Source organism: Acetoanaerobium noterae, assembly GCF_900168025.1.
Lineage (GTDB): Bacteria > Bacillota > Clostridia > Peptostreptococcales > Filifactoraceae > Acetoanaerobium > Acetoanaerobium noterae.
The window spans coordinates 115344-173014 of record NZ_FUYN01000001.1 but is presented as its reverse complement, the minus strand read 5'-3'; the positions used below and the strand labels follow the sequence as shown (position 1 = coordinate 173014).

Below are 57671 nucleotides of genomic sequence, written 5' to 3'. Positions count from 1 at the left end.
TTGAATTGACAGCTTATCAAATATCTATGACCTATGCTAGCGAAGCGGATCTGCTCAACGTAGCACTATTTGGAAAAACAGCGAAAGATTGGCGTGAAAAGAATGTAAGTCAAAAGGGAAATATGAGGGACTATGCTACTTTGAATCAATTGTTGGTATTGGCGAATATGGAAAGCTATAATTCCATTTTGATTGAGCAAGGTAAGTCGCAAGCTGAAAGGTTACAATTATTAAATCAATTGGCAATACGTCAATTAAAAGCAATAGAAGAAATAGGAACGAATGAAATCAAGAAATTAGAAAAACGATGAGTATTCTTATGATTTTTTTAAAAGAATACATTTCCGCCAAGGAATTACTGTGCCTGAGCTTCATCATTTTTGCCTTTATTCTTGAGAACTATATTGATAAGTTAATGATGAATTAAAATCAATCAGTAGGAAATGGCTAATCAAAGATTAAACTATTTGAAGGGAGATTTACTTATGATATATAAAGGATCATGCCTTTGCGGTGAAGTTACTTTCGAAATAGAAGGAGATTTTGATAATTTTTATCTCTGCCATTGTGAGCGATGTCGAAAAGATACAGGTTCAGCGCATGCAGCAAATCTGTTTTCTTCTACAGCTAAGTTAAAGTGGCTATCTGGCCAAGATAAAACTAAAACTTTTAATTTTCGTTTAGAAGGGCATATAAAAAGTTTTTGTACTAATTGTGGGTCGGCTCTGCCAAATATACAAATGGATGGAAGATTGTTGGTTGTTCCTGCAGGATGTATGGACAGTGATATAAATATTAAGCCACAGGGACATATCTTTTATGCAAGTAAAGCAAACTGGGATACTGACCTTGAGAAAGTACCAAAGTTTCAAGAACTTCCAAATGGATAAAATAAGAATTGAGGGTAGTAATCTTTTCTTAATATTTAGAAAAGCATATTTTCAAAGGAGGGTTTAATCTTGAGTGTATTTTTTTATGGTTGCATCACTATGGATGGTTATCTTGCCGACAAGAATCATAGTTTGGACTGGCTTTATCAGACAGGTTCTGTAGAAGAAACTGATTATGAAAGCTTTTATAGCAGCATGGATATTACGTTAATGGGAAAAAGGACATTTAGTGAAATTGAAACTATAGAAAATGTTAGCAGTATTTATGCTACTACTAAAAATTATGTTTTCACTCATGCAGATTCCTTATCAGTAGAGGGGTTTATTCCTATGAATACAGATGTGGTTGATTTTGTTCAGGGAATAAGTCCTGATAAAAATATTTGGGTAGTTGGAGGAAACACTTTATTAGCTCCTCTTTTAGATAATGATATGGTAGATAATATAATAATTCAAATTGCTCCAGTGTTATTAGGAGATGGAGTGCCACTATTTTCGCAAAAAGAATCATTAAAGAGGTTTTACTTGAAAGAAGTAAAAAAATATGGACAGTTTGCTGAGCTTGTTTATAGTAAAATATAAAAATTGGGTTTTGAATATATGTGATTCTATTCCTTTGCTTTAATTATACTATAATTTGCAAATTCTTTATAGTCTACTTTGTTTGTCTTTTCAGTACTATAATGGTATATGCAAATTAAAAATATAAGAGGTGAATCAATATGAATAGTGATGTTATAGATAAGGGACCATTTTTTCATGGTACAAAAGCAGAACTGAACGTTGGAGATTTGTTAAAACCAAATAATTTATCAAATTACCAAAATAAAAAATCTAACTATATATATTTTACTGCGACATTAGATGCAGCTAAATGGGGTGCTGAATTAGCGAAATCTAATTCAAAAGAGAGAATCTATCTAGTAGAACCACTAGGGGAATTTGAAAATGACCCAAACTTAACTGACAAAAAATTTCCTGGAAATCCAACACGTTCCTACAGGTCTAAATATCCTTTGAAAATAATAGCTGAACTCAGCTCATGGGAAAGACATTCTGATGAAGAAATAAATAATATGCTTTCAGCTTTAAAAAAATTGAGCGATGAAGGGAAAAATGTAATTTACGATTAATTACGAGAAGGCTTTTAATCAGTTATTGAAATAGAAAAATATCACATTTTTTAGAAATACTAAATAAGAATTCCGCCCTATTGGTTAACAGGGTGGAATTCTTATTTTAAGACAAGATAAAGCTTATCATTAATCTTTCTTGGATTTTAACAATTGATTTAATTCATGAAGTTTCATTATATCAGATATGTGGTATATTATGTTTATGAATTGCTACAAAATAGATTGGAGAAGGTAAAGATATAAATGAGACCAATAATAGAGGTAAAGAATTTCACAAAGAAATATGGTGATTTCATAGCTGTAGATGATATTTCCTTTACAGTAGAGGAAGGTAGCGTATTTGCTTTTTTAGGCCCAAATGGGGCAGGGAAAAGTACAACTATAAATACCCTGTGTACTATTTTTGAAAAGACTTCAGGAACACTTTTAATTGAGGGAAAAGATGTATCTACTCAAAAGGACGAGGTAAGAGCATCTATAGGAGTTGTATTTCAAGACTCCACTCTTGATTCTAAGATGACAATTGAAGAAAATCTCAAAATGCATTGTGTTTTCTATAATATTCCCAAAAATGAAGTAGAAGAAAGGATGCACTTTGTTTTGACTCTAGTAGATTTATTAAATGAGCGAAAAAAACTAGTAGGAGCTTTATCAGGTGGGATGAAGCGCAGGGTAGAAATTGCAAGAGGATTGATTCATTATCCTAAGGTTTTATTTTTAGATGAACCTACTACTGGACTAGATCCTCAAACTAGAGCTCATATATGGGAGTATATTTTGAAGCTTCAAAAAGAAAGGAATATCACTATTTTTCTTACTACACACTATATGGAGGAAGCGGAGATATGCAACAAAATAGCTATCATTGATGGAGGCAAAATAGTTGCCCATGATACTCCATATGCTTTAAAGAAAGAGTTTACAAAAGATAAAGCATATATAAATGCCAAGAATGAAGCTGAGCTAGAAACTTTACTTGAAAAGCATAAGCTAGAATTTGTGAAAAAAAAGGGATATTACAAGGTAGATGCAGAAAACATCCATCAACTATTACAGGTTTTAAGCTTACAAAAAGATAACATAACTGATATTGAGATAAAAAAAGGGACGTTCAATGATGTATTCATAGAAATAACTGGCAAAACAATCAGGGAGGATGCATAATATGAATACAGTATATGCATTGTGGAAGAGAGGACTCAAAGCCTTTGTGAGAAATAGGACAGGACTTGTTTTCTCACTTTTATTTCCATTTTTTTTCGTTTATGTTTTTGGAGCTATATTTAAAAATGATTTTATAGAGGACCCTATTACTTATATGCTTTCTGGAGTAATAATAGCTACAGTGTTTGAAAGCTCACTAAATCTTGCTTCATCGACTGTTGACGATATGGTAAGCGGATTTATGAAGGAGGTTTTAGTTTCACCAGCCAAAAGAATTGCTGTAGCAGTAGGGCAGCTTTTATCAGCGGCCACTGTATCGACGGTACAAGGACTTATGATTTTAATAATCGGTTTTTTTGTAGGCATTAGATTTACATCGTGGACTACCCCTGTATTTGTTCTTTTAGCTATGATTTGCGTTGGGCTTGTATTTTCTGGTGTAGGGCTATATCTAGCAACTATAGTTAGAAGTGGCCAAACCTTCCAAATAGTTAAAACTGCAGTGACAATGCCGTTGACATTTTTGTCTGGAGCATATATTCCTATATCAATGCTTCCAACCTCTTTAAAATATATAGCATATCTTAATCCTATGACATATGCGACAGCCTTTTTTAGGATGATAGTATTAGAAAAAACTCATTTACCAACTATCGAGCTTGCAAATGAAGGACTAGTAATTGATGTAAATGGATTTATTGTTACTCCTTTTATGTCTTTTGTTATTATTTTAGTAATAGGGCTGATTTTTTTACTACTGTCTACAAACTCTTTTATTAAAACAGATTTCTCGAAAATCAATAGAAGCTCTAGTGATGCTAGTGATTTATGGGGTTAAACACATTAATAAAATTCAATTAAATTAATATTGCTATTGAAAACAAATGTTAAAAAAAGCATTAAGAGATTTATAGTTTTTTAATGCTTTTTTATATTTATCATATATTTGGTATATTTAGGTTTTATAAAGTAAATTGAAAAGGATGATAATATATATGTCAAAAAAATTATGGAAAGCTGGAAATATGGTGTATCCACTACCTGCAGTTATGGTAAGCTGTGGTAATATGGAGCGTCCAAATATTATTACGATAGCGTGGACAGGGACTCTTTGTACTAATCCGCCATTAGTATATGTTTCAATAAGACCTAGTAGATATTCGTATGACCTGATTAAAGACAGTAAGGAATTTGTAATTAATCTAACAACTGATAAGCTTGCAAAAGAAACTGACTTTTGCGGAGTGAAATCTGGTAGAGATTTTGATAAATTCAAAATCAATAAACTTACACCTATAAAAGGAGATTTTGTAAGTGCTCCTATGATTGAAGAAAGTCCTGTTAATATTGAGTGCAGGGTAATAGAAATTAAGGATTTAGGTTCTCATCATATGTTTATGGCTGAAGTTTTAGGTGTTCATGTTGACGAAAAATATCTAGATGCCAAAGGGAAATTCAATCTTTCGCAAGCAAATCCAATTTGCTACTCTCATGGAACCTACTATGGACTTGGAAATTCACTGGGTACCTTTGGTTATTCCATTGCAAAGAAAAAGAAAAAAAGAACAGATTCAATTGGAAAAAGGAATAAATAAAGTATTGTTGTTTTCGAACTCATCATTTAGCATGCTAAGAACATATTCCTGGGCAAAGCAACTTGATACATTTTTTAAAATACTAAAGCCTTCAGAAGCTGTGATATTAATTAAGGCATTATTTCTAAAACCAGAGAAATACATTTTGTTCATTTCAACTATAACGCTATAAGCTTTCTCCAAATCTTCATCATTTAATTCATCTAGTTCAGCTAGGCAATCTTTATATTGATTGCAGCATTGCTCCATGAATACACATATGACATAATTCTTAAAGGCTTCTTTATCGAATTCAGTTTCTAGTTTATCCAGATTGATGCCTTTTGTATTATAAGTATAGCCGTTAGCTGGACTGAACTTAAGTGTTCCATATTGATTGGGATAAACAAGGGCACTGCTAGTTCCGATGTCATAAATTGTAGTTTCATTTTTTGTAAATGATTTGATGTCTTGGATATGGATGTGCCCAGTAAGTACTAGGTCAATATTGGCATTTATAAAGCTATCTAAAACTTCGTCTTTGTTGTTTACAGTATAGCTATCATTGAAAATTTGACTGTGCTCAAGAAGATTATGATGCATTACTGCCATTAGTTTTGCATTATTTTTTTTTGCTAGTTCACTACAGTTATTTATCCAAGTAAGAGTATTTTTTGAAAGTTCTCCACCTTTAATAGGATATAGATTTTTTGATTTTTCATTAGAAATTGTGGAGTCGAGCATAAGAATCCACAAATCTCCAGAGGCAGCAACCAAATAGCTTGCAGAACTTTTATCTGTTGATATTGCTTGGCTGTATCCATATTGATAATAAATATCTTTCCAGTCATTAGATGAAATATTGTCAGTTTTTATGACATCAGAGCCTATAAATTTTCTAGACCATGGGTTTTCTATATCGTGGTTTCCTGGAACGACTAAAACCTGAGTTCCTATTTGTTCTATTTCATTAAGTAATTCTGCTAGCTCAATATGACTTTCTTTATCTCCACTAGTTGTTAAGTCTCCAGGAAGAATAAGAAAATCAGGTTGTTCTTTTCTTATATCTTCTTTGATGCTAGTTATTATTTCTGTGCTGTATTTAATCAATTTTCCGTCGCTAGTTGCAAGAAAATTTTGAAAAGCTTCTTTGTCATCGTAGATTGATTTTGAAAAGTGATGAATATCTGGAACTATAAAAAAATCTATATTTTCTTGAGTTTTTATATAAGCCATATCGCTAGAATAATCAAGCTTATTGCATGCAACTAATAAGCTTGTAATAGTAAAAGCTATTGATAAAAATTTTATGAATTTGAGCATGGATTACACCTCTATTCATTTATAAATCACTATAAAACCTTGGATTTATTAAACTATGAAAATACTTTGTTATATTATTACCCATACATAAAATTGGGTACTCATATAGTATGCTTAAGTTAAATTTATATGAATAATATTGTTGTTCTATTTTTCAGAATTATTTATTGCTTATTTGGAAATTTAAAATATTAAGAAATAGAAGGTGGTTTTTATGTCTAAAGAACTGAGCAGGCAATTTAAGCGACTTAACAAAAAAGAAGAAAAAATTTTAAATAAAAAGGAAAATAAGCTCATAAAGTCAAAGGTTACCCCTGTAATGGATAAAGTGCAGGATAAAATCCCTGAAAAGCTTAAGGAAACATTGGAATCGGCATTTTTCAAAGGATTTCAGTTAGTTTTTGAAAAAGGAAATATAGTTATAGAAAAAACTTATAACAAAGATAGGCTTATGTCTGATTATGAAGTTAACAATTATATCTTAGATAAAAATATGAATCGGAAAAGTATAAACAAGCTGGATAAATATGCTAGAGATTCTAAAAGATTAAATACTTCATCATCCTTTATAGAGGGGAGTGTTTTAGGTTTTTTTGGTGTGGGTCTTCCTGATATTCCTATATTTATTGGAGTGATAATGAAGACGATATATGAGATTGCACTTAATTATGGATATAAGTATGATAGTGATGAGGAAAAAGCATTTATTCTTAAACTAATAGCTGCAGCTATGAGTGAAGGAGAGGAAAAGCTGAGATTAAATGATGAAGTATCAATGCTTGGAGACTCTATTGATAAGAATTTAGAAATGAATATTGATTTAGATTTGATGGTGAAAGATACAGCTAAAACCTTATCTGATGCTCTGCTAGTTGGAAAGTTCATTCAAGGTATTCCTTTGATTGGAGCCTTGGGAGGGACAATCAATTATACGATTATCAAAAAAATTGCAAAATATGCAGAAGTAAAATACAAAAAAAGATACCTAGCAAATAAATTGATAATGAATAAATAAAATTTAAAATAATAAATCCTTTAAGTCTATTTCGACAAAAGTACACCACTATTACACACATGAGTTTGTGTGCATCTTGTTTGGTCAAAACAGCATGGTCTTTTCTTCCCAGATTGAAGCATAGAGCATGCTGTTTTTATGCGCTTTTGTCTGGTGACTTCATTCTTAGTAAATCTAATCCATCTTATCCATTCCCATTGAGCTTTGGTAGTTAGCAAATCCCAAGCATCAAGTAGATTTTCGTCCTCTAAAGAATCTATGAAGTCTAGAGGAATTTGAGGCTTAAACCACTTTGTTTCCTCAAATTCAATCGAAATTTCATCATTTTTATTAGCCTTGATTTTATCCATAAAATCATCACTTACTTTGAACCAGTGACTTCCAGAACCATCAGGCTCTAGCTCTACTTCAAAAATGCAGTTATTTATTCGAGCTTTTATTATTAGCATACCTCTTGAAGATAGCTTATTGCTAATCGCTTTTGGTAAGTGAATTATATTCCAAGAATTGATATTGATTATATTTGTTCTAAATATTAATTTTGACATGATAATACTCCTTTTAAACTAATATTGAATTTTTTATACTTATAATTACTTTACCCAGATGAAATATAAATAAAAGCATTAATACTTTTGCTAAATTTTTTTGCAAAAAAAAGAAGCTATAGAAATAGCTTGCTAAATCTCGAAAATGAGATATAATTTAAATATATAGAATTGTGAACAAATTAATCCAAATTTATCATAACACATTTATTTTTGTATGTCAATATAATTTATAGGAGAAATTAATATGAATTTTGAACTTTCGTTATTAAACAGTAATTTGCTTTTGAAGCAAGCAGTTTCAGAAGTTTTGTCATGTAATGATATAACAGAAAAATATAATCTACTATTAACAAACACCCAAGCAGCAGCATTAGTAGAAACGAGAGTGACGGCTTTAAAAGATAACGGAAGAATGGAGTTTGGAGCAGGCGTGATTGAAAAAATCATTTTAGCATTTTGTGATTCTCCATACATTTCCATGCACAATTACGAAGAGACGATCTATGAGTTATTAGAAATATTTTATTATTATAAAAATGAAACTAATGACTTAATGAGCGATGATGAGCTTATAAAATTTATGAAGATTTCATATGATTCAATATGTCAAGGTTCACTCGAGCTATTATCGGGAAGAGAATTAAATAATCTAGCTAGAACACTAAGATATGTGTACAAAGAAAAATTTACAGAGGATAAGACGGATTTGGATGAGGAGGATTCACTTGAATAATATTGAAATAGTTAAAAAAATTAATATAGACTTCTTAAAAAGCGAGGATTATTTTCAGTCTCTTTTAGAAGAGGGTTTTAGAGTTAACCTTCTAACAGCAAATGAGGTAGAGAGTATACAAACTGATTGTTTATTGCTATTAGCAAAACAAACAGAGAAGTACAACGGCTCAGAAAGTAGCTCAATAAAAATTGAAGCAGCTTCCCAGCTACTTTCCTCGATTTTATTTACACTCGGAGTATATCTAAAAACCTATGAGAATCCAGATTTAGCCATAGAAGATATTAAAAAAGAAGGAATTTTTAATATTTACACTAAAGGTTTAAAGCAAATAGATAAGCTAAAAATAACTTCAAAATTGCTCCATAAATCAATCTTGAGAAAATTGGTAAAAACAGATAATGTGTTTTATAAATCAACAATTGAAGATGGGATAAATGGATTTTTTAAGTTATATTACCCAGAATTTGGAGCTCATGAAATTCATATCACTGCAGATTATCCAGTGCATCAGAAAATGGAACCCTTAAAAGGGATTGAATTTATAAATAAATATTTAGAATGGATATATTATGAAAACTTATTTTGTTCTTTTTTTTCAAGTGAAGACATCCATAATCTTTTAAGTGGTTATGATAAAAATTATAGTGATATCCCTTTTAATATTTATGAGATAGTACTATTATCAGCTTTAGGATGTGAGCTTATAGGTAAGGACTATAGACATTTAGAAATAGATGATAGCTCTTTAGAAAAGCTATTTATTATTTTTAATAAAAAATCTAAAATTCAAATTCAGGATATACTTAAGTCAGGGTTAGAAGGACTTAGAAGGGATTTAAATTTAAATGAATCCTTGATGAGGTATTTAAAGAATAGCTTGAATCAGCTTGCAGTTTTGATTGAAAATTCAATTATAAACAATACCTTGGATAGAGTTTTTGTTGTTCCCAGATATTATGATAATTCAAACAAGCTTATAGTTTCTTTTGGAATAAAAATGGACGATGAAAAATACAGAAAAATCATAGATGAAATAAGGCAATGCAGACATTTTTCGGATAAGAAAAATATTTTAAAGCTAGAAGTTAATTCTCTAGGAGATTTAGAGGATGTTTTAATAGATGCGGATTTAACTGAAGATGAAATTCTAAGAATACTAGATGAATTAAATTTAGGAGAAGTAGCGGCACTGGCTAAAAGAAATTCGATTACATCAATTGATTACGAACCGAGTAGTAAAAGTAGCAATAATATATTGGCAGAAGCTTTAGACACATATAAAGCTGTATTATCTACACAAGAGCAGGAAAAGTTTACTAAGTTGATTGAAGTAATTGTAATTGGATAAAATCATAATTAAATATATCTATATTGATAAAATAGATTTTCAGTGCATAAATGACAATCTATAGCCTAATACTTTATAAAGACTTAGTCATATTTTTCTTTCGGAAAGGATAATGAAAATGAACATTGAACACATTGCTATTTGGACTTCAGATATTGAAAGGCTAAAGCTTTTTTATATAGAATATTTTGGATGTACTTCAGGAAGTAAATATATTAATTCATCCAAATCCTTTGAATCATATTTTTTGATGTTTGATTCAGGTTGTAGACTAGAGCTTATTCAAATGCCAAGTATTCCTTTGAACTTAAATAATAGCTTTTCGCAGTATCTTGGGTTAATTCATTTTGCTGTTTCAGTGGGAAGTAAAGAAAAAGTGGATGAGCTTACCACTAAATTAAGAAGTGATGGGTATGAAATTGTAGGAGAGCCTAGAGTAACAGGCGATGGCTATTATGAGAGCTGCATTTTAGATCCAGATGGGAACAGAATAGAAATAACAATTTAATGTAAAGCAGTAAAGCAGCCCCAGGTATTTGGATATGCTCTCTCTATGGTAGATAGTTTAAATAATAAAACTGTTTCTATGGCGGGAGCATTTTTGTTTTTTGATTAATAAGCTATAAATAAATATTTGGTTGATATATAGTTTCTCAGTGTTGTATCATGGTTAATATAGTGATAATCGAAGGAGGGGCTAGAATGAAATGCATATCATGTAGCAAAGAAATAAAAGATGGAAGTGTGTTTTGCGAATTTTGTGGAAGTCAGCAACTAGAAGTAAGTTTACTTGATGAATCTAAGGAAATATCCAAAGGAGAAGATGGAGTATATAGATGGGTTTATGAGCTTAATATGTGGACTAATCCAGGGATATTAATTACTTTGCTAAAGGTAGTTCTACTAGCTACAGCATTTCCAACTCTGCTTGTTAGCCTTTTAGAATTATTTGAAAGAGGATTTAGTGAAGCTATTGAGGCTTTTGTAACCGTAGGAGGTATTGCTGGAGGAATTATGGTTGGCCTTGCAATAATTGCTTACATAATAATAGCAGTTCTAAATGGAGGAAAATATTGCGTGGCTTTTGAAATGGATGAAAAGGGAATTAGACATATCCAAATGGATAAACAATTTAAGCGTTCTCAGGTTCTGAGCATGATAACAGTTCTAGCTGGAGCGCTCGCTAATAACCCAACAGCTATGGGAGCGGGCTTGCTTGCAAATGCTAAAAAAACCTCATATAGCCAATTTTCTAAGGTTAAGAATATAAAGGCTAAAAGGAATCTAAATATAATATATGTAAATGAGAGCTTTGAACGAAATCAAATTTATGTAAGTAGAGAAGATTTTAACTCTGTATATGACTATATAGCTAAAAGATGCAAAAAGGCAAATATTAAATAACCTTTAGGAGTAGATAGTTATGAAGAATGTAGCCAAAGGAAGTATTTTCGGAAAGATTATTTTATTTATAGTTGGACTTATGCTGATTCTTATAGCTAGTATCAATATACTATTATTTATTTTCGGCGATACATCAACTGCAAATATTTCAACTAGGAGAGTTGGAGGATCAAATGATTCATATCCAGCAGAGAGTAGATATGAGTGGTCTGTAGATTATGATTTTCTAGCATCAGATGGAAATGTTTATAATGGAACATCTACGCGAAGAGGCTCTGATATGGGTGTAAAGGTGGAAAATACGGTTTATTATTTTAGCTTTCAGCCTAGACTTAATTCGTTATCCAGTGAGGTTAGACCAAATGCAGGACAAATAATTATGATGCTTTTAGGAGGGTTTTTACTAAGTGTTGCTTTTAAAAAAAGCAATTACTCATAGTAGGAATTAAATCAAATATCATTAATAGTATTTAATTAGAACTGGGGGATAAAAATATGGGCAGTATACTTAAGTATGATAATAATGAAATTTCTAAGTTATATAAAGAAAATAGCTATAACAAATTGGCACAAATTCTAAAAAGAACATATAAAGATGAAAATAAATTAAGCTCTGACCTTGCAGACGTTGATGAAACTATAAAAAAATTGATGCTCTATCCATTTAGCCTTAGCTATATTACTGGTGTGACCGATGAGGATAACTTAATTTTCACTACAGTTATTTCTAGACTAGATAGCTTAGGTTTTTATTTCCAGAATACTGATAATAATGAATCGACTATAAAGCTTACCTCTCCAGATGAAATATCTTCATATTTTAGTGATTTATTTACAGCTGATGAAACCATCGAAACAAGAACACAGCTTACTATGAGTACCTTGGGATTTTTATGCCTTATGGCTATTGGAGATGCTCTTAAAAGAAAATATCTAGAACAGCTACTTTTTCATGTACCAGATAGCTATGATGTCGATGCCTCTGAAATAAAAGATGTTTTTGGATTTTCACTTGAAAGCAAAGATATTAGATGGTTCCTTCCGTTTGTTACTGAAGCATTTGGACCTTTTGACAACCTATCCCTAGGGGATATTAAGAACATTGAAAAAGGTTTGAAAGAGCTTGAAAATCTAGAAATATTAAAACTTCTTAATCAAAAGATTCAATTTACGGAAACAGGATACAGGCTATTAGGACTGATGCTAGAAAAAAGAAATATGATTTCTTTTAGAAGCTTGTTTTTTGAAAATAATCAACTAGCGCAAATGCCAATAGCTTTCATCAAATATGACAAAATTTTATATTATATTATGCCGATAGCTGATGAAGATAAAGTCGTTTTAAAATGTATAAATAAGGAAAAGTTTTGCGAATTAATAGAGATGGTTATTGCACCGGGAGATGAGCCTGAAATTATAATAAAAGAATTTAAAGAGCCTGCTAGTGCTACTGAGACTAAATTAAATGAAGCCGATAAATCTGAAGCTCCTGATGATAAGCATGTGGATACGAAATTTTGCAGATATTGTGGTGCTAAAGTAAAAATATCGGCAAAATTCTGTACTAGCTGTGGAAAATCACTTGTAAGCAAATAAATTTTGGAGGTGAATTATGGCTGAAATTCAAAAGCAATTAGATACAGCCACATTGGGGCCAGCAGGTTTTTTGTCAAAAAGCATAAGCTCAGCTTTTAGTGGAATAGGGCATATTCTAAAATCTCCAAAGCTATTACTTCCTACTATCGTATTGTCAGCAATCTGGATAGCATTATCTTATCTTAGGCTTAATAATCCAGATAACGAGGTTGTAAAGATACTCAGTATTCTTACTTTTGCTCAAGGTGGGATGTATGCAGGGTCTATAGGAGCAATAGGAGGAGTTTTTGGAAAAGCCCTTATTTCATGGCTAACAACTAGTTTACTTATGCCTTTTCTTTCAGGTAAAAAAAGTGCTAAGCCAGTTCAAATGAAAATTGGAAGCGCTTTTAGAATAAATACTGCAAGAGGATTTGCATTATTTATTGCTGGAATAGGGACTGCATTAATTTTATATAATTTTAAAACAGGCAACGGAACAACTGAAAATGGAGCTATAGCAGCAGCATCTATTGTAGCTGTTATTAGATCACTGAGAAATCCAAGAGGATTTATAGTAGAGCTTATTAGGTCCTTTTCAAAAGGAAGAATGAGTAGAAAAAAAGCCAGCAATTTTGGTGGGGGCTTAATCATAGGGTATGTTGCATCAATTTTAATAGCTTTGTTAGCTTCGATAACAGGACCACAATGGTATATTCTTGGAATGGGCTTGTTAATTTTAAGCATGGTTATTGCGACTTTGTTTAGGGGAAAAAGAGCAGCAGCTAGAACTGCTAGTGTATTTTTAATAGGAATTTTTAGTGTAGCCAGTATTTTTCCTTTTACGAAGCTAGGTTTCGCACAAACAAATTGGCAAGAACCATTTGAAGCTTATGGATTTAGAAATCTGCCAGCTCAGGAATCTACACTTACCCAGCAACAGGTAGATTATAATATGCTAATAAAAGAAAAGCCTCCTACTGGAATAAAATTTACACCTGTAGCAATCACAATAGGAGAAGGAAGCGGCGAAAAACAAATTCTTTCCTTATCTGAAAATTACTCAGAGGTAACACCAAATAGTTCTACTAGGATGCCACTAGAATCAGTAAGTTTAGAATATAGTGATGATAAGTATGATTTTTCTGGAGAATATACTATTTCAAATAATAATGGCAATTGGTCAGCAAACAGCGACATATCGTTTAATTTTGAAGGATATGGAATGGGTACAGCTATTGGAGAAACAGTTAGCTACAGTGGGTTTGATAGTCAAGAAGGAAGCTTCAATTTTTTTATAGGAGCACCACATTTTTATGTATCTCAATATGAATTTGTAGATTTGATTAATCCAAATAATCTATACGCTGAGGTACATTTAAAATTTTTAGTAAGTGAAGCTAAAGAGTCTTGGCAAGCAGATTTCTATGGAAAAGCTACGATACTACTTAGAATTGATGAAATTACTTTTGATACAAATGAAGCTCCACCTTTAGCTACAGGAAAGTGGATGCACAAAGAAACCAACTACTATGCCTTTGTAGATGAAGGTTCTAATCAAACAAGATTAGAGTATTTTAATGGAACATTTAGAAATGAAACAGGAGTTATGGAGGATGGTAAGACTCTTTATCACCGCTATAGTGAAAACAATAATTTGCAGGCTGACTATGTAGCTGAGTTTTCATCACTTGAATCTTCCTATGACAGTGAAGCTCAGGTAAAAATTGATGTAAATGCAAATATCATGCTTAATGGAGGAAGCCTAGATCAAGAAGAACCTAATTCTAGAGTTATTTTTGGAGGAATAATTTCTGGTAAGCGTATGGAACAATTTAGCATGTCTGATCCTAACTTTTATGATTTGGGAGCTTTTACGTATTCTAATAAAACTCTAAGTGGCAATATCCCTCAAGGGGTAACGCTAGGGCAAGAGATAACGATTGAAAGAGTATTAGGTACGTATTTTTGGCCACAAGCTATAGTTATCGCAGATACCTATGTTTGGGAAGCAACTGTAGCATCTGGGGCTGAAGAAAATAATGAGGATGAAGACCTAATAGAAAGTGAAGGCTTTCCTTGGGAGGATTTTGAATCAGGAGATTATGATTGGAATGAAAGAGCTTCAGAAGATGAAATGGCTATGATAAATATAGCTTCAACACTGGGAGCTATAATTGGAGCTGGAGCTGCTTTAGCAGGTGGGTTTGGAGGATTTACTCCAAGAGGTCCAGGAAACTTAAACATACCAGGAGGCAAATATGATCCATCTGATGGAACCTTAGTTGTTGATTATCCAGGAGGCTCTCAAGAAATATATGTTCTAAATCCAGAAACTGGAGATTTTGAAAGCAGTTATGGCTCAAGGCTCAGCACTGATGATCTTGATAAGGCAAGAAGGGATTTAGAGATAGATAAAGCTATTGCAAAAGCCGAAAGCCAGCTAGTAGCAGAAAGAAATGATGGTGATACTGGTTATTGGAACAGGTTAAATCAAATAGAAAAATTAAAGCAGAAGTATATTAAAAGCAGTGATGAAGATAATAATCTTTCTAGTCACATGGCAAAGCATTTACAAAAGATTCAAGATAATATAAATAACGGAAAAGGTATAGATGAAAAAGCTCTTGGAAGATTGAGAGATTTCCATGGAAGATTTACAAGAGGAGAAATTTCAAGCTCAAGTCAAATACCAGGAGAATACTCTAGTTATGAGCATGTGAGAGATACCTTAGATTTGACAACTGAAGAAGTTGCAAGAGGAGAAACTGGATTGGCAATTTCACTGAGAATAGTAGCTGGAATAGCTACGGCTGGAAAATCTGAGTTTGGATTTGAGATTGCAAAATCTGTATATACTACAAAAGACTATGTTAATCAAGGAATGGATAATTGGTCAGATATAGCAAGAAAACTAGCAATACAAACAGTTGCAGAAGAAGGATTTGGTAGAGTTGTGGGAGCAGGGCTTGATTTTGGAGGAAGTGTAGTAAGTTCAGTTGCCAAGACTGCATCAGATGCACTTAGTACTACAAAGCTTGGAAGTGCGGCTTTGAAAAAATTAAGCAATGTTTCAAGCAAGGTTGGAGATTTTCTTGGACAGGATATAGTTAAAACTACTAAGGATATCTTTGGGATGGGACCTAAAGTGGCAAACGAAGCAACTCAATCAATGAAATTAGCAAATGCGAAGCTAGCAAAGGAAGCGATTCAAAATGCAAATAAACAATTGGATGATGCGGTCAAAGCAGCATCTAATCAAAGTGACGACTTAGCAAAAGCAGCGAGTAGTAAAGCTGACGATATGTCAAAAACAGCCGCAGCCAAAGCTGATGATGCGATAAAGGTGCAAAAAACAAATGCTAGTGATTCTATTGCAAAGGAGTCTGATGAAGCAGCTGAAAGTGTAGCAAAACAAGCTGAAGAAAAAGCTGCAGAGGCTAAAAACGCTTCTGACTTAGTAGACCCTCATGAAAGGGCTGCAAAAAAATGGAATGATGCAATGGATAAAGGCAAGCAAGATGCTAAGAAGGAAATTCAAAAATATAAGGAAGCAAATAAAGGGATTAAATCTGAGACTAGCAAAAGAGATGAGCTATTTAGAAAAGGTCAACAGATTGGAGACCAAAAGGTTGCAAATCTAAAAAGAGCTCAAGATAGATTAAGCTCTCATCCTAATGCAAAGGATGCAAAAGATGCATACGATGAGGCACTAAGAGCTGTTCAGCAGGATAAGTATGCAATGAACTCTTTGAAGGAATACAAAGGACCAGGAGCAAATGAGCTTAGAGGAAAATTCAATATGAGAAATGAACAGCATACTCAAGCAGCTCTGCAAAATACTAGAGAGCGCTTGGCTCAGGAGCATGGTGTGAATCCAGAAGACATTAAATTTGTAGAAGCAACAAATACTCCAGGTGCTGGAGGAGCTTCAAAATTAGATGCATCAAAAACAGCTTCAAAATTGGATTCAAGTAGATATACAAATCCTAATTATAAAGGCTCAGTATCTGCTGATGATATGGTTTCGAATTCTGCAAGATTTAAAAGCGTTCCTATGGATAAAGATGTTACAGGGCGTATTTATAATAAAAAAACTGGCGAATGGATTGATATCCCAAAAGAAGATGTGCAAAGGATATATAATCAAGAGCTATATAAGACTCATCATAATGGGAAATTGCCGACAACAAATATAGATGCAAGAGAAGTTATAGATGAGAGTGCGATTAAGGATTTTGCTAAAAAAATGGATCATACAGTAACCGATAGAACTGGAGCAGATGCATTTGGAAGAGGAGATGCTGATTTAAGAAATATATTAAATAAGCAGACTAGAGAAGTAAAACAGTTTGAGGACATAAGTTCAGTGACAAAAACTATGGAATATAAATCGAATGAGTGGTTTGCAGAAGCTGAAAAAATGAGAGAAGAAGCAATGGAGCTAGTAATTGACAAAAATAATCAAGCAGCAGTTGACAAGCTATTAAGACAAGCTGAATCCACACAGGCTGAAGGGGTAAGACAAATGGTTAAGATGTTTGATGACCAAGTAGCTCAGCAAATAAAAGCAGTAACGGCAAGTGGAAAGAATGTAAGAATTCCTGAAAAGCTTGTTAAATCTATGAAAATATTAGATCAAATTGGTAAGCCAGATGGAATAACAATGGCTCAAGCAGAGGATATACTAAAAAATATGAATACATCTATTGAAGATGTAGCTCAGCAGTCATCCTCGTTAATGGAAGTAATAGCAAAATTTAAGTAATATACAAAAAAGTTAAGCCTTTTGGCTTAACTTTTTTGTATAGAGCCCTCTACGAGCTGAATATTCATACCATTTGGATCCTTTATATAAATGAATTTTATATTAGGGTTTGGCTGAATAGGTCCTTTTAAAATAGGAATATTTTTTTCATTCAAAACTGAGATTATTTTATCAAGCGAGACAACACTAAAACCCCAAGATATATCTTCTCCGATTTCGATTGAACTTTTGCCAGCGTTTTCTATTAACTCAATTTTAGTACTTTGATTTCCTAAAAAAGCAATTTCTGTTTCAGGTCCTGCTTTGAATCTATTAGTAACCTCAAGCTCTAAAAGCTCAACATAAAACTTAATGGATTCATCCAAATTTTTAACATTTAAGGTACTCCAAATAAAAGCCACTATTTATCACTCCTTATAAAATATTTATGGATACAATTTTAAAAATCGGCATTATTATAAAGAAGGTTGAGCAAGTCTTTAAGCTCTTGCACTTTTTCTGGGGATAAACCATCGGTTAGCTTTTCTGTGATGGAGTAAGCTATAGGAACTAAAGTTGTTCTAAGCTTTAGACCTTCATCGGTTAGAAAAACGTGAAAAGATCTTCTGTCAGTAGGATGGGGAACCTTATATATAAGTTTTTTTTCAAATAGCTTTTCTAAGATTCGATTTGTGTTTGGTTTATCCTTATAGATTATATCTGAAATTTCCTTAGGAGTAATAGGCTTATCTATAGAAACGCAGTTTAGTAATGACCATTGCTCAGGAGTCACATCATAGTCTTTAAATTCTTGGTGAAGCCTACTTTTTAGCTTAGTATTCGTTCTGTTTAAAATAAATCCAAGCGAATCTTCTAATATGTAATATAACAAAGTTATCCCAACCCATCCTTAAATCAAATTTTAATAATTATTGATTCTACCACACATTTAGTATTCTTTTCAAATGAATAATATAATATTTTGAAAAAATTTTTTGAATATTTATAATCTATAAAGAATAATTATGCATAACTGGGATTTTTATTTTAAGTTTTGAGAATAAAGTAGTGTACTTTTTTATGTTTTTAGCTTAAAAATCCTGTATAATGGGTATAAAATCACAATAGTTTATATATGAACATATTCGGTGGGTGGTGAAGTAATGAGCAAATTAAAAGCAATGATAGTGGATGATTCTAGCTTCTCAATAACAATATTAAAATCATTACTGGAAAAAAAAGGTTTTGAAATAGTGTGTGAAGCTCAAAGTATAGCTGAAGTTAAGTCTGTGATATTAACTTGCAAGCCAGATTTAGTAACTATGGACATGACTCTTTCAGACGGAGATGGTATAGAGGCCACAAAGCTAATCCTAAATCACTGCCCGAATTCCAAAGTGATGGCGATAAGTGCAATGATGGATGCAGAAATTATAAAAAAAGCTAAAGATGCAGGAGTAAAATCTTATATACAAAAACCAATAGATGAAGATGAGTTTAATTCAGCAATAGATAAGCTTTTTGCTGGAGAAGAGCTATATAGATTGCTTTCTGAAAATTACTTTGGAGCATTCAGGGAATCTTTGATAAGCTATTTAAAAAGATTGGAAGCATCCCCATTAGTTCAGAATGAAGAACAAACAAATGAAAATATAAAATCCAAAAAATCTTCAGGTATCTCTGTTACTATTGGTATTATAGGAAGGCACTGTGGAAGATTGGTTATTGATATGTCAGACGATACTATTATAGAGTTGGCAAAAAGAGCCTTGAACAAAAGTGAATTAGCCAAGGATGAAATGATAGCTTTTTTTGGAGAGTTTGGGAATATAGTGGGAGGAAATGCTTGCTCGATGCTGAACACTTTTAATAGAGGTCTTAGTCTTAGAGTTTCTCCACCTACGATTTTTCATGGGAAGGATTTGACTATCTCAATTGGAGAAATAAAGAGCACTTCCTTGGTTTTGCAAAGTAATGCTGGAGAAATATTTATGAATATTGGTTTTCAAAGGGGGGATGATGAGTGGATGTAAGATTGATTAACCCCTTTATAGGTGCGGTTACTGGAATAATGCCACAAATTGGATTTTCTAACATAACTAGAAAAGGAATAAGTCTTAAAGAAAAAAAGTTTATGGTGAGTGGCGTTGTCTTAACACTTGGAATTGTTGGTGATAAAAAAGGTAATGTGGTTTACTCTATTGATATGGATGGAGCTAAAAAAATAGCTTCTACAATGATGATGGGTATGCCGGTAGAGGAACTAGACGACATGTCCAAAAGTGCGCTTTCTGAATTATCAAATATGCTTACTGCTAATGCAAGTATAAATTTTTCAAATGATGGAATTAATGTAGATATATCTGTTCCGACTATGATGTATGGAGAAGAAATTGAAATTAATTTGCAAAAAGATAATATTGTTTGCATCGACTTCGATGTAGATGGAATAGTGCTTTCTGTTAATGTAGCTTTAGATTAAAACACTTTAAAACACCATTAACTAACTTGATTATTTTATTCAAGTTAGTTTTTTATTTAAATTTTTTTATAATTTACTTTATTTTTAGATTAATTATAGTTATAATAAAACTAAATAGTATTTAAAAAAACGTTTATTTTGACAAAATGTATTTTAGACAAACACAATAGTATATGTATAAAATTATGGAGGTTAGGTAATGAGAAAAATACTTATCACAGGTTCATTAGGTCAAATTGGTACAGAACTAACAATGTTTTTAAGAGAGCAATATGGTAATGATAATGTTATTGCAAGTGATTTAACTAATAATGGTCCAGAAAATGTTTTAACAAGTGGCCCATTCGAGTCATTGGATATATTAGATGCTAAGAAAATGGCAGAAATATGCGATAAATACAAGGTTAATACTATAGTAAACCTAGCTGCTTTACTTTCAGCAGTAGCTGAAGCTAAACCACAGCTTGCATATGATATCAATATGAATGGTCTATTCAATATTCTTGAAATCGCAAGAGAAAAAAATATAAGCGTATTTACTCCAAGCTCAATTGCAGCGTTTGGACCAAGCACTCCGCCAGACAATACACCTCAAGATACAATTCAAAGACCTACTACTATGTATGGAGTTACTAAAGTAGCTGGAGAATTATTATGTGACTACTATTACAAAAGATTCGGAGTTGACACTCGTGGAGTTAGATTCCCAGGTCTTATTTCATACAAAGCGCTTCCAGGTGGAGGAACAACTGATTATGCTGTTCATATCTATTATGAAGCATTAAAAGCTAAAAAATATGCATCATTCATAGATAAAGGAACAATGATGGATATGATGTACATGCCAGATGCAATAAAAGCTATTCATGATTTAATGGAAGCAAATCCTGATAAACTAGTTCATAGAAACGCATTCAACGTTACAGCTATGAGCTTTGACCCAGAGATTCTTGCAGGAGAAATCAGAAAACACATTCCTGAATTTGAACTATCATATGATGTAGATCCAGTTAAACAAGCAATTGCAAACTCTTGGCCAAATTCATTAGATGATTCTTGCGCAAGAGAAGAGTGGAACTGGAAACCTGACTATACAATGGAATCAATGACTAAAGATATGCTTGAGAAATTATCTGAAAAATTAGGTATCAAGTTTTAATTATAGTGTATTATATAGGTAGAGTAATTGATTAATTGTTAGGAGGCAAAACAATGTCAAATATACATGAAATGGGATTTATCAAAGAAAAAATTGATGAATTAAAGCAAGCAGGTCTTTATAAAGAGGTAGTAACTCTTGATGGACCAAATGAAGCAGAATGTTCTATCAATGGAAAAATGGCAATCAATTTATCATCAAATAACTATTTAGGATTTTCTAATCATCCTAGATTAAAAAAAGCTGCAATAGAAGCTATAGAAAAATACGGTGCTGGAGCAGGTGCAGTTAGACCAATCATTGGAAACATGAAAATCCATGATGAATTAGAAGAACTTTTAGCTGTGTTTAAAAAAGAAGAAGCAGTTTTAGTTTTCCAATCAGGATTTAACTGTAATGCAGGAACAATTCAAGCTGTTACTGAAGCAGGAGATTTAATTCTGTCTGATGAGCTTAACCATGCTTCAATTATAGATGGAGCAAGATTATCTAAAGCTAAAAAAGCTACTTACAAGCATTCAGATATGGCAGATTTAGAAAGAGTTCTTAAAGAAACTAGATCTGAATACAACAATGTATTAATCATAACTGATGGAGTTTTCTCAATGGATGGAGATATTGCTAAGCTTCCAGAAATTGTTGAGCTTGCTGAGAAATACAACTGTATGACTTATGTTGATGATGCACACTCTTCAGGAGTATTAGGACATAGTGGTAGAGGAACTGTAGATCATTTCGACCTACATGGAAGAGTTGACTTCACAATCGGTACTCTTTCTAAAGCTATCGGTGTTGTTGGTGGATATGTAGCTGGTAAGAAGGTTACTATTGACTGGCTAAAAAATAGAGGAAGACCGTTCCTATTCTCTACTGGTATGCCTCCAGCAGCAGTAGGCGCAGCTATGGAAGCTATCAAAATGCTAATGGAAAGTGAAGAATACACTGACAAGCTTTGGGATAACGCTCGTTACTTCAAAGAAAAAATGTCTGTTCTAGGATTCAACACAGGAGAAAGCGAAACTCCTATTACTCCTATTATTATTGGAGAAGAAGCTAAAGCGATAGAGTTCTCTAAAAAATTATTTGAAGCAGGAGTATTCGTAAGTCCAATAGTATTCCCAACAGTTCCTAAAGGAACTGGAAGAGTACGCTGCATGGTTACTGCAGGACATACTAAAGAGCAATTAGACCGCGCAGTAGATGCTTTTACAAAAGTTGGAAAAGAAATGAATATTATCTAATATAAATTATATGAAATATAAAAAGCTGTATACCTTTGGTATACAGCTTTTTTACTTAGAAGATAAGCGGACCTTGCTTAATTTGCCTTAGTTTGGATATAAATAGTCATATTACTTATACTTTTATTCAAGGAGGGAAAAATATGCTCAAGGCTTTTGATTTAGAACGGGAAGAAGTATTTGAGGCTATTAATACTAGCTACAAAGAATTACAAGCTGAATTAGCCAGATTACAACAAAAAATTAAAGAAGAGCAGTTACCTGTTCTTGTTATTTTTGAGGGCTGGGATGCATCTGGAAAAGGAACTCTTATAAATGAACTAATCCAAGAGCTAGACCCAAGAGGCTATAAGGTTGAAGTTTTCCATGAATCTACAGAAGAGGAAAAAAGAAAGCCATTTCTTTGGAGATTTTGGCAAAAGATACCTAGAAAAGGTGAAATCATGATTTTTGACAGAAGCTGGTATAGAGAGCTAGTTGATGACCTTCCATCAAAATCCAATAAATATAAGCTTGATGTTGATGATATTATTAATTTTGAGGAAATTTTAATTGATGAAGGCATATTGCTTATAAAGATATTCCTACATGTAAGTAAAAAGGAGCAGAAATCTAGATTGAAAGCTCTTCTATCTGATGATTCTACTAAGTGGCAAGTAAAAGAAAAGGATATATATCAAAATAAAAATTATAGTGAGTACTATGAGCATTATGATAATTTGTTGAGCAAAACAAATACATCCAAATCTCCTTGGCATTTGATAGACAGTAGTGATAAAAAGAATGCATCGAAATTTTTAATCCATACTGCTGTTGAGTTGTTCAAAAATATGCTTATTAAGGAGGATATGAACTTAAGAAGCAGTGAGAATATAGATTTTGATTTAGATAATCAAAAGGTATTGCCACTTTCTAATGTTGATTTAAGCTTAGATATTTCGGATGAAGAATATAAGAAAAAACTAAAGAAACTTCAGGAAAAGATTAAATTACTAGCATATGACTTGTATAGAGAAAAAATACCTACAATAATAGTTTTTGAAGGCTGGGATGCAGCAGGAAAAGGAGGTAATATAAAAAGACTCACTAAAAGTATAGATCCAAGAGGCTATGAAGTTATACCGATAGCTGCTCCTGATGAAACAGAGAAAAAATACCATTACTTGTGGAGATTTTGGAAGCATCTGCCTAAGACTGGCCATATGACTATTTTTGATAGAAGCTGGTATGGCAGGGTTATGGTCGAAAGAGTGGAAGACTTTGCAAGTGAAAATGAGTGGAGAAGAGCCTATGATGAAATAAATCAAATGGAGTCACATCTAAAAAGCTATAAGGCTATAGTGTTAAAATTTTTCATTCATATAGACAAGGAAGAACAGCTAGCTAGATTTAAAGCAAGAGAAGAGAATCCAGACAAAAGATATAAAATTACCGATGAAGACTGGAGAAACAGAGAGAAATGGAATTTGTATGAAAGTGCAATTAATGAAATGATTTATAAAACAAACACAAGCTATGCACCATGGCATATAGTTCCTGGAAATTCAAAAAAATATGCGCGGGTATTTGTACTAGAAAAAACAATAGAGGAAATGGAATTGGAATTAAAGAAACATAAATAGAATGAGAAAATATGATACAATAATAATGCCCTTACTTAAGGGCATTATTACATTGACATTTAAGGCGGGAAGGTTATGAATAAATCAAAAGCTATAGGACTTATTTTATTAATTATTACAGTTGTGATGTGGGGAATATCCTTTATAAGCATTAAAATCTCAATGGATGTATTTCCCCCTCTTAGTTTAGCGTTTTACAGATTTGTAATAGCAAGTATAATTTTATTTCCTATTATGAAGTACGCTGCTCCAAAAGAAAAGCTACTAAAAAAAGATATTCCTTTAATGGCGACGGCAGGCATTATTGGAATAACAATATACTTTTTCTTTGAAAATAACGGGATATTGAGAATAAGTGCCAGCGCAGCCTCGGTTATAATTGCATTTATGCCAGTGGTTGCAGCGTTTGGTGAAATCTTTTTTTTGAAAAAAATTCCTAAGCTAACAGCATTGCTAGCAGTAGCGTTATCTATACTTGGAGTTTACCTAGTTATAGGAGGTGATTTATCATCAGAAGGAAGCCTTTTGGGATACTTATATATGCTAGGAGCAGCTATATCTTTTAGTATATATCTTATAATTACAAAGCCACTTTTCGATACATACTCAGATGTTACAGTAAGCTTTTATCAGAGCTTGTTTGGCTGTTTAGCCTTCATTCCTTTTTTGGGGTTTGAAAAGGTAAGTTGGAGTCAAATTAATCCGGAAATATCAATGCATTTTATATTCTTAGCAGTATTTTGCTCTGGAATAGCAACTTATTTTTATATGTTTGCTCTTAATAATTTAGGGGTTACAATATCAGCAGTTTTTATGAATTTGATTCCTGTAGTAACCTTTATAGCAAGCTATTTTTGGTATGAAGAAATCCCAAGTAGTATTCAGCTTTTAGGTGCAGTTATAGTAATTATATCTGTGAGCATTGTTACCTTAAGCGAGAAGAGTAAGGAAATAAATAATTAAATCAAAGATTAATTTTTCATTTCTGAAATAAATGGCCAGTATTTTTTTGGCATAAATGCCATTTGTCTTTTGGGATTTATTCTTTCTTTTATAGTAAGATGATGTAGATATTCTTTCCACATTTCTTGGTAGTTATTTTCATAACTTGATAATAAATCCAAGTTAAGCTTTTCTAGTCTATGGTAGACTATTTCTACTTGGTTATATAGTGCAGCATAGGATCTTAAAGTATCGTGAATGACTAGATTTTGATTTGGAAATCTACTGATAAAATGAGGAATAATTAAGTTTGTTAGGTCGAATTTGGGTTCGTAATAAGCATAAAAAGTGTTAGGCTTAACTTCTTTAAATCTTAAAAATCCATACCACCTATGGATATCCCTAGAAACACATTGAATACGCTTATCTAGTAAAGTAAGCTCGACATGGGATAAGGTCTCTAAAGGAGGAGCTTTTTCTTTAGTAAGAAGGTATAGATACTTAAATATTAAAGTCTCCGTTTCTGGATATAAATATGCCTTGTATATGTTTTCAATTGTTAGACTTCCCCAGAGACTTGCTATTCTTTCGTACATTTTTTTTGAAAGAATAGGATCAGTTTTTATATCCATAACCTTATCAATAAGTGATAGCTGACTTAATGATTTATCCTTTATAGTTATATCCTCATAATTGTATTTAAATGCCTTAGCAATGGCACATAGCAGGCCATCGAAGGTAGAATCATATAATAAAATAGGCATAATTAAATCTCCTTAAAAAATCTTAATATTCACCTGTTACGCTACTCATAATTTCGTAGCTTGGAAGATCGAATATACTTAGCTGAACACCTTCAGATACTTTGTTTTTAATTTTTTCATCCATAATTATATAATCTTTTATCGTTTCCTCTTTGAATTTTAAATCCATAAAATATTTTCCCCTGCAAATTATAAAATATTTTGCTCGTTTCATAACTACTCCAATTTTTACTAAATCCTCAAATCTAAGATTAGTAAATCTTCTAGCTTCGACAATTCGCTTTGCACTTCTTACCCCTATTCCCGGAACTCTGAGCAACAGCTTATAGCTAGCCGTTTGGATATTAACTGGAAATAAATTCATGTTGTTAAGTGCGTAGTTAGCTTTAGGGTCAAGTGCTAAATTGAAATTCTGATTGACTGATAAAAGCTCACTTGCTTTGAAGTCATAAAACCTAAGTAGCCAATCAGCTTGGTATAGCCTATGCTCCCTTAAAAATGTGGGCTCAGGTACTACCGGTAGCAAATTATCTTCATTTACAGGGATATATGAAGAATAATAAACTCGCTTTAATGAAAATCTATTGTAGAGCTCTTCAGAAAGCCTAATAATATGACCGTCAGCTTCAGGAGATGCGCCTACTATCATCTGAGTGCTTTGACCTGCAGGTACAAACAGTTCTTTAGTTTTTGTTTTGGTTTGTCCAGATTCTAGAAGCTTCTGACTTATAGTGTGCATTGGAGTTAGTATATCTTTGTAGGTTTTTTGGGGAGCAAGAATTTTAAGAGAATCCTTACTAGGAAGCTCGATGTTTGCACTAAGCCTATCTACATAAAGACCAGCCTTAGTAATTAAAATTTGATCAGCACCAGGGATTGCTTTTAAATGTATATAGCCTTTAAAGTGATACTCGGTTCTAAGCATTATTACTGTCTGTACGAGAAGCTCCATGGTATAATTAGGATTTTTTACAATAGCAGAGCTAAGAAATAATCCCTCGATATAATTTCTTTTATAAAAACTTATAGTTAGCTCGCATACTTCTCTTGGAGTGAAGGTAGCTCTTTTAATGTCATTTGTAACCTTATTAATGCAATATTTACAGTCATAAATACAGGAGTTGGAAAGAAGAATTTTGAATAGGGAAACGCATCTTCCATCAGCTGTAAAGCTATGGCAAATACCACTTGTATGAATACTGCCAACGCTTTTATTGTTAGATTTTCTTTTTACTCCTCCGCTTGAAGAACAAGAAACGTCATACTTAGCTGATTCAGCAAGAATTTTTAATTTATCTAATGTTTCCATAGCTTAACCTCACCACATCAATACAAATAATTTATCTTAAGTTATATTACTGTAATTATATTATACAACTAAATTTAAAAAAAGAACATATGTTTGGTAAATAAAATCAAGTAAGCTAAGTTAAAATTTATATATTAAATTTTTTATTGAGTTGAATTGTATTCAAAATACATGTAATATCAATTGTAAAATCCTTTAGTTTTAGATATTATAGTAATATGTTTGAGGATGAAATCTATAGTTTAGCCGATACTAAGAGGCAAGGGTGATGTTATGGAAAGAGCCTTATCTTTCATTGTAGGGTGGGTGCTTATTTTTAATCTTATAAATATATTTTATATGTCAATCTCTAAGAGAGCATATTATGAGAATTTTTTTGGCTCCTTATGTGTTTACTTTATCGCATTAATTGAAAAACCTATTATTTATGGGATTCAGTTTAGTAGCAAATACGGCTTGTCTGTAGTAGAGCTGATTTATGGAATGCTAGTTCTTTTTTTTATAGTCAGGTATATACTTAGCAATAACTCAACAGTAATTTTTAATACAGATTGGAAAAGTTTTTGTACTTGTGCTAATAAAGTATTAGCAAGTTATGATATAGAATCATCCTGTTATAAGTCATCCCTACATATAGATAAAGGAATAAGCGAAATTAGTTTGTTATATACTATATCTTACAGAAAGATGATTTTGGTTCATTTTTCAAATATGAGAAGTATATCAGAAAAAATTAATTTTAAAGAAGAGATATCTGAATTGCTTGAAGGAGCAAATCTTATAAGTAAAAAATCTCGCTATGGATATATTTTCGCTAATTTTATTTTCACACTCGCACTTCTAATTCACATCAGAATTTCTATGTAAGGAGGTTATTCATTGTTAGTTACATCATTAAAAAATGGCTTTAAAAAGGGCCTAGAAACAACTTGGATGTTAGCCAAAATAGTTATTCCCGTATATTTCTTTGTTACTTTTTTAGGACATACTCCAGTACTGGATTTTATGGCTAAGATATTTGAACCATTTATGAATTTTTTTAATCTACCGGGTGAAGCAGCGATTGTTTTAGTTATGGGAAATATGCTCAACATCTACGCGGCTATTGGAGCGATAAAAGCACTTTCTCTTACTCCATTTGAGGTTACTGTTATAGCACTTATGCTTTCATTTTCTCATTCTCTTTTTATGGAGACAGCAGTTGTAAAGAAGCTAAATGTCAGTGCATCTAAAGTAGTTTTAATGAGATTATCATTGATGATTTTAGCTGGATTTATTTATGGGACATTGATTGGAGGTGTTACACTCTAATGAATTTCATTGATATTTTTATTGAGGCGGCATCAGGAAGTATAAACTCTGTATTTAATATTGCACTCATAGTAATACCACTTATGATAGTGATGCAAGTAGCTAAGGATTACAAAGTTTTAGATTATATAAGTGGATTTTTAAAGCCTATAACAAATTTTTTTAATATGTCACAGGAATCAGCATTTCCATTGCTTATTGGGTTGACATTTGGACTTTCATATGGAGCAGGAGTAATAATACAAAGCTCAAAAGAAGGGAATCTTTCTAAGAAAGATTTGGTTCTTCTTATAGTATTTTTAGCTAGCTGTCATGCTATTTTTGAGGACACTCTAATCTTTGTGGCTGTAGGAGCAAACGGGTGGATATTGTTTGCGGCAAGGCTTTTTGCAGCAATTTTAGTCACCTATCTAATATCAAGAAGAGCAGATAAAATTCTTGACTTAAATGAGCTTCAAATTAAGAAAGAGGCTATAAAGCAAAAACAAAGCAATTGATACACATTCACACAGTAATAAAAGGAACAACTATATCTATTAATATGAAAAAGTCAAATCAAATAAATTGGTTTGACTTTTTTTACTTATAAGTGTATTATTTATATTAGTACAGCTAGTACTTATTTGGGAGGTGAATAAATTGTTTAAAATCGATATGAGAAGTCGTACGCCTATATATGAACAAATAATTGATTCTATAAAGGAATTGGTTGTAAAGGGAGTACTTATTCCTGGAGAAAGGCTTCCATCAGTAAGAGATATGGCTAAGGAAATGACACTCAATCCAAACACTGTTCAAAAAGCATATCAGGAGCTAGAGCGACAAGGAATTATAAGTACATTAAGAGGAAAAGGGACTTTTATTTCTGAGGATATACAAGCTAATAATAAAATTTTAAAAAGGAGTCAGCTCATGGAAGAATTAAAAAAATTAGTTGTGGAGGCTATATATTTAGATCTTTCAAAGGATGAACTTATTGATTATATAAAGGATATTTATGATGACATTGTCATAAAGGGGTGAAAAAAATGATAATAGGTAATAATATTTATAAAAGGTATTATAATGATCCAGTAATTAAAGGAGTAGACATAAACCTAAAAGCGGGCTCGATTTACGGTTTGATAGGGCCAAATGGAGCAGGTAAAACAACTCTTATAAAGTTACTTGCAGGTATATATATGCCAGATGAAGGAAGTGTAACTCTAGATGGGATAGATATTGCAGCTTCACATGAAATACGCTCATGTATAGGGTATATTCCAGATAATTTAAATTTTTATCCTACTTTTACAGTAAAAGAAATGAAGGAATTTTATAAGGGTATGTGTAAAAATTGGAATGAAGAACGTTACCAAATACTTAGAGAGATTTTTACTTTTTCTGAAAAGAAAAGAATCAAACATCTTTCCAAGGGAATGAAAACTCAGCTTTCATTACTTATTAATTTAAGCTGTATGCCAAAGGTAATATTAATGGATGAGCCAACCTCAGGGCTGGATCCTTTTGTGAGAAGAGAAGTACTTAATTTAATAGTTCAGGATGTATCCTCGAGAGATACCAGCGTGCTTATTTCAACTCATAATATTTCTGAATTAGAGCAGGTTTCAGATAGAGTAGGGTTTATGGATAAAGGAAAAATCATTCTTCAAGATGATATGGAAGATTTAAAATATAAATATAAAAAAATTCAGATTGCTTTTGAATCAGCTATGCCTAAAGCATTCGAAGAGGAATTTAAATTACTTTCTATAAAGCACTATGGAAAAGTATATGAAATAGTGATTGACGAGCATTATGAAATATTTAAAAGTAATGCAATAAAATATAATCCGATTATTATGGAAAAATTAGATATGACATTAGAGGAGATATTTATACACAGAATGGGAGGAGAAGGATATGCTGTCAAAAATATTGCCATTTAATAAAACCTTGCTAAGAAAAGACTGGCATATAACTAAATGGTTTTTTTATAGCTATTTAATTTTGCTTATCATGGCTGTGCCATATAACGTAGCTAGAAACTTATCAAAATTAAATTCTAACTCTTATGATACTATGAACAACTTACTTTACACTTTGAGAAGAGTTTTGAATTTAGAAAATGAACTGGTTATTGTTGCTCTAATTATAATTCCAGTTGCTTTATCAGTGGCTCTTATAGGTGAAGAAAAACGAAAGAAAACAATTGAAATAATGATTTCAGGACCATTTAGTAGATTTGAAATATTTTTTAATAAAATTGTGTTAGGTATATTTATTTTAGTTGTTCCTATTTTAATATCTGGAATTTCTTTACTAATTATGAGAGGAACCAGTGATTATGTAGGAATGATGTTCACTAGTAGTCAAATAATGATTTGGATATTTAGCTATTCAGCTTTTGCGATTTCTATGTTTTCGTTTAGCTGTATCATGGGGATGCTGTTTGGATCATCAATAGGCCAATTTATATGCACTTATATTTTTGGGGTATTTCCTATTGTGTTTTATGAAATGTTTTATTTGAGTTATAGTTCACTTTATACTTTGATTAACGGCAAAGAGCTTGCCTATGAAAATGCAGTTCGCTCTGTTTCAAAGTATTTCGAAATGATAACTCCTATGCAATTTTTCTTTAGAACATTCGATTATTCTCAATCAGCCCAAATATTTTTTTCGTTTAGATTATTAGCTGTTGCTATTGGAATGCTTTTAATAGCTTTAGTTTTATTCGACCTTTCTAAAATGGAGAAAAATTCAGAGGTATTGACGTTCGAATCACTAGAAGGGTTCTTTAGACTTGGGGTATTTTTATCAAGTATTCTAGCTGGAGGAATAATATTTAGTGAAATGATAGAACTTGGAACACCAGGTTTATTTATAGGCTATGTAGTAGGGGGATTTGCAGGATATAAAATACCTCTTTATCTGATTCAAAAAAATAGAGCATCCTAGGAGGTGAAGTAATGAAATTAACAAGTAATCATAAAAAAATTCTACTCGTAGCTTTGTTTTTTTTAGCTATAGGTATGTTTACAGGAAATATGGGTCTTAAATCGCCTTATAGAGAGACTAGCATAGAGACTAATCAAGAAATAGAACTACTTAGTATCAGGCAGGACTTGATTAATAATAAGCTGTATTATGAGAAAGATATCGAAAATAGACCTGAAGATATTGAAAATTACAATAGTAGAGGGTTTTATCCTAGCTTTAGATATAACAACACTTACGATTCATATGAAATTTGGGATAACATGTATGTAAGCAATACTGATGAAGTAGAAAAGGTTATTGAGAAAGCAGGCATTAAGAATTTTGATGTATTAAAAATAGATAAAAATTACGAAACTAGACTTCCGATTGATAATCCTAAAATATTAGGAAAAGAAAATTATTTAAGTGATAAAGCTGACGCTGTACTTGTTTTTACTAAAAATAAGGAAATAGTAAAATATATCCATATAGATTCGAGAATAATTGACTTTAGCAAATTTGAAAGTGACGAAGGATATCGTGTTTATCAGGGTTTTACTGTTAAGCTAGATGATAATAATAAAATTTATATTGATAAAATGGAAAAATAAATTTAAATCGTCAAAATCGAAGTAAAAACTTAATTATATTCATATTAAAAAGCTTTAAGCGCATAGATATTAAAATTATAGATGCGCTAAAGGCTTTTTTTTATTATAATCTTATAGTAGCAGATTTATATTTAAGTTGTTATTATGATAATTTAGTACTAGAATGATATAATATATGTGAGTGAATTAGCGGATAGGAGATAATTATGTTTAAATTGATAATCGAATGGAAGCATCTTGATGTAGATGGAGAAACCTGCGAAAGATGTTCTGATACGGGAGAAAATATCGTCAAGGCTATTAATTCAATCGAATCAGATTTAGACAATTCTAATTTAGACATTCAATTTATAGAAACTGCTCTAAACGATAATGAAATAAAGGAATCAAACTTAATTTTGATAAATAAAATAAAAATCGAAGATATAATTGATATTAAAATTTTTGATAATTATTGTGATTCATGTTCTTCATTATTGGGGAAAGAAACTGTTTGTAGAGCTGTTAACTATAATGGATATAGCTATGACGAGATTCCAATTGATGCAATAAAGGAAGCTATATATAAAACATTAGGAATTGAGAATAAAGGCTTAAAGCAACGCTCCATATTATCAAATACTAGAACTAATTGTAGTAACGATAGCTGCTGCTAAGATTTAATCAATTAAGTATAATTTTAAATTTGAAGGGTGGAATTTAGGTGCTAAGACCTATTTTTATTGGAATAACTGGAGGAACTGGTTCTGGAAAAAGTACAGTAGTGAAGACAATTATAGAAAACATACCTCCGTCAGATATAGCTATGATTGAGCAAGATGCATATTACAAGGATCAAACTAATCTTCCTATGGAAGAGAGAATAAAAGCTAATTATGATCATCCTCTTGCATTTGACAACGATTTATTAATTGAGCATTTAAATTTATTGTTAGAAGGACAGACCATAGAAAAGCCTGTTTATGATTTTGAAAATCACACTAGATTTAGAGATAAAACTGTAACTGTTCATCCGAGAAGTATCATAATAGTCGAAGGAATAATGATTTTAGAAGATGAGAGACTGAGAAATCTTCTCGACATAAAAATATTTGTAAATACTGATGCTGATATTAGAATACTTAGAAGAATACAAAGAGACATAAATGAAAGAGGTAGAACAGTTGATTCTGTTATAGCCCAGTACCTTGCAACTGTTAGACCAGCACATTTACAATTTATTGAGCCAAATAAGCGCTATGCGGATATAATAATACCAGAAGGTGGTCATAATGCGGTAGCTATAGATTTAGTAGTTGCTAAGTTAAAATCTATTATCCAAGAGCAAATGATTTAAATTAATTTTAAGATTAAAATTTTAGAATTATAATTTTAGAATTATAATTTTTTTTATAATATTTTTATTTTATAGTTGACAACTCGGTTTGAATTTTGTATCATTGAGAACAAGTTAATAATTATGCAATATGACGTTGACGAGATGAGAATATATAGAAGTCGGTTACAGCGAGTTGGGGATGGTGTGAGCCCAATCGAGAACAACTATATTGAGAGCTTCTCAGAGTCTCTGGCAAGAAAGCTTTAAAGCTCTAAGGTCAGACGGAATCCTACCGTTATCTTGGATAGGTATCGAGAGTTTATCTCCGTACCAAAGAGAGAACCTTGTGTTAATATGGGTGGTACCGCGGAAGTATAACTTTCGTCCCAATTTTTTAAAATTGTGGACGGGAGTTTTTTTTTATGCAAAGAAAGCTCATTTTTAGAAAATCGTCTGCATAACCATTGACTAAACAATAATTAAAGGAGGAAATGTTATGAAAAAGAAATTAATGGGATTAGGTGTGGCTATTTTAATGGTTTTAAGCTTTGTTGGGTGTAGCTCTTCAGCCGAGGAAGAGAAAAGTGCTGTTGAAATGATTAAGGAAAAAGGGAAAATCGTTGTGGGAACATCAGCTGATTATCCTCCATATGAATTTCATAAAGAAATAAATGGAGTGGATACTTATGTTGGATTTGATATAGCAATTGCTCAGAAAATAGCAGAGGATATGGGTGTTGAGCTAGAAATTGTAGATATGAAGTTTGATGGACTTCTTGCAGCATTAACTGGTAAAAAAATTGACTTTATAGCAGCGGGAATGAATCCAACTGAAGAAAGAAAAAAATCAGTAGATTTTTCAATTGTTTACTATGATGCTCATTCAACTATGCTTGTTGCAGCAGATAAAGTAGATATGTTAAAAGCCCCTGAAGATTTCAAAGGACTTAAAGTTGGAGTTCAAAAAGGAACGATACAAGAGGAAATAGCAGATACACAGTTTCCTGATTCAGAAAAAGTTGCTATTAGCAAAATTCCAAATCTTATAATGGAATTACAAAGTGGCAAAATTGATGGAATCATCTTAGCGGAGGTAGTTGCTAAATCTTATGCTGATGCAAATGAAAGCATAGCAGTAAACAATCTTGATTTAGGCTCTGAAGGTGGAGTAGCTCTTGCTATTAATAAGAACCAAGAGGATTTACTAAGCCAAATAAATAGCACGCTTGAAACTATTATTGAAGATAAAACATTAGAAAAATATATTATTGAAGCAACGGAATTATCAGCACAGTAATATTTTTACTTAATAAAAGGAGCATAATTATGGATTTTGGATTTCTTGTTGACTACTATAAATTTTTTATATCTGGAACATCAAACACTTTGATGCTAAGCTTTATCACTGTTATTTTAGGATTAATAGGCGGAATAGTTCTATCTATTATGAAGCTGTCAAAATTTAAGATATTACAAAATATTTCTGGAGCCTATATTGCATTTATAAGAGGAACTCCATTATTAGTACAGCTATATATAGTATATTACGGACTAAAGGACATCCCCATGTTTGTAGCTGGAGTAATAGCAATGTCAATTAATTCATCAGCATATATTGCAGAAATAATAAGAGCTGGAATAATGGCTGTAGATAAAGGTCAGTTTGAAGCAACAAAGTCCTTAGGAATGACGGGAGCCATGGCATATAAAGAGGTAATACTTCCTCAGGCTTTTAAAAACATATTACCTGCACTTGGCAATGAATTTATAGTGCTAATTAAGGAATCGGCTATAGTATCAGTTATTGGCCTTCACGACCTTATGTACAATGTAGATACCATTAGGGGGATAACATATAAACCATTTGAACCACTTCTTGTGGCGGCACTTATATATTTTATTTTGACAGCTGTCTTATCAAAAGGATTTGGAGTAATTGAAAGGAGATTACAAGCAAGTGATTAAATTAAATAATATCCACAAAAAATTTGGAGATTTACATGTATTAAAAGGAATCGATGAAGAAATTAATAAAGGCGAAGTATTAGCGATTATTGGACCTAGTGGTTCTGGAAAAAGTACATTGCTAAGATGCATTAATTTTCTTGAACCACCCTGTGATGGGGATGTTCATTTTGAAGGAAAACTAATAACTAAGGATTCAAAAATATTAAATTCATACAGACAACAAATTGGAATGGTATTTCAGCAGTTTAACCTTTTTCCAAATAAGACTGTACTTGAAAATATAACTATGGCACCTATACTTCTAAAGAAATATTCTACTGAAGAAGCAAATGAAATAGGGCTTGCTTTATTAGAAAGAATAGGCTTATCAGATAAGAAAAATGAGTTTCCTAGTAAACTCTCTGGAGGGCAAAAACAAAGGGTTGCTATAGCAAGAGCTCTTGCCATGAAGCCAAAAGCTATGCTATTTGATGAACCAACTTCAGCTCTTGATCCGGAAATGGTGGGAGAAGTGCTTGAGCTTATGAAGAGCCTAGCAAATGAAGATGTAACTATGATTGTGGTAACGCATGAGATGGGATTTGCCCGTGAAGTTGCAGATAGAGTTCTTTTTATGGATGAGGGAGCAGTAGTTGAATCTGGAAGCCCAAAAGAAATATTTACTTGTGCTTCTCATCCAAGAACTATTGATTTTTTAAGTAAGGTACTTTAAAAATACAATTGACAAAGTACTTTTGTGAGTGGTAATATAAACAAACAAAATGTATTCCTATAGAGGGAGTAACTGCCTGCTGAAGCAGGATTCAAAGTCGTCATTTCGGATTCGTCCCGGCTTTGCAGACACTATTGTTTAGTGAGACTCTATAGCTAGTTAATTCTAGCTGTAGAGTCTTTTTTGTTTGGAAAATAAGGAGGGAGATTAGCAAGTGAAATTTTATAGGAAAAGCAGTGAAGAAGTAATGGAGATTTTGGATGTAAGTATTGATGGATTATCAGAGCAGGAAGTCCAAAAAAGAAGATTGGAGCATGGATATAACAAGCTAGATGAAGCCAAAGGAGACACTCCGATAAAAGTTTTTATGGACCAGTTCAAGGACTTTTTGGTAATTATGCTTATTTTAGCAGCCATAATTTCAGCAGCTCTAGGAAAATATGAAAGTACTATTGTAGTAATTTTTGTTGTAGTATTAAATGCAATCTTAGGAACAGTTCAACATATTAAAGCAAATAACTCTATTAATTCACTAAAGGCATTGTCTTCACCAGTATCAAAAGTTTTAAGAGATAAAATGAAAAAAGAAATACCATCAAATGAACTAGTTGTTGGAGATATAATATTTTTTGATGCAGGAGATTATATAAGCGCAGATGCAAGAGTAATTGAAGCTCACAGCTTTCAAGTTAACGAAAGCTCGCTAACTGGAGAGTCAGAAAGTGTTACAAAAGAGATTGAAGCAATTAGCCAAAATGATGTTTCAATTGGAGATATGAAGAATATGGTTTTTTCCGGTAGCTATGTAACCTATGGAAGAGGTGTAGCAGTAGTTACTGATACTGGGATGAAAACTGAAATAGGTAAAATTGCATCGATGCTAGAAAATGCTAAAGCAAGAAAAACTCCGCTTCAAGAAACCCTTGATAATTTTGGAAAAAATCTCTCTATAGCAATTTTGATTATATCTGGAATAATATTTATTATTGATATATTAAGAGATAAAGCAATTATTGATTCTTTTATGTTTGCAGTTGCACTAGCAGTAGCGGCTATACCTGAGGCTTTAAGTTCTATTGTTACAATTGTACTTGCCTTTGGAACTCAGAAGATGTCGAAATCAAATGCTATAGTTAAGAAATTGAATGCAGTAGAGAGTTTAGGAAGCATATCAGTTATATGCTCCGACAAGACTGGTACACTTACTCAAAATAAAATGAAAGTTCAAAAGCTATGGGTTGACAATAATATAGTTGATAGTGATGAGGCTACTGACCAAAGCCTTATAAATAAATTAATACAATTTTCGGTATTATGTAATGATGCTATTGTTTCAGGGGACAGTAATATTGGAGACCCAACAGAAATAGCGCTTGTGAATTTAGGAAATGAACATAATATTAATGAGCAAGTGACAAGAAATGCTCATCCTAGAATATTTGAGCTCCCATTTGACTCAGATAGAAAGATGATGAGTACTGTAAATGCTTATGAAAACAGCAAGCTTATGATTACTAAAGGAGCTGTAGATACAATAATTAACAAAGCTCATAAAATTTTGACTTCGAATGGAGTTGAGATTTTAAATGATGAGGTTAAAGCTAAAATAAAGCATGATAATAATAGTCTAGCTAAAAATGGACTCAGAGTTCTAGCGTTTGCATATAAGGAATACAAAAATGAATCTAGACCTAAATTAGAAGATGAAGATGAACTGATATTCATGGGTATGATTGCTATGATGGATCCACCTAGACCAGAATCAAAAAAAGCTGTTGCTGACTGTATTTTAGCTGGGATAAAGCCAGTGATGATTACCGGAGATCATAAAATAACAGCAATTGCAATTGCAAAGCAGATAGGGATAATTAATGATGAAACGGAGGCTTTAGAAGGGCACGAAATTGAGAAGCTAACAGATGATGAGCTTTATAATATTGTTGAAAATATTAGCGTATACGCAAGAGTATCACCTGAGCATAAGATTAGGATAGTAAGAGCTTGGCAGAAAAAATCTATGGTAGTTGCTATGACTGGAGATGGGGTAAATGATGCACCAGCATTAAAACAGGCAGATGTAGGAGTAGCAATGGGAATAACAGGCACAGAGGTATCAAAAGAAGCAGCCTCTATGGTTCTTACTGATGATAATTTTGCCACAATTGTAAAAGCTATATCTAGTGGTCGCTCTATTTACGTAAATATAAAAAACTCAATTAAGTTTTTATTATCTGGAAATGCAGCTGGTATTTTCTCAGTAATTTTTGCTTCTGTGGCAGGACTTGCAGCGCCATTTGCTCCTGTACATCTTTTGTTTATAAATTTATTAACAGACAGCTTGCCAGCTATAGCTATAGGCTTAGAGCCTCATGATGAAAGCATTATGAAAGAAAAGCCAAGAAAAAGAACAGACTCAATTATTAACAAGGAATTTATTAAACAGGTATCGACTAAAGGAGCTTTAATTGCATTAGTAACCATGACAGCTTATTATATAGGCTTTTCAAGTGGTAGTCATTTAGTAGGTAGCACTATGGCTTTTGCAACCTTATGCTTATCAAGACTATTTCATAGTTTGAACTGCCGTTCTAAAGCTTCTGTTTTTAAAATCGGAGTTCTTAGCAATATCTATGTAATTTTATCAATTATTGTAGGAAGCTTAATGCTTTTGTTTGTTATGAATTACCCACCTCTTATGACTACGTTTGAGGTGAGTAAGCTCGATATATCCCAGCATCTATCAGTAATTGGATTGTCCTTAATACCTTTAGTAGCAGTCCAGATTTACAAGCTTATAAAGGATAATAATTCTACATCATATGAACAAATGGATAAAGTTAATAATTTATCCGATGTAGCATAAGGATATAATAAGATAATTTATTAAAGTACCCATCAAATTAGATGGGTATTTTAAGTTAGCATAAATATCCTCTAAAATTTCTTTATTCTAGCGAATCCTTTGATTTTATAGTATATTTAATCTATTATAAAGTTAAGAGAATTTACTTATATTATAAGGAGAAAAATATTATGAAAATATTAGTTTTGAAAGAAAATCATATGAAGCAGGTTTTTACAATGAAGGAAGCGATTAAGGCTGCTAAGGATTCACTTATATCTTATTCAAGCAATGATGCTGATATACCTCTAAGAACCAATATTAATGTAAAAGAAGCGGGTGGACAAAGCTTATATATGCCAGGATATGCAGCATCATCAAAGGCACTAGGCATAAAAATAGTATCAGTTTATCCAAATAATATTAATAAAGGGTTGCCGTCAGTACCCGCAACTATGATTCTTCTAGATGAGGAGACAGGTCAGGTTTGTGCTATGATGGATGGAACTTATCTTACTAGAGTGAGAACAGGAGCTGTTTCAGGTGCAGCTACAGAGCTTTTATCGAATGAAGACTCAAGTATATTTGCTATTTTTGGTACAGGTGGGCAAGCTGAAACTCAAGTAGAAGCAGTACTAGCTGTAAGAAATATAAAAGAGCTTAGAATTTATGATATTAATATAGAGAGAGCTAAAGATTTTGCAGCAAAAATGATGGAAAAATTCAATATAAAATGTATTGCTGTAGAAAGCTCTGAGGAAGCTATTGATAATGCAGATATCATTACTAGTGTTACAACTACAAAGAATCCTGTATTTGATGGAAGACTTGTGAAAAAAGGGGCTCATATAAATGGAGTTGGCTCGTATACTCCTGAGATGCATGAGATTGATGAATACACTGTACTTAATGCTGGCAAGGTATACGTAGATACTAGAGATGGAGTTCTAAGTGAGAGTGCTGATTTAATTAATCCAATTAAAAATAATAAATGTACAGAAGCTATAGTAACAGGAGAGCTTGGAGAACTACTTTTAGGAAAAACCAAAGGCAGAGAATCTAGTGACGAAATAACTTTTTTTAAAACTGTTGGAACAGCTGTGCTTGATATTGTAACTGCAAAAATGATTTATATTAAGGCACTTGAGCTAAATATTGGTGATCAAGTAGAGATGTAATTTTGTATCTAGTCTTATGTTATTAACATTCTTTGATTAAATTAGCATAATTTTAACTTCATTTTAAGTTGGAAGCTTAATATATTATGGGATAGATATAAATTTTAATTAAGGATGGTAAAAATGAAGATATTATTGGCTGAAGATGAAAAGGAACTCTCAAATGCTCTTGTTATGCTGCTTTCTCATAATAATTATGTGGTGGACGCAGTATATGACGGAGAGGATGCTCTTTCCTATGCACAAGAAATAGACTATGACATTATTATATTGGATATAATGATGCCAAAGCTAAATGGATACCAAGTTCTAAGCAAGCTAAGAGAAAAAAATTGTAAAGCTCCAATACTAATGTTGACAGCAAAAAGTCATGTAGATGACAAGGTCACAGGCCTTGAGCTAGGAGCAGATGACTACCTTACAAAGCCTTTTGAAATGAAAGAGCTACTTGCAAGAATAAAGGCCCTGCTTAGAAGGCCACAAAATTTTAATGCTGATATACTGGAATTTGGAGATATGTATTTAAATAGAGATACATGTCAAATCATATGCAACAATCAGCAAGTGGTTTTGAACAAGAAGGAATTTCAAACTATGGAGCTACTTATTTTAAATTCTAAACAAATCCTATCTAAAGATTTGATTATGGACAAGATATGGGGATATGAGTCAGATGCAGAAATAAATGTCGTATGGGTAAATATTAGCTCTCTTAGAAAAAAACTTGCAAAGCTAGACTCAAAGGTAACTATTGCTTCAATTAGAGGCTTAGGCTATAAGATAGAGGTGGGCTGTGACTGATAAGCTAAGGTGGAGATTTGTTTTAGTTGCTATGGTTGCAATTTCTACAGTAATGGTGATTGTATTATCTTCCATTAACATGGCAAACATATATAAGACTAATAAAAATAGTGATGAATTACTATCTATAATTAGTGATAACGATGGAAGAATACCTTTTGATGAGCATAAAATCCCAGATGACAGACCTCCTAAAAAACCTGAATTAGGACCTGAAGGAAGATATCTCAATAGATACTTTACTGTTAGAATATCTGAATCAGATTCTATTATTTCAGTTGATAATACTAACATAGCCGCAGATGTTTCTTATATAGCCATAGATTATGTGAACCAAATATTAGAGGATGGAAAATCAAAAGGGACTATTGATAATTATAGATATTCACTTAGCACAAAAAATGGTGGATCCTTGATTGTATTTCTGGATATAAGCAAAGAGCAGCATATAAATAAAAGCTTTCTTACAGTTTCTTTGATTGTGCTATTTATATCTTTATTAATAGTATTTTTATTACTGGTTGTTTTATCAAAAAAAGCGATTCAGCCCTTTGTAGATAATCTAAATAGACAAAAAGAATTCATCAGTAATGCTAGCCATGAAATTAAAACTCCATTAGCAATTTTATCTGCCAATAATGAGGTATTAGAGTTGATTTCTGGGGAAAGTAAATGGACTATTAGCAATCACAATCAAATTAGAAGGCTTAAGTATCTTATTGAACAGATGCTTATGCTATCAACCCTTGAAGAAAAGATTGACAATCTTGTGTTTCAAGAAATTGATTTAAGTAAGATATTAATAGATGCAATGACAGAGTTTTCAGCCATTTATACTAATATAAAGGTAAAAACAAGCATTCAAGAGAATGTATTTATTTTAGCTGACAAAGGGAGCATAGTTCAGCTTGTAAACATAATATTAGACAATGCATTCAAATATGTAACAGATGATGGGAATATTTTTATTGAGCTTTCTCAAAATAAAGATTCTATTTTGTCAGTTTCTAATAGCTGTGAACTAATTAATAAAGAAGATTTAAATAAGATATTTGATAGATTTTATAGACTTGATGAAGCTAGGACAAGACAAAAAGGTGGAAATGGAATGGGACTATCTATTGCAAAAGCAATAGTAGATAAACATAATGCAAAAATTTCAGCTGAAATAGACGATGATAATAACTTTACTATGAAAGTCAAATTTTATAGAAAAAAATAGGGTTTTAGATAAGAAGCTGTAAACTATTTTGTATTTATAGAAATTTGAGGATAACAAAAGAAGCTATCTGATATGAGGTACAAAGACTAATTTAATTAACAATTAGATTAGTCTTTGTAAGCATCATACAGAATATTAGCTTCTTTTTTATATTTTTGTAGAGCATGAATTATTTAGCTTTGTTAAGAATTATTATAATAATATCATTTTTTAAGTTAATTTTAAGTTAAGGGTTTATATTCTAGTTATAAACAGTTATGGCTGCTGATTATTTATAAAGGAATGAGCATACTATGTATTACAGACCATAAGATTATTATACTAGGAGATGAGTTTATGAGCGCTACCGTATACAATTTTAAGAGATATGAGCTTAAATACATGATATCAAGGACTCAATACGAGGAGTTGCTATATCAGCTAAGAAATCATATAGTTGAAGATAAATTTTTTAAATCTTCAATATCAAATATTTACTATGATACGCCATCATATAAGCTGATTAGGCAATCGCTTGAAAAACCAATTTATAAAGAAAAGTTTAGAATCAGAAGCTACAGTCCTTACCCTAAGGCAGAAGATGAAGTATTTTTAGAGCTTAAAAAAAAGTATAAGAAAGTAGTTTACAAAAGAAGAATAAAGTCCACTGTAAAACAAAGCAAGACTTATCTAAATAATATTTCACTTCTTAAAGAAGAGGGACAGATAGGTAAAGAAATTGAATACTTTTTTAACTATCATAATTTTCTTAAGCCAGCAATGTACATTTATTATGACAGATATTCATATAAAGGAGCTAATGATGAAAGCTTGAGAATAACCTTTGATTACAATCTAAAATATAGAGATTTTGATTTAAGCTTGGAAAATGGTAGCTATGGCTTTAACCTCATTGACAAGGAGTTCATGCTTATGGAAATAAAAATATCAGGAGCAATACCAATTTGGCTTAATAAAATTTTTGTAGATTTAGAAATATTTCAGCATTCATTTTCAAAATATGGAGAAGCCTATAAAAAAACAATAAAGGAGAGTATTTATGACAACAGAATTATTGTATAGTGTAGCAATTAATAATTTTAACGAGTCTTTCAGTGTGATTCAAAATTTTGGCTTAGGAATGGTGGTTTCATGTATTTTAGGTTATTTTATAAGCATAATTTATAAATATAAGAACTCTTATAGTAAGAGCTTTGTTATAACCTTAGCGCTTCTTCCAATGATAGTTCAGACTGTAATAACTCTAGTAAATGGAAATCTAGGGACAGGAGTAGCTGTAATGGGAGCATTCAGCCTTATAAGATTTAGATCAGCACCAGGAGGAGCTAAAGAAATAACTGCTATTTTTATGGCCATGGCTGTAGGTTTAGCTGTGGGGACAGGGTATTATTTACTGGCTTTTGTATTTGTACTGCTTATTGGAACCGCAAATATTATTTATGAAAAGCTTGATATAGGCAAAAGCAAAGAGAATGAAAAGCTACTAAAAATAACAATACCAGAGGATTTGGATTATGAGACTTTATTTGATGATATTTTATGTGAATATTTAAATAGCTGGGAGCTTATTCAAGTTAAGACTACTGATATGGGAAGCTTATTCAAGCTCTCTTATCAAGTTTGCTTTAAAGAGAATATGGACTCTAAAGCTTTCATTGATGAACTAAGATGCCGTAATGGAAATCTTGAGATAGCTCTAAGTAGATCGCTAATAAAAGATAACGAACTTTAGCTTTAATTTTCCTTTAGTCAAACTCATTCGCCATATTTGTTACGAATAACATCAACATCGTAAAGCTAACTCTTTGCTGATGAAGAAGTAACAAATATGGGTATGATATAATTAGCTTGAAAAGCATAAAACTGGCTCAAGGGAGAAATTTTATGAAAAACTATACAATACCACGTATTTTATTTTTAGGACTGGCAATATTATTGCAAATAGCGCTTATAGTAGGTATGGTTATTAAATTCTACCAGTATTTCACATATTTTTATGCAGTGAATATTTTTATAAGCTCTCTAGTTGTTCTTTGGATAGTAAATGATGAAAGCAATCCTGCATATAAAATTGCTTGGATTATACCTATTATGCTGGTTCCTATTTTTGGAGGATTATTTTATATTTTGATAGGAAAAAGTAGTCTTTCTAAAAAAATAGTAAGCAAAATGCATAAAATAGAAGAAAAGACAAAAGAAGTATTAATTGATAATCAAAAAAAGAATGCTATGCTAAGAAGCCAAGACATGGACGCAGCAAAGATATCTCATTATATATCAAACTATGCCTATTATCCCCTTTATTATAGTAATAACACTGAATACTACAGACTTGGAGAGGAAAAATTTAAACGCTTGAAAGAGGAATTAAATAAGGCTGAGAGTTTTATATTTATGGAATATTTTATTATTGAAGAAGGCATAATGTGGAATAGCATATTGGATATACTAAAAGAAAAAGCTTCAAAAGGCGTGGATGTTAGAATTATATATGATGATATAGGTTGTTTAGGAAAGCTAACAAAAGAATATAATAAACAGCTTGAAAATATGGGAATACGATGCCATGTTTTTAATCCTGTGAGACCAATTATATCTTTAGCTTTTAATAATAGAGACCATAGAAAGATAACAGTAATTGATGGAAAAGTAGGCTTTACTGGTGGAATAAATTTAGCAGATGAATATATCAATGAAATAGAGCTTCATGGACATTGGAAGGACACAGCGATTCTTTTTGATGGAGAGGCAGTTTGGAGCTTAACGGTTATGTTTTTATCTTTATGGGAGTATTTGGATTCAAGCGCTGAGGATTATGAAAAATATAGATATAAAAATGGAATAGATGAATATAAAGGAGGATTTATTCAGCCTTTTTCAGATAATCCTTTAGATAAAGAGTCAGTGGGAGAAACAGTATATCTAAATATTATTAACAATGCAAAAGATTATGTTTATATAACTACGCCTTATTTGATTATTGACAATGAAATGCTCACTGCCTTATGTATAGCTGCAAAAAATGGTGTGGACGTAAGAATAATAACTCCACATCATGGTGACAAATGGTATGTGCATGCTGTAACTAGATCCTATTATAAGCCCTTGGTAAATAGCGGAGTAAAAATATATGAATATACTCCCGGATTTATTCATTCAAAAACCTATGTAAGTGACGATAAGTTTGGGATTGTTGGTACTATTAACATGGATTATAGGAGCCTATATCTTCATTTTGAATGTGGAGTGTGGATGTATAATACAGCAAGCATAGAAGATTTAAAAACAGATTTTGTTAGTACTCTAGAAAAATGTACTGAGATTGAAAAGTCTTATTTAGATAATATCAAATGGTATAAGACTATTGGACGCTCAGTGCTTAGGTTATTTGCTCCCTTGATGTAATGATGAAGTATTCATTAGGAATTTGAATGCTAGATGCTCTAAAAAGGACTGAAGAATAAAGTAGTGTATTATATTTGATTAAAATCAAAAATAATACACTACTTTATTTTCAACAGTCCTTTTATAATTTTAAAAAAGCAAATTATTTAATTTGAAAAATTATTTATTGGATAGGTTTAAATACGGGCTTCTCTTTTTCTAAGAAAGATTTTAACTATCTCGTTTATCATAAGAGGGATAAGGGCAAATAATATAACTAATCCCCAATCCTGAATACTTATATTATGAACTTTGAATGCATTTGCTAAAAATGGTATAGAAATCACACTGAATTGAAGTATAAAACCTATAATTATAGCTCCAATTAAATAAAGGTTACTAAATATACCGATTTGAAATATTGATTTTGTTGGATTTCTCATTGCAAGTGAATAAAATAATTGTGAAGCTGCAAGTACAACAAATGCCATAGTTCTAGCATATGTCAAAACATCTTCTGGAATATTTCTAGAGCCGAGTGAATAACCATGCTCGTAAAGTCCATAAAAGAAGGCTCCTAAGGTCAGCAATCCAATTAAAATACCACCCATTATAGCTCTTGGACCAGCTCCGTGGGCAAAAAAGCTTTCTTTAGGGTTTCTTGGTTTTTTGTTCATAACATCTTTATCGCCAGGGTCCATACCAAGTGAAATTGCTGGCAAGGTATCAGTTATTAGATTTATCCATAAAATTTGAGTTGGAAGAAGTGGTACAGGCCAGAAAAATAATATAGACAGCAGTATAGTTACTACTTCTCCAAGGTTACAGGATAATAAAAACACTACTGATTTTTTTATATTGTTATAAATATTTCTTCCTTCTTCTATTGCATGAACTATTGTAGTAAAGTTATCATCAGTCAATATCATATCACTAGCGCCTTTTGATACATCGGTACCAGTTATGCCCATTGCGACACCTATATCAGCTGTTTTAAGTGAAGGGGCGTCATTTACACCATCTCCAGTCATAGATACGATATTTCCTTGAGATTTAAAAGCTTTAACTATTTTTACTTTGTGCTCAGGAGAAACTCTAGCAAATACTTTAATTTTATTTATAAGCTTTGAAAACTCTTCATCTGTGTATTCATCAATTTCAGTTCCCATAATAGCCTGGGATATATCATCGGCAATTCCCAATTCTTTGGCTATTGCAAACGCTGTAGTTTTATGGTCACCAGTAATCATTATAGGAGTAATTCCAGCTTTTTTAGCTGTTTCAATTGATGATTTTACCTCAAGTCTAGGAGGATCCATCATTCCAACAATACCTATAAGAGTTAAATCATTTTCCATTTCATCAGAGGATATTTCAGTCTCTACCTCCTTATATGCAAGTGCTAATATACGTAGAGCTTTATTTGAAAGCTCCTCGCTTGTTTTTATGAACTCAGATTTATGATTCTCAGTAAGTGGAATGGATTTACCATCTTTAATTACATGAGTTGAAATTTTTAACAGACTATCGAGAGCTCCCTTAGTATAAACAAGAAATTTATCATTTGATTTTACTAATGTAGACATGAGCTTTCTATCAGAGTCAAATGGTTTTTCTCCTACTCTAGGATAGGTTTCATTTAATTTGGATTTGAGTATACCATAGTGATTGCCAAGTTGAACTAGGGCAATCTCAGTAGGGTCTCCAGTGCCTTCGTTATTTTCATAGGTGGCATCTGAGGAAAGTATCATTCCTTGAACTAGTTTTATGGAATCAGGATTATTTATTTCATTATTATCATCAACTTCATTTAAATTATTTAGAGTATAATATTTCATTACTTTCATTTTATTTTGTGTTAAGGTACCAGTTTTGTCTGAACAAATAATGTTTACTGAGCCAAGAGTTTCTACAGCTGGCAGTTTTTTTACTATAGCGTTGATTTTAGACATACGAGTAACGCCTATAGCTAAAACAATAGCTACTATTGCTGGCAATCCTTCTGGTATAGCGGCTACAGCCAAACTAATTGCTGTAAGAAACATTTCAAATAAATCTCTTTTTTGGATTAATGCGATTGCAAATATCAAGATACATATTCCTATAGCAATGTACCCTAGGATTTTGCCAAGCTCCTCCAGTCTTACCTGAAGAGGAGTTAATTCATTATTATCTTCATCTAGTATTTGAGCTATTTTACCAATTTCTGTATTCATACCAGTCGCGACTACTATTCCTTCGCCTCTGCCATAGGTAGCTATTGTAGACATAAATGCCATATTACTTTGATCACCCAGTGGAGTTTTAAGGTTAGTATATATTTCAGATGCACTTTTTTCAGAAGGGACAGATTCACCGGTTAGTGCAGATTCTTCTATTTGAAGATTAGCAGAATCAATTAATCTCAAATCAGCTGGAACGAATCTTCCAGCATCCAAAATTACTATGTCTCCAGGGACTAATTCAAGGGCCTGGATTTCTAAGGTTTGGCCATCTCTTTTAACTAGGGCCTTTGGATTAGATAATTTTTGCAGAGCCTCAACAGCTTTTTCGGCCTTATACTCTTGAACCACACCTATAACTGCATTAAGAATTACAACAAGCAGTATTATAACTGCATCAACATACTCACCAATAAATAAAGTAATAGCAGCTGCTCCTAGCAAAACATATATAAGCATATCCTTAAGCTGAGATAAGAATAGCTGAAAAAAGCTTTTTTTAGGTTTAGATTTTAATTTATTTTCACCATATTTTTCTAATCGAAGTTTTACCTCTTGACTGGAAAGTCCTGTCGCTTCATTCGAATCATATTCCTTTAGAACATCCTGAATCTCTTTTGTAAACCACATAATATCACCTCTTGATTAGTTATATTAATGAGTAAATAAAATAATTTTAGTACATATAATTATATCTACCTTATAGAATAGTTTTTAACCAGATATTTTTAGGGTATTATATAGTTGGATTTATAAAGATATTATTCAAGAAACTAAAGAAAAGGAAGGATGAAGGACATGTTAAAGGAGTTTAAAACATTTATTATGCGTGGAAATGTTATGGATATGGCAGTGGGGATTATTATTGGAGGAGCATTTGGCAAGATAATCACATCCCTAGTAAACGATATTATAATGCCAGTTATATCTATACTAACAGGAAGTGTTGATTTTAAGCATCTTAAATATGTAATTGAGCCAGCTCAGGGAGAAATTCCAGAACTGGCTGTATACTACGGTCAATTTATTCAAAATTTAGTTGATTTTGTTATCATTGCTTTTTCAATTTTTATAATGATTAAGATGATAAATAAATTAAAAGCTAAACCAAAAGAAGAAGCAGCGCCAGCAAAACCAAGTGAAGAAGTTGTGCTATTAAGTGAAATCAGGGACGAATTAAAAAAGATGGGTCCAAGCTCTCTTTAAATCATCAATTTTGATTTGACCTGGAGCGGTTGAGTCTTTCAAAGAAGCAAAGGTAATATCAGAGCCAAATTGGCCAGCATATACTCTAGAAATTTTTCCTAGGTCACCCATGGAGATGCTCACCATAGGAGCCTCTAATAATTTTCTGCATGAAAGACTAGCATCTAATAAACAAAGTACATCTTCACTAGAATGTGGCATATATGCTACTTTAGGAATATCGGCCCCTAATTCGAGGGCCTTTTCTATTTTTTGAACGATTTCTTCTTTATTTGGTGTAAACTCAAAATTGTGATAAGAAAGTATAAGCTTCGTATTAGTATTATTAATCATTTGTTTAACTGTAGATATATAATCTTTTCCTTGGATTTGTTCTATATCTAATATATCGATAGTATCTGTTTTTAGAGCGTTTTGAATTATTTTGAGCTTATCTTCTTGAGAAAGAGTGCATTTTCCGCCTTCTTTATTATCTCTTAGAGTCAAGATAAATATTGTATTTGCTAGTTTATATTTAATTGAAGTTAAGGTATTATATACATAATCTAATGAACTGAGATTGTCAAAGTAATCTAATCTCCACTCAACTACATCTGGATTTTGAGATAGAGCATCGTCGATATCTGCAACAAAATCTTCAAGAGTAGAGGGTATTATAGGAGTACAAATTAGGGTTTTGCTTCCCCCGATTTCAATGTTTTTTATTTGGATTTTTTTAGTAGCTTCGATTTTCATATTATTCTCCTAGCTTTACATAAATTTTCATTATTTTAACATGTTAATTTTGATTGGACAATGTTTTAAAAATAATAAATATAAATGAGGTAAAGAAGATGAAAAAAATAGCATTTATAGGAATGATGGGATGTGGAAAAAGCAGTATAGCTAATGACATTTCAAAAGACTTGGCTCTTAAGCTTATTTCTATTGATAAGATGGTGGAAAAGGAACTCAATTTAAGCATATCCGATATATTTGAGAAATTTGGGGAGCCGTATTTTAGAAAAATTGAAACAAAAGTATTAAAAAATGCTGTTATTAATGAAAGCTGTATTATAGATTGCGGTGGGGGGATTATTCTTGACTCAAGTAATATTGAAATATTGAAGAATAATGGATACAGTATAATTTTTATTGATAGAAATCCAGAAAAAATATTAGAGGAAATGGATGTTAATAATAGACCACTAGTAAAGGATAATCCAACAGCTCTTATAAAAATATATAACGAAAGAATAGGATTATATAAAAAGTATTCTGATTACATAATTGAAAATAATAATGATTATGATTATGCAATTAACTCAGTGAAGAGCTTAATAATCAATCTTTAATTGCCAAAGAAAAACTATATTTACTATAGGGTTTTATAGATTAGATTTTCATGATAAAATATTAGTTTGAAAAGATATATTTAAGTGTTGATAATTATATTAGAATCTATTTTAGGGGGATTACCGTGTCTAATAAAGCAGTTATTTTAGGTGCTAATTATTATATAGGCTTAAGTACAATAAGATGTCTAGGTGTGATGGGTGTTGAAGTAGCGGCTGTAGATTATAGCTATGAAGGCTCTTATGCTTTTGAATCAAAATATTGTAAGGAAAAATTAATCGGTCCACACTATAAAAAACAACCTAAAGAGTTTTTACAGTTTTTAATAGATTATGCATCAAAGCAAGCTCTAAAACCCGTGCTGATTCCTTGTGCTGATCCATATGTTGAGTTTGTAGATGAGTATCTCTACGAGCTTAGAGAATATTACCTTATTCCTCAGAATCAGCAGGGAATTTACACTAATCTTATGGATAAAGAGAAGCTTCACGCTCTTGCAGTAAAAAATTCTGTTAAAGTTCCAGAAACAGTTTATGTAAGCGATGAGGATTATTTAGATAAAGTTGACAAGCAAATTGGCTATCCATGTATTGTTAAACCTACTGATTCTCCATCATTTGTGTCGGTTTTTAGAAGAAAGATGTTTAAGGTTAATAACAAGGAAGAATTGCTTGAAGCAGTAAAAAAAGTACATGAGAAAAAGCTGGAAGTAATTGTACAAAGAATAATTCCAGGATTTGACGACCATATGTACACTTTTGATGCTTACTTAAATCAGGATTCAAAAGTTACAAACTGGATGACTTGCCAGAAATTTAGACAGTATCCTATAAATTTTGGAGCCTCAGTATATACTGGACAGAAATATGTCCAAGAGCTCTATGATATAGGAGCAAAATTTTTAGAAAATGTTGGTTTTAAAGGATTTGCGGAAATTGAGTTTAAAAAAGATGCAGTAACAGGAGAATTTTATTTAATAGAGGTGAATGTAAGAATAACTAATTTAAATAGCTTGCTGTATAAGGCAGGGATAAACATGCCATATTTAACCTATTCTGAGCTAATAGGAAAGCCACAACCACCTTTTGAGCTTAAAAAGGATACTGGGCTAGTGTTTTGGTATGCTTACGAGGATTTCTTTGCTGTTAGAGGATATCTAAAGACAAAACAGCTGAAGCTATCTCAGGTTCTAAAATCATATTTTAAACCTAAAGCATATGCTATATGGGACTATTCAGATCCTAAGCCGTTTTTTGCTTTTAGCAAAAGTATTTCAAAAAAAATAACTAAAAAAATTTTTAGGTAAGCTTAATTTTACGTGAGGAGAATTATAATGATGGACGTTGCTTCTTTATTGAAAGGGATTGAAATTTTAGAGGAAAACAGACCTTTAAGCCATGACCATAATATTCAGGGGATAGCTTATCATTCTGCTAAGGTTAAAGAGGGAGATTTATTCTTTTGTATCAAAGGATATAAGACAGATGGACATAAGTATTTACTAGATGCTAAAAACAAAGGAGCTGTAGGTGCTGTTGTGGAAAGCATTCAAGATAATATTGATATTCCTCAATATTTGGTTTCAGATGCTAGGCATTCTTTAGCTCTATGTGCATGTAATTTTTATAATCACCCTTCAAAATTTATGAAGATGATTGGAATAACAGCTACTAATGGTAAAACCACAACTGCTTTTATGATTGATAATATTCTAGAAAATAATAATTTTAAAACTGGGCTTGTTGGAACAGTGCTTATAAAAGTAGGCGATGAACAAATAGCTTCTGATTTAACAACACCAGAGTCCTTAGATCTTCAAAATTATATATACAGAATGAAAGAAAATGGTTTAACACATGTAACAATGGAAGTGTCTTCGTCTGCTATTGAGCTTGACAGGATTGCTGGGATTGATTACGACATCGTTATTTTTAACAATATTAGCAGAGAGCACATTGATCTTCATGAAACCTTTGAAAACTATGTAGCATTGAAATCAAGTTTGATTACCAATGCAAAGAAGGGTAGCTGGGCTATACTGAATATGGATTGTGAAGAAGCAGCATCTCTAATTAATAAGACAGAGGCCAATGTACTTACTTATGGCGTTAATAATGATAATGCTATGATATTGTGCAAAAATCTAGATTTATCCTCAGGAAGAGGTAAATTTACAGTAGAAATTTCTAAACCATTTTCAATAAATGGGCATTTATATATGGATCAAAGCTTCGAGATATCTCTTTCTGTGCCAGGCTATCACAGCGTATATAATGCTATGGCTGCAATTGCTGCGGCGCTAATTTGCAAGGTACCTATAGCTGTAATACAAGAAAGCTTTTTAAATTTTAAAGGTGTAGAAAGAAGATTTGAGTTCATATATGAAAATGATTTTAAAATAATCGATGATCATTTTGCAAATGCTGGGAACATAGATGTTACTATGGAAACTCTTAATTTTATGGAATATAATAAACTGCATCTTGTATATGCTATAAGAGGTTCAAGAGGGCCTATTGTAAATAAGGAAAATGCTCAGGCAATAGTTACATGGGCGAAAAAGCTTAATTTATCTGAAATTATTGCTACTAAAAGTGCAGATTACACAACAGAAAAAGATATAGTGACTGATGAAGAAGAAGCAGTGTTTAGAGACATTATTAATGGTTCGAAGCTAAAGCTTGAGCTATATGAGAATCTTTCAGATGCTATTGGTGAAGCTTTAAATAGGGCTAAGGAGGATGACGTAATTCTTCTTGCTGGTTGTCAGGGAATGGATTATGGCGCTAGTATAGCACTTAAAAAACTAAAAATAATGAACCCATCTATATCTGAGGATGAATTATTTGAACCCCTAAAGCATAGAGTGTGTGGAATTGAGTAAAGATAATAAGAAAGAGGTTACAGCAATGAATGATAAAATAATAGGAATTCTTGGAGGAATGGGTCCAGAAGCTACGGCACACTTTTACTTTAAGCTAATAAAAGCTACTCCCTCAAAAACAGATCAAGATCATTTTAGAGTGATTATGGATAGCAATAGTAAAATTCCAGACAGAACGAGTGCAATCTTTGGAAACGGAGAAAATCCAGTTCCTGCTCTTATAGAGACGGCAAAAACCCTTGAATGTGCAAAAGTAGATGTCGCTTGCATTCCTTGTATCACGGCTCATTATTTTATAGATGAGATTCAAGAAAGCATAAACTTCCCAATATTGAATGCTCTAAGAGAACTTGATATTTATATAAAAGCTAATTATCCTGACATAAAAAATATTGGTATTCTAGCAACGAGCGGAACCCTAAAAACTGGATTATTTAATAAATATCTAAGTGATTATAATTTAATCTATCCTGATTACGATATCCAAACAAACAAAGTAATGCAGGCTATTTATTCTCCGCAGTATGGAATAAAAAGTGGGGTAATAGAAGGCAAACCAATAGATATGCTAGTTGAAACTGGCGAAATATTGATAAAAAATGGAGCTCAGATACTGATTGCTGGCTGTACCGAAATAGGTCTAGTTTTAAATTCTTCCCATTTTGATATACCGTTAATAGACCCTATGGATGTAGCAATTGAGGCTATTGTTAAGAATAAATACTAAAGTAAAAAATGGCTTGCATAAATGCAAGCCATTTTTTACTTTATAAGTTTAAATTATGAAACTTTCTTTTTGTATCTAGCAGCGATTGCTTTCCAAGTATCTGCATTTTTAATGCCAAGAGTTTCTGGCTCGTAGATTGGATCTTTTCCTTCTTTTTTCTGTTTTTCGTAATCTTTAAGTGTACCAACACCAACCTTAGTTAATAGAATTATTGCTATAATATTTAACCAAGCCATTGCTCCAACTCCGATATCACCAAGAGCCCAAGCTAAATCTGCTGTTCTTATAGCTCCGAAGAATGTCATACCAAGTAAAGCAAATTTAGTTAGTAAGAAATATGTTTTGTGATTTTTTGAACCTTTGAAAAGATAAGCAACGTTAGTCTCTGCATAGTAGTAGTAAGCTAATAAAGTAGTAAAAGCAAAGAAGAAAAGTGCGATTGCTACGAAAGCTTGACCAAAACCAGGAAGAAGAGTATTTACTGCCATTTGCGTGTAAGCAGGCCCAATCTCTACGCCAGGAATGTTTTCTACAATGAAGCCATCTGCTCCGTCTTTAACATTGTACATACCAGTAATAAGAATCATAAAAGCTGTAGCTGAACAAACAAATAATGTATCAACATATACAGAGAAAGCTTGAACTAAACCTTGCTTTGCAGGGTGAGAAACTTCAGCAGCAGCAGCAGCCATAGGTCCTGTACCTTGTCCAGCCTCGTTTGAGTAGATACCTCTTTTTACTCCCCACTGAATAGCAGTTCCTAAGATACCACCAAATGCAGCGTCAGCTCCAAAAGCTGAACGGAAAATTAGAGCAATTACATCAGGAAGCATGGTGATGTTCATAAATATGATAATAAGTGCAACTATGATATAAGCAATAGCCATAAATGGAACTATAAGCTCAGCAGCTTTACCTATACGCTTTGTTCCTCCGAAGATAATGAACGCTAAAAGACCAACTACGATTGCTCCAGTTATTGCAGGAGAAATTCCAAATGCAGTGTTCATTGAGCTTGCGATACTGTTAGCTTGTACTCCAGGTAAGAAAACTCCTACTCCTAGTACTGCACAAACAGCAAATAGAATAGCATACCATTTGATTCCAAGTCCTTTTTCAATGTAGTAAGAAGGACCTCCACGATATTCGCCGTCAACCTCATCTTTATAAACCTGTGCAAGTGCTGACTCTATGTAAGCTGAACCCGCTCCAAGGAAAGCGATTGCCCACATCCAAAATACTGCTCCAGGACCACCAGTTCCGATTGCTGTAGCAACCCCAGCGATGTTACCTGTACCAACTCTTCCACCAAGAGCCATAGCAAAGCCTTGGAATGAAGAAACTCCAGTTTCTGATGCCTCACCACTAAGCATCTGTTTAACCATATCCTTAATTAATCTTACTTGTGGGAACTTTAGGATTACAGAAAAATAAACCCCAGTACCTAAACATAAATAAATAAGTGCGTTACTCCAAATAATACCGTTAAGAAAATCTACGATTCCTTGCATACACGTACCTCCTTATAAGTTCAAATTTGTAATAATTATGAAGTGTGTCTTAGAAAAAAATGTCATTTTCTGAAAGTTTTCATAATTGCTACAAGTGAATTCTATCATTTTGTATAAGTATTAGTCAATCAAGTAAGCAAAATTTTTCATAAAAAAACTTTTTTTATGAAAAAAATAGGTACACAGATACAATAAACTTGACATTTTAATATATTATATTATCAGGTTTTCATGTAAAATATTTTTATATTGATTAATACTAAATAAAGAAGCGAGGTTTTATATGTTGGAAATTAAGGTTAAACTACAAGAAGGTGTCCATCAAGAATTTGAATTTATAGAGGGAAAATCAAATTGGATAGATTTAAGAACAGCAGAGCGCATAAAAATGAATAAAGGAGATTTTAAGCTTATACCGTTAGGATTTGCATTAGAGCTACCAGAAGGATTTGAAGCACACATCTTGCCTAGAAGCTCGACGTTTAAAAATTATGGAATTATACAGACAAACTCGATGGGAATAATTGATAACGCATATAGCGGAAATGATGACTATTGGTTCTTTCCAGCCTACGCACTAAGGGATACTATAATTGAAAAGGGAGATAGGATTTGTCAGTTCCGAATTGTTAGACAAATGGAAGTTGTTAAGGTTTTGTTTGTCAATGAATTACAAAAACAAAATAGAGGGGGTCATGGAAGTACAGGAGTAAAATAATTAAATATGGAATACTCTCTTCAATAATTTTATTTAAATTAATTTTTACAATCAAATAGAGAGACTGAAATTTTAAGCATCCTGCTAAAATTACAATCTCTCTATTATTGTTAATAAAACAAGGTTCAAAGAGCAAATTAGTAATATTTGATTGCTATAATGGATAGAGTTTTTATTACCACTGAAATAATACTATAAATCTATTTTTTATTTTACGTTATTAATCTTTTCTATTAACTTGTCAATCACTCCCACCAAATTTTCAACCTCTGGCTTGCTCATCTGAGCATCAGCTTTTACAGATTCACCTTTATGTTTTAAGTCATCTGTTATAAGAGATGAGAATATTATTACAGGAAGTGTTCTTAATATTTTATGTTCTTTAATTTTTCTTGTAAGAGTATGTCCATCCATTTGAGGCATTTCAATATCTGTAATTAAAATTTGAACATCTTCAATAAAGCGATTACCCTTTTCAGAAGCTAAGTTGTCTAGATAATGCCACGCTTGCTGACCATCGTTAAAAAATTTCATATTACCAAAGCCTGCTTTAGTTAATACATCATCTAAAAGCTGACGAATCATAGGAGAATCATCAGAAAGAATCAATTTTATACCCATACGATCTTTTTTTGTTATATTTCCTATACGGCTTTCGTTTATACCTGTCGAAGGAGCAATATCAGTTACAATTTTTTCGAAGTCGAGTAGCATTATGATTCTTTCTCCTAGGGTTATGTTTCCTATTATTAAAGAATCGCTATTTTCAATGACCATATCTGGTTTTTTTATTAAATTCCAGCCGATTCTATGAATACCATGAACTTCATCTACGCAAAAAGCAACTTTTAATTGATTGAACTCACAAAGAAGAGTTTTAATTTTTCCATTAATAGGAGTAAATTCCTTTTCAAGTACGTAGTTCATGTCTATGAGAGGAATTACATCACCACGGACCATTGTCAAGCCTATTAAGGCTGGATTTGATTTTGGAACTTTTGTAACATAATCAATCTCTAATATTTCTTTGATTTTTATTACATTAATTGCATAATGTGTGTTTTTTACAGTAAATTCAAGAATTTCAAGCTCGCCAGTTCCCGTTTCAAGTAATATCCCTTTTTTGTCTTCTGTCATGGTGTTCCCTCCTAATAATAGTTTATTAAATTTTAAAAATGAATTTAGTTGTTTTTTACTATTGATATGATTTAAATATACCCAGTTAATAAATTTTTACAACAAATGTTTAATCTAAATAAAGATTAAACATTTAATTTATTTTTTAGTGTATAATAGTAATAAATTAATAAATAAAAAAGGTTATGGTAATATTATAATTAATAGTAAAATAAATCAATAGTGTAAAATAATAATTACGGATACTAGGATTCTTGACAGTAGATATACGAAATATATATAATGGATATTGTTCAGAGATGACTGTAACGGTTGTTATTTGAAGTAGACAATTTATTAATGGAGGGGTTTTATTTATGATTTCTGCAAGTGATTTTAGAAAGGGAGTAACTTTTGAAATAGATGGACAACCGTATTTAGTTGTTGATTTTCAACATGTTAAGCCTGGTAAGGGTGCAGCTTTTGTTAGAACAAAATATAGAAATCTTAAGTCTGGAGTTTTAAGAGAAGAAGCTTTTAATCCAAACGATAAATTTCCAAAGGCTACAATAGAAACTAAAGAAATGGAATATCTATACAATGATGGAGAATTATATTACTTCATGGATGCTGAAACATACGAGCAAATTCCATTGAACTAT

57 protein-coding genes (2 of these 57 cut by a window edge) are annotated in these 57671 nt (G+C 31.9%); 47 read left to right on the top strand and 10 right to left on the bottom strand.

Translation table 11 applies throughout. The features are described from left to right. From B5X47_RS00860 to B5X47_RS00830, 7 genes are all read left to right on the top strand, one after another. A protein-coding gene (locus B5X47_RS00860) for a KilA-N domain-containing protein (RefSeq protein WP_079588350.1) crosses the window boundary here: on the top strand, window positions 1–311 show its 3' end. 535 nt of this gene lie to the left of the window's left edge; the window shows 311 of its 846 coding nt (coding positions 536–846); the start codon falls outside the window, past its left edge; it ends in the stop codon at window positions 309–311. A 174-nt stretch (window positions 312–485) separates the two neighbouring features. Beyond that, complete coding sequence (locus B5X47_RS00855) at window positions 486–890, top strand: GFA family protein (protein WP_079588349.1); 405 nt, start codon at window positions 486–488, stop codon at window positions 888–890. A gap of 69 nt (window positions 891–959) precedes the next feature. Beyond that, the gene (locus B5X47_RS00850) at window positions 960–1472 is read left to right on the top strand and encodes a dihydrofolate reductase family protein (RefSeq protein WP_079588348.1); all 513 of its coding nucleotides are present in this window, start codon (window positions 960–962) and stop codon (window positions 1470–1472) included. Between the two features lie 140 nt (window positions 1473–1612). Continuing rightward, on the top strand, window positions 1613–2023 hold the full coding sequence (arr, locus tag B5X47_RS00845) for an NAD(+)--rifampin ADP-ribosyltransferase (RefSeq protein ID WP_013361847.1): 411 nt from the start codon (window positions 1613–1615) through the stop codon (window positions 2021–2023). A 246-nt stretch (window positions 2024–2269) separates the two neighbouring features. Then, window positions 2270–3190 (top strand): ABC transporter ATP-binding protein, encoded by a 921-nt coding sequence (locus B5X47_RS00840; RefSeq protein ID WP_079588347.1) that lies wholly within the window; start codon window positions 2270–2272, stop codon window positions 3188–3190. A 1-nt stretch (window position 3191) separates the two neighbouring features. Beyond that, window positions 3192–4028, top strand: coding sequence for an ABC transporter permease (locus tag B5X47_RS00835; protein ID WP_079588345.1), 837 nt, complete (start codon window positions 3192–3194; stop codon window positions 4026–4028). 157 nt (window positions 4029–4185) lie between these two features. Then, window positions 4186–4785, top strand: coding sequence for a flavin reductase family protein (locus B5X47_RS00830; protein WP_079588344.1), 600 nt, complete (start codon window positions 4186–4188; stop codon window positions 4783–4785). Here the strand turns inward: B5X47_RS00830 and B5X47_RS00825 are convergent. After that, a complete protein-coding gene (locus B5X47_RS00825; RefSeq protein WP_079588343.1) occupies window positions 4762–6087 on the bottom strand; it encodes a metallophosphoesterase in 1326 nt (441 codons plus the stop codon). The two genes, B5X47_RS00830 and B5X47_RS00825, sit on opposite strands and share 24 nt — an antisense overlap. Window positions 6088–6301: 214 nt before the next feature. On the opposite strand from B5X47_RS00825, the gene B5X47_RS00820 reads away from it, so the two are divergent. Then, complete coding sequence (locus B5X47_RS00820; RefSeq protein WP_079588342.1) at window positions 6302–7102, top strand: EcsC family protein; 801 nt, start codon at window positions 6302–6304, stop codon at window positions 7100–7102. Between the two features lie 26 nt (window positions 7103–7128). Here B5X47_RS00820 and B5X47_RS00815 read toward each other — a convergent pair whose 3' ends face one another. Then, complete coding sequence (locus B5X47_RS00815) at window positions 7129–7650, bottom strand: YdeI/OmpD-associated family protein (RefSeq protein ID WP_079588341.1); 522 nt, start codon at window positions 7648–7650, stop codon at window positions 7129–7131. 247 nt (window positions 7651–7897) lie between these two features. Here B5X47_RS00815 and B5X47_RS00810 point away from each other — a divergent pair, with 247 nt between their 5' ends. From B5X47_RS00810 to B5X47_RS00780, 7 genes are all read left to right on the top strand, one after another. Beyond that, entirely contained in the window at window positions 7898–8386 is a 489-nt protein-coding gene (locus B5X47_RS00810; RefSeq protein ID WP_079588339.1) for a DUF6323 family protein, read from the top strand. Continuing rightward, a complete protein-coding gene (locus tag B5X47_RS00805; protein WP_079588337.1) occupies window positions 8379–9737 on the top strand; it encodes a DUF6179 domain-containing protein in 1359 nt (452 codons plus the stop codon). The genes B5X47_RS00810 and B5X47_RS00805 overlap by 8 nt, the downstream gene beginning before the upstream one ends. A 118-nt stretch (window positions 9738–9855) precedes the next feature. Beyond that, on the top strand, window positions 9856–10245 hold the full coding sequence (locus tag B5X47_RS00800) for a VOC family protein (protein WP_079588335.1): 390 nt from the start codon (window positions 9856–9858) through the stop codon (window positions 10243–10245). Between the two features lie 194 nt (window positions 10246–10439). Beyond that, window positions 10440–11141: a zinc ribbon domain-containing protein gene (locus B5X47_RS00795; RefSeq protein WP_079588333.1), complete on the top strand. Its 702-nt coding sequence runs from the start codon at window positions 10440–10442 to the stop codon at window positions 11139–11141. Window positions 11142–11160: 19 nt separating this feature from the next. Beyond that, complete coding sequence (locus tag B5X47_RS00790; RefSeq protein ID WP_079588332.1) at window positions 11161–11580, top strand: hypothetical protein; 420 nt, start codon at window positions 11161–11163, stop codon at window positions 11578–11580. A 56-nt stretch (window positions 11581–11636) separates the two neighbouring features. After that, window positions 11637–12737 (top strand): zinc ribbon domain-containing protein, encoded by a 1101-nt coding sequence (locus B5X47_RS00785; protein WP_079588331.1) that lies wholly within the window; start codon window positions 11637–11639, stop codon window positions 12735–12737. 16 nt (window positions 12738–12753) lie between these two features. Next, on the top strand, window positions 12754–17484 hold the full coding sequence (locus B5X47_RS00780; protein ID WP_079588330.1) for a hypothetical protein: 4731 nt from the start codon (window positions 12754–12756) through the stop codon (window positions 17482–17484). Between the two features lie 26 nt (window positions 17485–17510). On the opposite strand, the gene B5X47_RS00775 is transcribed toward B5X47_RS00780, so the two are convergent. Beyond that, entirely contained in the window at window positions 17511–17885 is a 375-nt protein-coding gene (locus tag B5X47_RS00775) for a VOC family protein (protein ID WP_079588329.1), read from the bottom strand. Window positions 17886–17923: 38 nt separating this feature from the next. After that, complete coding sequence (locus B5X47_RS00770; RefSeq protein ID WP_079588328.1) at window positions 17924–18355, bottom strand: MarR family winged helix-turn-helix transcriptional regulator; 432 nt, start codon at window positions 18353–18355, stop codon at window positions 17924–17926. Between the two features lie 271 nt (window positions 18356–18626). Here B5X47_RS00770 and B5X47_RS00765 point away from each other — a divergent pair, with 271 nt between their 5' ends. The 6 genes from B5X47_RS00765 (at window position 18627) to B5X47_RS00740 (ending at window position 24930) form a co-directional block, all read left to right on the top strand. Continuing rightward, the gene (locus B5X47_RS00765) at window positions 18627–19496 is read left to right on the top strand and encodes a response regulator (RefSeq protein ID WP_079588327.1); all 870 of its coding nucleotides are present in this window, start codon (window positions 18627–18629) and stop codon (window positions 19494–19496) included. After that, window positions 19487–19945, top strand: a complete 459-nt coding sequence (locus tag B5X47_RS00760; protein ID WP_079588326.1) for a chemotaxis protein CheX — start codon at window positions 19487–19489, stop codon at window positions 19943–19945. The genes B5X47_RS00765 and B5X47_RS00760 overlap by 10 nt, the downstream gene beginning before the upstream one ends. Window positions 19946–20144: 199 nt before the next feature. After that, window positions 20145–21104, top strand: a complete 960-nt coding sequence (locus tag B5X47_RS00755; RefSeq protein ID WP_013361834.1) for an L-threonine 3-dehydrogenase — start codon at window positions 20145–20147, stop codon at window positions 21102–21104. 53 nt (window positions 21105–21157) lie between these two features. Continuing rightward, window positions 21158–22345: a glycine C-acetyltransferase gene (locus tag B5X47_RS00750; protein WP_079588325.1), complete on the top strand. Its 1188-nt coding sequence runs from the start codon at window positions 21158–21160 to the stop codon at window positions 22343–22345. Between the two features lie 143 nt (window positions 22346–22488). Continuing rightward, window positions 22489–23967, top strand: a complete 1479-nt coding sequence (locus B5X47_RS00745; protein WP_079588324.1) for a phosphate--AMP phosphotransferase — start codon at window positions 22489–22491, stop codon at window positions 23965–23967. 75 nt (window positions 23968–24042) lie between these two features. Continuing rightward, a complete protein-coding gene (locus B5X47_RS00740; protein WP_079588323.1) occupies window positions 24043–24930 on the top strand; it encodes a DMT family transporter in 888 nt (295 codons plus the stop codon). A gap of 8 nt (window positions 24931–24938) precedes the next feature. Here B5X47_RS00740 and B5X47_RS00735 read toward each other — a convergent pair whose 3' ends face one another. Further along, a complete protein-coding gene (locus tag B5X47_RS00735) occupies window positions 24939–25673 on the bottom strand; it encodes a TIGR03915 family putative DNA repair protein (RefSeq protein WP_079588322.1) in 735 nt (244 codons plus the stop codon). A 22-nt stretch (window positions 25674–25695) separates the two neighbouring features. Next, entirely contained in the window at window positions 25696–26982 is a 1287-nt protein-coding gene (locus tag B5X47_RS00730; protein ID WP_079588321.1) for a putative DNA modification/repair radical SAM protein, read from the bottom strand. Between the two features lie 273 nt (window positions 26983–27255). Here B5X47_RS00730 and B5X47_RS00725 point away from each other — a divergent pair, with 273 nt between their 5' ends. From B5X47_RS00725 to cls, 19 genes are all read left to right on the top strand, one after another. Beyond that, the gene (locus tag B5X47_RS00725) at window positions 27256–27849 is read left to right on the top strand and encodes a hypothetical protein (RefSeq protein WP_079588320.1); all 594 of its coding nucleotides are present in this window, start codon (window positions 27256–27258) and stop codon (window positions 27847–27849) included. 12 nt (window positions 27850–27861) lie between these two features. After that, window positions 27862–28293: a nucleoside recognition domain-containing protein gene (locus B5X47_RS00720; RefSeq protein ID WP_013361827.1), complete on the top strand. Its 432-nt coding sequence runs from the start codon at window positions 27862–27864 to the stop codon at window positions 28291–28293. Beyond that, a complete protein-coding gene (locus B5X47_RS00715) occupies window positions 28293–28790 on the top strand; it encodes a nucleoside recognition domain-containing protein (RefSeq protein WP_013361826.1) in 498 nt (165 codons plus the stop codon). The genes B5X47_RS00720 and B5X47_RS00715 overlap by 1 nt, the downstream gene beginning before the upstream one ends. Before the next feature lie 142 nt (window positions 28791–28932). Beyond that, the gene (locus B5X47_RS00710; protein WP_079588318.1) at window positions 28933–29316 is read left to right on the top strand and encodes a GntR family transcriptional regulator; all 384 of its coding nucleotides are present in this window, start codon (window positions 28933–28935) and stop codon (window positions 29314–29316) included. 5 nt (window positions 29317–29321) lie between these two features. Beyond that, window positions 29322–30221 carry an ABC transporter ATP-binding protein gene (locus B5X47_RS00705; protein ID WP_079588316.1) on the top strand — a complete coding sequence of 300 codons (900 nt, stop codon included), beginning with the start codon at window positions 29322–29324 and terminating at the stop codon, window positions 30219–30221. Then, the gene (locus B5X47_RS00700) at window positions 30196–31233 is read left to right on the top strand and encodes an ABC transporter permease subunit (protein WP_079588314.1); all 1038 of its coding nucleotides are present in this window, start codon (window positions 30196–30198) and stop codon (window positions 31231–31233) included. Before B5X47_RS00705 ends, B5X47_RS00700 begins: the two co-directional genes overlap by 26 nt. A gap of 11 nt (window positions 31234–31244) precedes the next feature. After that, window positions 31245–31865 carry a hypothetical protein gene (locus tag B5X47_RS00695; RefSeq protein ID WP_079588312.1) on the top strand — a complete coding sequence of 207 codons (621 nt, stop codon included), beginning with the start codon at window positions 31245–31247 and terminating at the stop codon, window positions 31863–31865. Window positions 31866–32071: 206 nt separating this feature from the next. Continuing rightward, complete coding sequence (locus B5X47_RS00690; protein WP_079588310.1) at window positions 32072–32521, top strand: DUF2703 domain-containing protein; 450 nt, start codon at window positions 32072–32074, stop codon at window positions 32519–32521. Between the two features lie 47 nt (window positions 32522–32568). Beyond that, the gene (udk, locus tag B5X47_RS00685; protein WP_079588308.1) at window positions 32569–33201 is read left to right on the top strand and encodes a uridine kinase; all 633 of its coding nucleotides are present in this window, start codon (window positions 32569–32571) and stop codon (window positions 33199–33201) included. A gap of 478 nt (window positions 33202–33679) precedes the next feature. After that, window positions 33680–34480: a transporter substrate-binding domain-containing protein gene (locus B5X47_RS00680; protein ID WP_013361820.1), complete on the top strand. Its 801-nt coding sequence runs from the start codon at window positions 33680–33682 to the stop codon at window positions 34478–34480. 29 nt (window positions 34481–34509) lie between these two features. Next, window positions 34510–35148 (top strand): amino acid ABC transporter permease, encoded by a 639-nt coding sequence (locus B5X47_RS00675; RefSeq protein WP_013361819.1) that lies wholly within the window; start codon window positions 34510–34512, stop codon window positions 35146–35148. Then, window positions 35141–35863, top strand: a complete 723-nt coding sequence (locus B5X47_RS00670; RefSeq protein WP_013361818.1) for an amino acid ABC transporter ATP-binding protein — start codon at window positions 35141–35143, stop codon at window positions 35861–35863. The genes B5X47_RS00675 and B5X47_RS00670 overlap by 8 nt, the downstream gene beginning before the upstream one ends. A gap of 214 nt (window positions 35864–36077) precedes the next feature. Continuing rightward, window positions 36078–38726, top strand: a complete 2649-nt coding sequence (locus B5X47_RS00665; protein ID WP_079588307.1) for a cation-translocating P-type ATPase — start codon at window positions 36078–36080, stop codon at window positions 38724–38726. Between the two features lie 170 nt (window positions 38727–38896). Further along, complete coding sequence (locus B5X47_RS00660; protein ID WP_079588306.1) at window positions 38897–39883, top strand: ornithine cyclodeaminase family protein; 987 nt, start codon at window positions 38897–38899, stop codon at window positions 39881–39883. A 123-nt stretch (window positions 39884–40006) separates the two neighbouring features. After that, a complete protein-coding gene (locus tag B5X47_RS00655; RefSeq protein ID WP_013361815.1) occupies window positions 40007–40684 on the top strand; it encodes a response regulator transcription factor in 678 nt (225 codons plus the stop codon). Then, a complete protein-coding gene (locus B5X47_RS00650) occupies window positions 40677–41906 on the top strand; it encodes a sensor histidine kinase (protein WP_079588304.1) in 1230 nt (409 codons plus the stop codon). Before B5X47_RS00655 ends, B5X47_RS00650 begins: the two co-directional genes overlap by 8 nt. 336 nt (window positions 41907–42242) lie before the next feature. Continuing rightward, a complete protein-coding gene (locus B5X47_RS00645) occupies window positions 42243–42968 on the top strand; it encodes a polyphosphate polymerase domain-containing protein (protein ID WP_079588302.1) in 726 nt (241 codons plus the stop codon). Then, window positions 42946–43638, top strand: coding sequence for a DUF4956 domain-containing protein (locus B5X47_RS00640; protein ID WP_079588300.1), 693 nt, complete (start codon window positions 42946–42948; stop codon window positions 43636–43638). The genes B5X47_RS00645 and B5X47_RS00640 overlap by 23 nt, the downstream gene beginning before the upstream one ends. A 152-nt stretch (window positions 43639–43790) precedes the next feature. After that, entirely contained in the window at window positions 43791–45311 is a 1521-nt protein-coding gene (gene cls, locus B5X47_RS00635) for a cardiolipin synthase (protein ID WP_079588298.1), read from the top strand. Window positions 45312–45487: 176 nt separating this feature from the next. On the opposite strand, the gene B5X47_RS00630 is transcribed toward cls, so the two are convergent. Further along, window positions 45488–48142 (bottom strand): calcium-translocating P-type ATPase, PMCA-type, encoded by a 2655-nt coding sequence (locus tag B5X47_RS00630; RefSeq protein ID WP_079588297.1) that lies wholly within the window; start codon window positions 48140–48142, stop codon window positions 45488–45490. A 168-nt stretch (window positions 48143–48310) separates the two neighbouring features. Here B5X47_RS00630 and mscL point away from each other — a divergent pair, with 168 nt between their 5' ends. Next, window positions 48311–48718 (top strand): large-conductance mechanosensitive channel protein MscL, encoded by a 408-nt coding sequence (gene mscL / locus B5X47_RS00625; RefSeq protein WP_079588295.1) that lies wholly within the window; start codon window positions 48311–48313, stop codon window positions 48716–48718. Here the strand turns inward: mscL and aroD are convergent. Continuing rightward, a complete protein-coding gene (gene aroD, locus B5X47_RS00620) occupies window positions 48689–49453 on the bottom strand; it encodes a type I 3-dehydroquinate dehydratase (RefSeq protein ID WP_079588293.1) in 765 nt (254 codons plus the stop codon). The two genes, mscL and aroD, sit on opposite strands and share 30 nt — an antisense overlap. Window positions 49454–49551: 98 nt before the next feature. Here aroD and B5X47_RS00615 point away from each other — a divergent pair, with 98 nt between their 5' ends. The 4 genes from B5X47_RS00615 (at window position 49552) to cuyB (ending at window position 53664) form a co-directional block, all read left to right on the top strand. Beyond that, window positions 49552–50052, top strand: coding sequence for a shikimate kinase (locus B5X47_RS00615; protein WP_079588291.1), 501 nt, complete (start codon window positions 49552–49554; stop codon window positions 50050–50052). Window positions 50053–50177: 125 nt separating this feature from the next. Continuing rightward, window positions 50178–51359 carry a carboxylate--amine ligase gene (locus B5X47_RS00610; protein WP_079588289.1) on the top strand — a complete coding sequence of 394 codons (1182 nt, stop codon included), beginning with the start codon at window positions 50178–50180 and terminating at the stop codon, window positions 51357–51359. Between the two features lie 27 nt (window positions 51360–51386). Further along, on the top strand, window positions 51387–52937 hold the full coding sequence (locus B5X47_RS00605; protein ID WP_079588287.1) for a Mur ligase family protein: 1551 nt from the start codon (window positions 51387–51389) through the stop codon (window positions 52935–52937). Beyond that, window positions 52924–53664: a cysteate racemase gene (gene cuyB / locus B5X47_RS00600; protein WP_079588286.1), complete on the top strand. Its 741-nt coding sequence runs from the start codon at window positions 52924–52926 to the stop codon at window positions 53662–53664. The genes B5X47_RS00605 and cuyB overlap by 14 nt, the downstream gene beginning before the upstream one ends. A gap of 53 nt (window positions 53665–53717) precedes the next feature. Here the strand turns inward: cuyB and B5X47_RS00595 are convergent, their stop codons facing one another. Beyond that, complete coding sequence (locus tag B5X47_RS00595) at window positions 53718–55175, bottom strand: alanine/glycine:cation symporter family protein (RefSeq protein WP_079588284.1); 1458 nt, start codon at window positions 55173–55175, stop codon at window positions 53718–53720. Window positions 55176–55458: 283 nt separating this feature from the next. Here B5X47_RS00595 and B5X47_RS00590 point away from each other — a divergent pair, with 283 nt between their 5' ends. Beyond that, window positions 55459–55893 (top strand): dUTP diphosphatase, encoded by a 435-nt coding sequence (locus tag B5X47_RS00590; RefSeq protein WP_143215732.1) that lies wholly within the window; start codon window positions 55459–55461, stop codon window positions 55891–55893. A gap of 207 nt (window positions 55894–56100) precedes the next feature. Here B5X47_RS00590 and B5X47_RS00585 read toward each other — a convergent pair whose 3' ends face one another. Next, window positions 56101–57030: a chemotaxis protein gene (locus tag B5X47_RS00585; protein WP_079588282.1), complete on the bottom strand. Its 930-nt coding sequence runs from the start codon at window positions 57028–57030 to the stop codon at window positions 56101–56103. Between the two features lie 356 nt (window positions 57031–57386). Here B5X47_RS00585 and efp point away from each other — a divergent pair, with 356 nt between their 5' ends. After that, window positions 57387–57671 carry the 5' portion of an elongation factor P gene (gene efp, locus B5X47_RS00580; RefSeq protein WP_013361800.1) on the top strand. Its footprint extends 273 nt past the window's final position, so the window shows 285 of its 558 coding nt (coding positions 1–285); the start codon lies at window positions 57387–57389; its stop codon lies off the right edge, out of view.

What these genes read in the sequence shown, in the direction of transcription:
- B5X47_RS00785 (WP_079588331.1), top strand. Translation starts at nt 11,637, where the DNA reads ATGGGCAGTATACTTAAGTATGATAATAATGAAATTTCTAAGTTATAT.
- B5X47_RS00705 (WP_079588316.1), top strand. Translation starts at nt 29,322, where the DNA reads ATGATAATAGGTAATAATATTTATAAAAGGTATTATAATGATCCAGTA.
- B5X47_RS00780 (WP_079588330.1), top strand. Translation starts at nt 12,754, where the DNA reads ATGGCTGAAATTCAAAAGCAATTAGATACAGCCACATTGGGGCCAGCA.
- B5X47_RS00740 (WP_079588323.1), top strand. Translation starts at nt 24,043, where the DNA reads ATGAATAAATCAAAAGCTATAGGACTTATTTTATTAATTATTACAGTT.
- B5X47_RS00840 (WP_079588347.1), top strand. Translation starts at nt 2,270, where the DNA reads ATGAGACCAATAATAGAGGTAAAGAATTTCACAAAGAAATATGGTGAT.
- B5X47_RS00730 (WP_079588321.1), bottom strand. Translation starts at nt 26,982, where the DNA reads ATGGAAACATTAGATAAATTAAAAATTCTTGCTGAATCAGCTAAGTAT.
- B5X47_RS00725 (WP_079588320.1), top strand. Translation starts at nt 27,256, where the DNA reads ATGGAAAGAGCCTTATCTTTCATTGTAGGGTGGGTGCTTATTTTTAAT.
- B5X47_RS00590 (WP_143215732.1), top strand. Translation starts at nt 55,459, where the DNA reads ATGTTGGAAATTAAGGTTAAACTACAAGAAGGTGTCCATCAAGAATTT.
- B5X47_RS00755 (WP_013361834.1), top strand. Translation starts at nt 20,145, where the DNA reads ATGAGAAAAATACTTATCACAGGTTCATTAGGTCAAATTGGTACAGAA.
- cls (WP_079588298.1), top strand. Translation starts at nt 43,791, where the DNA reads ATGAAAAACTATACAATACCACGTATTTTATTTTTAGGACTGGCAATA.
- B5X47_RS00835 (WP_079588345.1), top strand. Translation starts at nt 3,192, where the DNA reads ATGAATACAGTATATGCATTGTGGAAGAGAGGACTCAAAGCCTTTGTG.
- B5X47_RS00595 (WP_079588284.1), bottom strand. Translation starts at nt 55,175, where the DNA reads ATGCAAGGAATCGTAGATTTTCTTAACGGTATTATTTGGAGTAACGCA.
- B5X47_RS00655 (WP_013361815.1), top strand. Translation starts at nt 40,007, where the DNA reads ATGAAGATATTATTGGCTGAAGATGAAAAGGAACTCTCAAATGCTCTT.
- B5X47_RS00790 (WP_079588332.1), top strand. Translation starts at nt 11,161, where the DNA reads ATGAAGAATGTAGCCAAAGGAAGTATTTTCGGAAAGATTATTTTATTT.
- B5X47_RS00745 (WP_079588324.1), top strand. Translation starts at nt 22,489, where the DNA reads ATGCTCAAGGCTTTTGATTTAGAACGGGAAGAAGTATTTGAGGCTATT.
- B5X47_RS00825 (WP_079588343.1), bottom strand. Translation starts at nt 6,087, where the DNA reads ATGCTCAAATTCATAAAATTTTTATCAATAGCTTTTACTATTACAAGC.
- B5X47_RS00630 (WP_079588297.1), bottom strand. Translation starts at nt 48,142, where the DNA reads ATGTGGTTTACAAAAGAGATTCAGGATGTTCTAAAGGAATATGATTCG.
- B5X47_RS00645 (WP_079588302.1), top strand. Translation starts at nt 42,243, where the DNA reads ATGAGCGCTACCGTATACAATTTTAAGAGATATGAGCTTAAATACATG.
- B5X47_RS00815 (WP_079588341.1), bottom strand. Translation starts at nt 7,650, where the DNA reads ATGTCAAAATTAATATTTAGAACAAATATAATCAATATCAATTCTTGG.
- B5X47_RS00715 (WP_013361826.1), top strand. Translation starts at nt 28,293, where the DNA reads ATGAATTTCATTGATATTTTTATTGAGGCGGCATCAGGAAGTATAAAC.
- B5X47_RS00750 (WP_079588325.1), top strand. Translation starts at nt 21,158, where the DNA reads ATGTCAAATATACATGAAATGGGATTTATCAAAGAAAAAATTGATGAA.
- B5X47_RS00735 (WP_079588322.1), bottom strand. Translation starts at nt 25,673, where the DNA reads ATGCCTATTTTATTATATGATTCTACCTTCGATGGCCTGCTATGTGCC.
- B5X47_RS00675 (WP_013361819.1), top strand. Translation starts at nt 34,510, where the DNA reads ATGGATTTTGGATTTCTTGTTGACTACTATAAATTTTTTATATCTGGA.
- B5X47_RS00795 (WP_079588333.1), top strand. Translation starts at nt 10,440, where the DNA reads ATGAAATGCATATCATGTAGCAAAGAAATAAAAGATGGAAGTGTGTTT.
- B5X47_RS00640 (WP_079588300.1), top strand. Translation starts at nt 42,946, where the DNA reads ATGACAACAGAATTATTGTATAGTGTAGCAATTAATAATTTTAACGAG.
- B5X47_RS00830 (WP_079588344.1), top strand. Translation starts at nt 4,186, where the DNA reads ATGTCAAAAAAATTATGGAAAGCTGGAAATATGGTGTATCCACTACCT.
- B5X47_RS00605 (WP_079588287.1), top strand. Translation starts at nt 51,387, where the DNA reads ATGATGGACGTTGCTTCTTTATTGAAAGGGATTGAAATTTTAGAGGAA.
- B5X47_RS00800 (WP_079588335.1), top strand. Translation starts at nt 9,856, where the DNA reads ATGAACATTGAACACATTGCTATTTGGACTTCAGATATTGAAAGGCTA.
- B5X47_RS00820 (WP_079588342.1), top strand. Translation starts at nt 6,302, where the DNA reads ATGTCTAAAGAACTGAGCAGGCAATTTAAGCGACTTAACAAAAAAGAA.
- B5X47_RS00810 (WP_079588339.1), top strand. Translation starts at nt 7,898, where the DNA reads ATGAATTTTGAACTTTCGTTATTAAACAGTAATTTGCTTTTGAAGCAA.
- B5X47_RS00615 (WP_079588291.1), top strand. Translation starts at nt 49,552, where the DNA reads ATGAAAAAAATAGCATTTATAGGAATGATGGGATGTGGAAAAAGCAGT.
- B5X47_RS00680 (WP_013361820.1), top strand. Translation starts at nt 33,680, where the DNA reads ATGAAAAAGAAATTAATGGGATTAGGTGTGGCTATTTTAATGGTTTTA.
- B5X47_RS00855 (WP_079588349.1), top strand. Translation starts at nt 486, where the DNA reads ATGATATATAAAGGATCATGCCTTTGCGGTGAAGTTACTTTCGAAATA.
- B5X47_RS00690 (WP_079588310.1), top strand. Translation starts at nt 32,072, where the DNA reads ATGTTTAAATTGATAATCGAATGGAAGCATCTTGATGTAGATGGAGAA.
- arr (WP_013361847.1), top strand. Translation starts at nt 1,613, where the DNA reads ATGAATAGTGATGTTATAGATAAGGGACCATTTTTTCATGGTACAAAA.
- B5X47_RS00765 (WP_079588327.1), top strand. Translation starts at nt 18,627, where the DNA reads ATGAGCAAATTAAAAGCAATGATAGTGGATGATTCTAGCTTCTCAATA.
- B5X47_RS00660 (WP_079588306.1), top strand. Translation starts at nt 38,897, where the DNA reads ATGAAAATATTAGTTTTGAAAGAAAATCATATGAAGCAGGTTTTTACA.
- B5X47_RS00700 (WP_079588314.1), top strand. Translation starts at nt 30,196, where the DNA reads ATGCTGTCAAAAATATTGCCATTTAATAAAACCTTGCTAAGAAAAGAC.
- aroD (WP_079588293.1), bottom strand. Translation starts at nt 49,453, where the DNA reads ATGAAAATCGAAGCTACTAAAAAAATCCAAATAAAAAACATTGAAATC.
- mscL (WP_079588295.1), top strand. Translation starts at nt 48,311, where the DNA reads ATGTTAAAGGAGTTTAAAACATTTATTATGCGTGGAAATGTTATGGAT.
- B5X47_RS00695 (WP_079588312.1), top strand. Translation starts at nt 31,245, where the DNA reads ATGAAATTAACAAGTAATCATAAAAAAATTCTACTCGTAGCTTTGTTT.
- B5X47_RS00585 (WP_079588282.1), bottom strand. Translation starts at nt 57,030, where the DNA reads ATGACAGAAGACAAAAAAGGGATATTACTTGAAACGGGAACTGGCGAG.